Annotated in this window: 53 protein-coding genes and 1 pseudogene (1 of these 54 only partly in view); 36 read left to right on the top strand and 18 right to left on the bottom strand. The window is 62.4% G+C overall.

Annotation, left to right across the window (positions count from 1 at the left end):
• A protein-coding gene (locus AB4Z19_RS23615; protein WP_442036181.1) for a phage regulatory CII family protein crosses the window boundary here: on the top strand, positions 1 to 150 show its 3' portion. The gene continues 318 nt to the left of window position 1, outside the view; the window shows 150 of its 468 coding nt (coding positions 319–468); its start codon lies off the left edge, out of view; its stop codon occupies positions 148 to 150.
• A 170-nt stretch (positions 151 to 320) separates the two neighbouring features.
• Here the strand turns inward: AB4Z19_RS23615 and AB4Z19_RS23610 are convergent, their stop codons facing one another.
• Complete coding sequence (locus AB4Z19_RS23610) at positions 321 to 2426, bottom strand: DUF6600 domain-containing protein (RefSeq protein WP_442036179.1); 2106 nt, start codon at positions 2424 to 2426, stop codon at positions 321 to 323.
• Between the two features lie 160 nt (positions 2427 to 2586).
• Complete coding sequence (locus AB4Z19_RS23605) at positions 2587 to 3231, bottom strand: LysE family transporter (protein WP_442022669.1); 645 nt, start codon at positions 3229 to 3231, stop codon at positions 2587 to 2589.
• Between the two features lie 87 nt (positions 3232 to 3318).
• On the opposite strand from AB4Z19_RS23605, the gene AB4Z19_RS23600 reads away from it, so the two are divergent.
• The 13 genes and pseudogenes from AB4Z19_RS23600 to AB4Z19_RS23540 all read left to right on the top strand — a co-directional run bounded on the left by AB4Z19_RS23600 (position 3319) and on the right by AB4Z19_RS23540 (position 16113).
• Positions 3319 to 4266, top strand: a complete 948-nt coding sequence (locus AB4Z19_RS23600; RefSeq protein WP_442022668.1) for a DUF808 domain-containing protein — start codon at positions 3319 to 3321, stop codon at positions 4264 to 4266.
• Positions 4267 to 4296: 30 nt separating this feature from the next.
• Positions 4297 to 4431: pseudogene (locus tag AB4Z19_RS23595) on the top strand (YiaA/YiaB family inner membrane protein); the annotation flags it as partial.
• 65 nt (positions 4432 to 4496) lie between these two features.
• On the top strand, positions 4497 to 6122 hold the full coding sequence (locus AB4Z19_RS23590; protein ID WP_442022667.1) for a methyl-accepting chemotaxis protein: 1626 nt from the start codon (positions 4497 to 4499) through the stop codon (positions 6120 to 6122).
• Between the two features lie 19 nt (positions 6123 to 6141).
• Positions 6142 to 7530: an oxygen-independent coproporphyrinogen III oxidase gene (gene hemN, locus AB4Z19_RS23585; protein WP_442036177.1), complete on the top strand. Its 1389-nt coding sequence runs from the start codon at positions 6142 to 6144 to the stop codon at positions 7528 to 7530.
• A complete protein-coding gene (locus tag AB4Z19_RS23580; protein WP_442022665.1) occupies positions 7527 to 8246 on the top strand; it encodes a sulfite exporter TauE/SafE family protein in 720 nt (239 codons plus the stop codon). Before hemN ends, AB4Z19_RS23580 begins: the two co-directional genes overlap by 4 nt.
• The gene (locus tag AB4Z19_RS23575; protein ID WP_442036175.1) at positions 8234 to 10900 is read left to right on the top strand and encodes a heavy metal translocating P-type ATPase; all 2667 of its coding nucleotides are present in this window, start codon (positions 8234 to 8236) and stop codon (positions 10898 to 10900) included. The genes AB4Z19_RS23580 and AB4Z19_RS23575 overlap by 13 nt, the downstream gene beginning before the upstream one ends.
• Complete coding sequence (ccoS, locus tag AB4Z19_RS23570) at positions 10879 to 11022, top strand: cbb3-type cytochrome oxidase assembly protein CcoS (RefSeq protein ID WP_442024846.1); 144 nt, start codon at positions 10879 to 10881, stop codon at positions 11020 to 11022. The genes AB4Z19_RS23575 and ccoS overlap by 22 nt, the downstream gene beginning before the upstream one ends.
• Before the next feature lie 103 nt (positions 11023 to 11125).
• Positions 11126 to 12541, top strand: coding sequence for a cytochrome-c oxidase, cbb3-type subunit I (ccoN, locus tag AB4Z19_RS23565; RefSeq protein WP_442024844.1), 1416 nt, complete (start codon positions 11126 to 11128; stop codon positions 12539 to 12541).
• Positions 12542 to 12553: 12 nt separating this feature from the next.
• The gene (gene ccoO, locus AB4Z19_RS23560; protein WP_442024842.1) at positions 12554 to 13168 is read left to right on the top strand and encodes a cytochrome-c oxidase, cbb3-type subunit II; all 615 of its coding nucleotides are present in this window, start codon (positions 12554 to 12556) and stop codon (positions 13166 to 13168) included.
• A 1-nt stretch (position 13169) separates the two neighbouring features.
• The gene (locus tag AB4Z19_RS23555; RefSeq protein WP_442024840.1) at positions 13170 to 13328 is read left to right on the top strand and encodes a cbb3-type cytochrome oxidase subunit 3; all 159 of its coding nucleotides are present in this window, start codon (positions 13170 to 13172) and stop codon (positions 13326 to 13328) included.
• Entirely contained in the window at positions 13321 to 14253 is a 933-nt protein-coding gene (ccoP, locus tag AB4Z19_RS23550; protein ID WP_442024838.1) for a cytochrome-c oxidase, cbb3-type subunit III, read from the top strand. The genes AB4Z19_RS23555 and ccoP overlap by 8 nt, the downstream gene beginning before the upstream one ends.
• Positions 14250 to 15602 (top strand): cytochrome c oxidase accessory protein CcoG, encoded by a 1353-nt coding sequence (gene ccoG / locus AB4Z19_RS23545; RefSeq protein ID WP_442036173.1) that lies wholly within the window; start codon positions 14250 to 14252, stop codon positions 15600 to 15602. Before ccoP ends, ccoG begins: the two co-directional genes overlap by 4 nt.
• A gap of 10 nt (positions 15603 to 15612) precedes the next feature.
• Positions 15613 to 16113 carry a FixH family protein gene (locus tag AB4Z19_RS23540; RefSeq protein ID WP_442024834.1) on the top strand — a complete coding sequence of 167 codons (501 nt, stop codon included), beginning with the start codon at positions 15613 to 15615 and terminating at the stop codon, positions 16111 to 16113.
• Here the strand turns inward: AB4Z19_RS23540 and AB4Z19_RS23535 are convergent.
• Positions 16085 to 16603: an RNA polymerase sigma factor gene (locus tag AB4Z19_RS23535; protein ID WP_442024832.1), complete on the bottom strand. Its 519-nt coding sequence runs from the start codon at positions 16601 to 16603 to the stop codon at positions 16085 to 16087. The two genes, AB4Z19_RS23540 and AB4Z19_RS23535, sit on opposite strands and share 29 nt — an antisense overlap.
• A complete protein-coding gene (locus AB4Z19_RS23530; protein ID WP_442024830.1) occupies positions 16590 to 16814 on the bottom strand; it encodes a YgaP family membrane protein in 225 nt (74 codons plus the stop codon). Before AB4Z19_RS23530 ends, AB4Z19_RS23535 begins: the two co-directional genes overlap by 14 nt.
• A 161-nt stretch (positions 16815 to 16975) precedes the next feature.
• Here AB4Z19_RS23530 and AB4Z19_RS23525 point away from each other — a divergent pair, with 161 nt between their 5' ends.
• The gene (locus AB4Z19_RS23525) at positions 16976 to 20047 is read left to right on the top strand and encodes a response regulator (protein WP_442024828.1); all 3072 of its coding nucleotides are present in this window, start codon (positions 16976 to 16978) and stop codon (positions 20045 to 20047) included.
• Between the two features lie 101 nt (positions 20048 to 20148).
• On the opposite strand, the gene AB4Z19_RS23520 is transcribed toward AB4Z19_RS23525, so the two are convergent.
• Complete coding sequence (locus tag AB4Z19_RS23520) at positions 20149 to 21096, bottom strand: GlxA family transcriptional regulator (protein ID WP_442036171.1); 948 nt, start codon at positions 21094 to 21096, stop codon at positions 20149 to 20151.
• A 90-nt stretch (positions 21097 to 21186) separates the two neighbouring features.
• On the opposite strand from AB4Z19_RS23520, the gene AB4Z19_RS23515 reads away from it, so the two are divergent.
• Positions 21187 to 21975 carry an SDR family NAD(P)-dependent oxidoreductase gene (locus AB4Z19_RS23515; RefSeq protein ID WP_442036169.1) on the top strand — a complete coding sequence of 263 codons (789 nt, stop codon included), beginning with the start codon at positions 21187 to 21189 and terminating at the stop codon, positions 21973 to 21975.
• A 49-nt stretch (positions 21976 to 22024) separates the two neighbouring features.
• Here the strand turns inward: AB4Z19_RS23515 and AB4Z19_RS23510 are convergent, their stop codons facing one another.
• Entirely contained in the window at positions 22025 to 22603 is a 579-nt protein-coding gene (locus tag AB4Z19_RS23510; protein ID WP_442026214.1) for a YdeI/OmpD-associated family protein, read from the bottom strand.
• Positions 22604 to 22678: 75 nt separating this feature from the next.
• Here AB4Z19_RS23510 and AB4Z19_RS23505 point away from each other — a divergent pair, with 75 nt between their 5' ends.
• The 3 genes from AB4Z19_RS23505 (at position 22679) to AB4Z19_RS23495 (ending at position 27501) form a co-directional block, all read left to right on the top strand.
• The gene (locus AB4Z19_RS23505; RefSeq protein WP_442026213.1) at positions 22679 to 24550 is read left to right on the top strand and encodes a hypothetical protein; all 1872 of its coding nucleotides are present in this window, start codon (positions 22679 to 22681) and stop codon (positions 24548 to 24550) included.
• 145 nt (positions 24551 to 24695) lie between these two features.
• Complete coding sequence (locus tag AB4Z19_RS23500) at positions 24696 to 26507, top strand: hypothetical protein (RefSeq protein WP_442026212.1); 1812 nt, start codon at positions 24696 to 24698, stop codon at positions 26505 to 26507.
• 43 nt (positions 26508 to 26550) lie between these two features.
• Positions 26551 to 27501, top strand: coding sequence for a LysR substrate-binding domain-containing protein (locus AB4Z19_RS23495; RefSeq protein ID WP_442026211.1), 951 nt, complete (start codon positions 26551 to 26553; stop codon positions 27499 to 27501).
• Here AB4Z19_RS23495 and AB4Z19_RS23490 read toward each other — a convergent pair.
• Positions 27448 to 27732, bottom strand: a complete 285-nt coding sequence (locus AB4Z19_RS23490; RefSeq protein WP_442026210.1) for a DUF2917 domain-containing protein — start codon at positions 27730 to 27732, stop codon at positions 27448 to 27450. The genes AB4Z19_RS23495 and AB4Z19_RS23490 overlap by 54 nt on opposite strands.
• Positions 27733 to 27901: 169 nt before the next feature.
• On the opposite strand from AB4Z19_RS23490, the gene AB4Z19_RS23485 reads away from it, so the two are divergent.
• Positions 27902 to 29134 carry an MFS transporter gene (locus tag AB4Z19_RS23485; RefSeq protein ID WP_442036167.1) on the top strand — a complete coding sequence of 411 codons (1233 nt, stop codon included), beginning with the start codon at positions 27902 to 27904 and terminating at the stop codon, positions 29132 to 29134.
• Positions 29135 to 29187: 53 nt separating this feature from the next.
• Here AB4Z19_RS23485 and AB4Z19_RS23480 read toward each other — a convergent pair whose 3' ends face one another.
• Positions 29188 to 30150 carry a LysR family transcriptional regulator gene (locus tag AB4Z19_RS23480; RefSeq protein ID WP_442022545.1) on the bottom strand — a complete coding sequence of 321 codons (963 nt, stop codon included), beginning with the start codon at positions 30148 to 30150 and terminating at the stop codon, positions 29188 to 29190.
• Positions 30151 to 30224: 74 nt separating this feature from the next.
• Between AB4Z19_RS23480 and AB4Z19_RS23475 the strand changes: the two genes are divergently transcribed.
• Both AB4Z19_RS23475 and AB4Z19_RS23470 read left to right on the top strand, forming a co-directional pair.
• The gene (locus AB4Z19_RS23475) at positions 30225 to 31109 is read left to right on the top strand and encodes a DMT family transporter (protein WP_442022543.1); all 885 of its coding nucleotides are present in this window, start codon (positions 30225 to 30227) and stop codon (positions 31107 to 31109) included.
• 8 nt (positions 31110 to 31117) lie between these two features.
• Entirely contained in the window at positions 31118 to 31429 is a 312-nt protein-coding gene (locus AB4Z19_RS23470) for an NIPSNAP family protein (protein ID WP_442036165.1), read from the top strand.
• On the opposite strand, the gene AB4Z19_RS23465 is transcribed toward AB4Z19_RS23470, so the two are convergent.
• Positions 31416 to 31850, bottom strand: a complete 435-nt coding sequence (locus tag AB4Z19_RS23465; protein WP_442022539.1) for a nuclear transport factor 2 family protein — start codon at positions 31848 to 31850, stop codon at positions 31416 to 31418. The genes AB4Z19_RS23470 and AB4Z19_RS23465 overlap by 14 nt on opposite strands.
• An 18-nt stretch (positions 31851 to 31868) precedes the next feature.
• Positions 31869 to 33890 (bottom strand): oxidoreductase, encoded by a 2022-nt coding sequence (locus AB4Z19_RS23460; RefSeq protein WP_442022537.1) that lies wholly within the window; start codon positions 33888 to 33890, stop codon positions 31869 to 31871.
• A 161-nt stretch (positions 33891 to 34051) separates the two neighbouring features.
• Between AB4Z19_RS23460 and AB4Z19_RS23455 the strand changes: the two genes are divergently transcribed.
• Entirely contained in the window at positions 34052 to 34582 is a 531-nt protein-coding gene (locus tag AB4Z19_RS23455) for a PadR family transcriptional regulator (protein ID WP_442022535.1), read from the top strand.
• Here AB4Z19_RS23455 and AB4Z19_RS23450 read toward each other — a convergent pair.
• Entirely contained in the window at positions 34560 to 35477 is a 918-nt protein-coding gene (locus tag AB4Z19_RS23450) for a LysR family transcriptional regulator (protein WP_442022533.1), read from the bottom strand. The genes AB4Z19_RS23455 and AB4Z19_RS23450 overlap by 23 nt on opposite strands.
• A 106-nt stretch (positions 35478 to 35583) precedes the next feature.
• Between AB4Z19_RS23450 and AB4Z19_RS23445 the strand changes: the two genes are divergently transcribed.
• The gene (locus tag AB4Z19_RS23445; protein ID WP_442022531.1) at positions 35584 to 36645 is read left to right on the top strand and encodes an aldo/keto reductase; all 1062 of its coding nucleotides are present in this window, start codon (positions 35584 to 35586) and stop codon (positions 36643 to 36645) included.
• Here the strand turns inward: AB4Z19_RS23445 and AB4Z19_RS23440 are convergent.
• Genes AB4Z19_RS23440 through AB4Z19_RS23430 form a run of 3 tightly spaced genes read right to left on the bottom strand, consistent with a single transcriptional unit; the run spans position 36623 to position 39842 of the window.
• Positions 36623 to 37405, bottom strand: coding sequence for a ChbG/HpnK family deacetylase (locus AB4Z19_RS23440; RefSeq protein WP_442022529.1), 783 nt, complete (start codon positions 37403 to 37405; stop codon positions 36623 to 36625). The genes AB4Z19_RS23445 and AB4Z19_RS23440 overlap by 23 nt on opposite strands.
• On the bottom strand, positions 37402 to 38415 hold the full coding sequence (locus AB4Z19_RS23435; RefSeq protein WP_442036163.1) for a glycosyltransferase family 2 protein: 1014 nt from the start codon (positions 38413 to 38415) through the stop codon (positions 37402 to 37404). Before AB4Z19_RS23435 ends, AB4Z19_RS23440 begins: the two co-directional genes overlap by 4 nt.
• Positions 38412 to 39842: an ArnT family glycosyltransferase gene (locus AB4Z19_RS23430; protein ID WP_442022525.1), complete on the bottom strand. Its 1431-nt coding sequence runs from the start codon at positions 39840 to 39842 to the stop codon at positions 38412 to 38414. The genes AB4Z19_RS23435 and AB4Z19_RS23430 overlap by 4 nt, the downstream gene beginning before the upstream one ends.
• A gap of 109 nt (positions 39843 to 39951) precedes the next feature.
• On the opposite strand from AB4Z19_RS23430, the gene AB4Z19_RS23425 reads away from it, so the two are divergent.
• The 8 genes from AB4Z19_RS23425 to AB4Z19_RS23390 all read left to right on the top strand — a co-directional run bounded on the left by AB4Z19_RS23425 (position 39952) and on the right by AB4Z19_RS23390 (position 47802).
• A complete protein-coding gene (locus tag AB4Z19_RS23425) occupies positions 39952 to 40614 on the top strand; it encodes a response regulator (RefSeq protein WP_442022523.1) in 663 nt (220 codons plus the stop codon).
• The gene (locus tag AB4Z19_RS23420; protein WP_442022521.1) at positions 40611 to 41915 is read left to right on the top strand and encodes an ATP-binding protein; all 1305 of its coding nucleotides are present in this window, start codon (positions 40611 to 40613) and stop codon (positions 41913 to 41915) included. Before AB4Z19_RS23425 ends, AB4Z19_RS23420 begins: the two co-directional genes overlap by 4 nt.
• A gap of 109 nt (positions 41916 to 42024) precedes the next feature.
• Complete coding sequence (locus tag AB4Z19_RS23415) at positions 42025 to 42417, top strand: cupin domain-containing protein (RefSeq protein ID WP_442022519.1); 393 nt, start codon at positions 42025 to 42027, stop codon at positions 42415 to 42417.
• Between the two features lie 39 nt (positions 42418 to 42456).
• Positions 42457 to 42963, top strand: a complete 507-nt coding sequence (msrA, locus tag AB4Z19_RS23410) for a peptide-methionine (S)-S-oxide reductase MsrA (RefSeq protein ID WP_442022517.1) — start codon at positions 42457 to 42459, stop codon at positions 42961 to 42963.
• Positions 42964 to 43032: 69 nt separating this feature from the next.
• Positions 43033 to 44409 (top strand): glycoside hydrolase family 28 protein, encoded by a 1377-nt coding sequence (locus AB4Z19_RS23405; protein ID WP_442022515.1) that lies wholly within the window; start codon positions 43033 to 43035, stop codon positions 44407 to 44409.
• Between the two features lie 87 nt (positions 44410 to 44496).
• Positions 44497 to 45480: an aldo/keto reductase gene (locus tag AB4Z19_RS23400; protein ID WP_442036161.1), complete on the top strand. Its 984-nt coding sequence runs from the start codon at positions 44497 to 44499 to the stop codon at positions 45478 to 45480.
• A gap of 18 nt (positions 45481 to 45498) precedes the next feature.
• Positions 45499 to 46392 carry a LysR family transcriptional regulator gene (locus AB4Z19_RS23395; RefSeq protein WP_442022511.1) on the top strand — a complete coding sequence of 298 codons (894 nt, stop codon included), beginning with the start codon at positions 45499 to 45501 and terminating at the stop codon, positions 46390 to 46392.
• 66 nt (positions 46393 to 46458) lie between these two features.
• Entirely contained in the window at positions 46459 to 47802 is a 1344-nt protein-coding gene (locus AB4Z19_RS23390) for a chloride channel protein (protein WP_442022509.1), read from the top strand.
• Here AB4Z19_RS23390 and AB4Z19_RS23385 read toward each other — a convergent pair.
• Positions 47777 to 48277, bottom strand: coding sequence for a MarR family winged helix-turn-helix transcriptional regulator (locus AB4Z19_RS23385; protein ID WP_442022507.1), 501 nt, complete (start codon positions 48275 to 48277; stop codon positions 47777 to 47779). The genes AB4Z19_RS23390 and AB4Z19_RS23385 overlap by 26 nt on opposite strands.
• 32 nt (positions 48278 to 48309) lie before the next feature.
• On the bottom strand, positions 48310 to 49275 hold the full coding sequence (locus AB4Z19_RS23380) for a GlxA family transcriptional regulator (RefSeq protein WP_442022505.1): 966 nt from the start codon (positions 49273 to 49275) through the stop codon (positions 48310 to 48312).
• Positions 49276 to 49385: 110 nt separating this feature from the next.
• Between AB4Z19_RS23380 and AB4Z19_RS23375 the strand changes: the two genes are divergently transcribed.
• From AB4Z19_RS23375 to tehA, 4 genes are all read left to right on the top strand, one after another.
• On the top strand, positions 49386 to 49673 hold the full coding sequence (locus AB4Z19_RS23375) for a hypothetical protein (RefSeq protein ID WP_442022503.1): 288 nt from the start codon (positions 49386 to 49388) through the stop codon (positions 49671 to 49673).
• An 18-nt stretch (positions 49674 to 49691) separates the two neighbouring features.
• A complete protein-coding gene (locus tag AB4Z19_RS23370) occupies positions 49692 to 50099 on the top strand; it encodes an MAPEG family protein (RefSeq protein WP_442036159.1) in 408 nt (135 codons plus the stop codon).
• A gap of 82 nt (positions 50100 to 50181) precedes the next feature.
• Complete coding sequence (locus tag AB4Z19_RS23365; RefSeq protein ID WP_442036157.1) at positions 50182 to 51846, top strand: GH39 family glycosyl hydrolase; 1665 nt, start codon at positions 50182 to 50184, stop codon at positions 51844 to 51846.
• A 93-nt stretch (positions 51847 to 51939) separates the two neighbouring features.
• Positions 51940 to 52878: a dicarboxylate transporter/tellurite-resistance protein TehA gene (tehA, locus tag AB4Z19_RS23360; protein ID WP_442029639.1), complete on the top strand. Its 939-nt coding sequence runs from the start codon at positions 51940 to 51942 to the stop codon at positions 52876 to 52878.
• A 35-nt stretch (positions 52879 to 52913) separates the two neighbouring features.
• On the opposite strand, the gene AB4Z19_RS23355 is transcribed toward tehA, so the two are convergent.
• Entirely contained in the window at positions 52914 to 55094 is a 2181-nt protein-coding gene (locus tag AB4Z19_RS23355) for a beta-glucosidase (RefSeq protein WP_442036155.1), read from the bottom strand.
• Between the two features lie 4 nt (positions 55095 to 55098).
• Positions 55099 to 56271, bottom strand: a complete 1173-nt coding sequence (locus AB4Z19_RS23350) for an acyltransferase family protein (RefSeq protein ID WP_442036153.1) — start codon at positions 56269 to 56271, stop codon at positions 55099 to 55101.
• Positions 56272 to 56342 lie beyond the last annotated feature (71 nt).

Here is a 56342-nt window from a genome sequence, read left to right as displayed (position 1 = left end):
GCGGTGGCGGAGGCGGTTTCCGACGCACTGCTGGACGGCAAGGTGACCGAGGCTGAAGCCGACCTGATCGAGAAGGAATTTCACGGCGCGCTGTCCGCGCTGGGCGAGTGGCGCGAGCGCATCCGCCAGCGGGCGCGCGAGCAGAAATAAAAAAAGGCCAGCTCCTGTTAAGGGAGCCGGCCAAAGACTAATTTGCAGGAATTAGTCGGGACAAAGCGGTGATGAATCAAACGGTACAGAAATGTACCCTTCATTCGCTACGGCTTTGTGACAAAGCGCAAGAATCGGCGGCTGGTCCGCCGATTTTTGAGGTTAAACGGTTACCGCGAATTTTCGCGTCCGCGCTTGTCGTCCCGATCGCCACCGCGTTCGTGGCGCTCCTCGCGCCGCGGCTGCGGCTGTTCATGTGCTTGCTGCGGCTGCGGTGCAGGCATTGCCTGGCGCGGTGCTTGTTGCGGCTCCGGACGCGGCTGGCTGATCTGCACCGGCGGACGGTTGTCGCGCGCTTCGCGAATCTCACGCGCCTGCGCTTCACGGCGCTCGCGGTCGCGATTCTGCATTTCCTCGCGATTGCGCATTTCCTGCTGCTGGCGGGCGTTGCGTTCCTCGGCCTGCTGGCGGGCATTACGTTCTTCCGCTTGCTGGCGCGCGTTGCGCTCGTCGGCCTGCTGGCGTGCCATGCGATCCCGATCCGCGGCCTGGCGCGCATTGCGATCGCGCTCCTCGGTCTGCTGACGTGCCATGCGGTCCCGGTCCGCGGCCTGGCGCGCGTTGCGGTCACGCTCCTCGGCCTGCTGACGCGTATTGCGATCGCGTTCTTCAGTCTGCTGGCGTGCCATCCGGTCACGCTCTTCCGCTTGCTGGCGGGCGGCAGGCGGCGGCGTCGTGCTCAGGATGCCTTGCTGCGGCTGCGGCGCCGGCACCTGCCTCATACCTGCCTGCGGATTGGTGCTGATCACATTACGCGGCTGCTCGAAGCGCTGCTCGGCGCCCCGCTCCTGGCGCTGTTCGCGCTGTTGCTCATTACGCTGCTGCTGATTATCGGCGCGGATGCGGTCGCGCCACTGGTCACCGCGGTTCTCCACACCCCGGTTGTCCCGCTGCTGGTTCTCACGCTCACGTTCGCGCCAGTCCGGACGCCCTGCGACATTCCCCGGACGCACCGGCGCAGTAATTTGCGGCCTTGGTGCAGGAGCCTGCGGCACATTGCGAATCTGTGCCGGCGTCACCTGGCCGCGCGGCACATTGGCCACGGAGATTGAACGGCGATGTTCGAACTGGTCGCGCGGCAGCACGGTCACACCATCGCGGCGTCCATCGTGGTTGCGGTCGACCCAGCGCTCCTGCCAGCGGTCATCGCTGCGGTGGCGCCAGGCCACACGGTTTTCATACACGGTGGTCACGCGGTAAGACGGTACGAAGTGGTCGCGCGGCGTCAGCGGATACCAGCCCACGCCCGGACCCGAGCGGCTACCGAAAGTCACGCTCCAATTGGCACCGCCAACCCAGCCCACCAGCGCCGGCGCCCACACAGGACGGCCCTGCCAGCGGCCCGGTGCCCAGCACCAGCGGTTATTCACCACGACCCAGCGGCCGTAGTGGAAAGGTGCATAACCCCAGGGCGAGTTATCGACCCAGGTCCAGCCCCAGGGATCAACCCACACCCAGCGGCCATCGCGATATGGCGCCCAGCCCACCGGCACCAGGCGTGGGGTCCACAGAGCGCCATATTCGTTGTTATCGGCCCAGCTGCCGTACTGGTCCAACTCTTCGTAGCCGGTGACGTCGGTGGGAATGTAGCGGGTGGCAGGCAAGCCTTCCTCGCGGCGGTCGCGTGTCTGCACCCAGTCGTCGAAGCGGTCGCGCACCGCCAGGCTGGTGTAAAACTCGTCGCCGCGCACTTCGATGCGCTTGCCGCTGCCGCCGGTGACCATTTCGTTACCCGACTGCACTTGCGCTGCGCCCGCCAGCACGGAGACTACGGTGGTATCCGGCGCGCGTTCGGTATCGACACGCACCGTGCCGGGCTGGGTCATGACGACGCGCGCTTGCGGCGTGGTCAGGTCGAAGCCGCCCAGATCCTGGCCATCGCGAATGCGCACACTGGCCGTGCCGTAGTTCAGGCGCAGACGCATGCTCTCTTCGTCCAGCGCGATGATTTCAACGTCGGAATCGCCGTCCACGCGCACGGCCGAGGAGCCGATGCGGAACTCCGCGCGCGCGCCTGGGGCGGTGGTGACATGGTTGCCCGTGGTGACCGGCCAGTTCAACAGGTTGCCGGTTTGCTCGTCGCCGTTGGCGTCCAGGGTGACCTGGCCTTCGACCACGGACATGCGTCCCACGCGCGTAGGCGGATCGGCCAAAGCCAGCGACGACACTGCCACCAGCGCCGCCAGTAGCAGGAAATGCACAATCTTGCGCTTCATGTCTCCACTCCGATAGTGTTTTTGTTTTCATTTAACGCTTGAAAACGTAACTCGACGACGTCCGTTACAAATGTTTGCAAAGGACCCGGAGCGAAGAAAACCCAAGGCGTGAGGCGGGTGGCTGCCACGGCGTGGCAGCCACCTGGGTTACGCCTTTGGTTTAAGCGTGCGCCCCGCCGCGTTTGACGAAGAACAGGGCGGAGCCGATCAGCATCAGCAAACCGCCAAACACGCGATTCTGCTTTTTCAGCGCGCTGGCGTCGCGGAAGAAACGCTGCATCGACGATGCCAGGAAAGCATAGCTATGCATCACCGTCAGGTCGATAACGCACATGGTCACGGCCAGGATGCCCAGTTGCGGCAGCAGGGGCGCGCTCTGGGAAATGAACTGCGGCAGCACGGCCACCATGAAAATGATGCCTTTAGGGTTGGTAGCATTCGTCAGAAAACCAGTCAGCACACGCTTGCGGAAGGACGGCAGCACCGATTGCACGGTCACCCCCGCACGGTCGCCGATCTGCACCTTGGCGCGCCACTGGCACAGGCCAAGCCAGATCAGGTAGATCGCGCCAATCGTCTTCACCACATTGAATGCCACTTCCGATGCCAGCAGCAGCGAGCCGACGCCCGCGCCGGCAATCGCCAGCACCAGCAGCAGGCCTATTTGCAGGCCGAGAATGGTGGCGCTGGTCTTTTTCACGCCATAGGACAATCCATGCGACATCGACAGCACCGCGCCGGAACCCGGCGACACAGCAATGATGGCGGCGGCGATGACAAAGGTGATCCAGGTGGCGAAGCTCATGGCAATTCCCGACAGGCAAAAATTCCATTGTAGCTTGCCTCACCGCTCGTGTTAGATTGTCGGGATTTCATTCTTAGGAGTTTGCTAATGGCCGGTAGCAGCCTGCTCGCCTTGATCGACGATATCGCCACCATCCTGGACGACGTGGCCGCCATGAGCAAACTCGCGGCCAAAAAGACCGCAGGTGTACTGGGCGACGATCTGGCGCTGAACGCCGAGCAGGTAGCCGGCGTGCGCGCCGATCGCGAGTTGCCCGTGGTGATGGCGGTGGGCGTGGGTTCGCTGAAGAACAAGGCCATTCTGGTTCCCGCGGCGCTGGCCATCAGCGCCTTTGCTCCCTGGGCGATTACGCCGCTGCTGATGCTGGGCGGCGCCTACCTGTGCTTTGAAGGCTTCGAAAAGCTGGCACACAAATTCCTGCATAGCGAAGCGGAAGACGAACAGCATCACGCCGAGCTGACGGCCGCCGTGGCCGATGAAACAGTCGACCTGGTGGCGCTTGAGAAGGACAAAATCAAGGGCGCCATCCGCACCGATTTCATTCTGTCGGCGGAGATTATTGTGATTGCCCTCGGCACGGTGGCCAGCGCGCCATTCGGCCAGCAGGTGGCCGTGCTGGCTGGCGTGGCCGTGATCATGACCATCGGCGTGTATGGCATCGTGGCGGGTATCGTGAAGATGGACGACGCAGGCCTGTACCTGTGCCGCCTGAAGGGCGCCAGCGCCGCGGTGCACAAGTTGGGCGGGTTCCTGCTGGCGGCGGCGCCGAAGCTGATGAAATTCCTGTCGGTGGCCGGCACGCTGGCCATGTTCACGGTCGGCGGCAGCATTCTTTCCCACGGCATTCCCGCGCTGCACCACGCCGCCGAGCACGCAGCGGAAGCCGCAGGTGGCGTCGGCGGCATCGGCCCCGTGCTCGCCTTCCTGGCGTCCGTCGCGCTGGAAGCCATCATCGGCGTCGTCGCCGGCGCCCTCGTCCTCGCCGCCGTCACCCTCAGCAGCCGCCTCTTGCGCAGCCTCAAACGCCAGGGCTAATCCGCGCACCTGATCGACATTGCCGCCTGTCTCGCCGGGCTGTGGAATGCCGGGATGGCGCCGAGGGAAAAGGGGTTTTACGGCATGTCCTATGTGCTAAGCCTGTTCGCTGCGGTAGCCGTGCAGAAGAATGTTCGGGATATCGCGGCTCTGGGCCAAACTTGACCCAGATCAATTATTTTTTGGCCCCAAATCCCTAGACTGCACTCCTGTGAACTCAGGAGTGCGCCATGCGAGTTAATTTACCGGTAACGAATCAGGAAGTTGAGCTGGACGAGGATCAAGCCATCGTCTCGAAAACTGACTTGGACGGGAACATCACCTACATCAATCCCTATTTCGAGCAAGTCAGCGGCTTCACGTCCGAAGAGCTGATTGGCTCGCCACAGAATATCGTCCGCCACCCGGACATGCCGAAAGAAGCGTTTACAGACCTGTGGGCTTCCATTAAGGCCGGACTGCCGTGGACCGGCATCGTCAAGAACCGCTGCAAGAACGGCGGCTACTACTGGGTGCGCGCCAATATCACGCCGATCCGCGAGAACGGCCGCACCATCGGTTACATGTCCGTCCGCACCAAGGCCGAGCGCTCGCAGGTCGCCGCCGCTGAAGCAGCCTACCGCGAAATCCGCGAACACGGCACGCAGAGCATCACGATCAGGCATGGCCACGTCATCCATCGTGGTGTCGGCGGTTGGTTGGCGCGTCTGAGCCACGTCTCGCTGGCCATGCGCATCTGGGCCTGCACCAGCGTGACGAACGTGCTGCTGGCCGCCGTGTGCATCGCGAGTCTGTTCGGCGATGGCGGCGAGGCAGTCCGCTTCGGCATCTTTGGCGCTACGGCGATCGGCCTGCTGGTCAATGTCTTCCTGTGGCATACGCTGCGCGCCGGCATGCTGCAGCCATTGAGCCGCGCCCTGGATGGCGCCCGCCAGATCGCGGCGGGCGACCTGTCCGGCACCTTCGAGAGCGACAGCTCGGACGAAGTGGGCCAGCTGCTGCGCGCCCTGCAGCAAATGAACAGCAATCTGATCGCCACCATCCGCGACGTGCGTGTGAACGTGGAAACCATGGCGGTGGCCACGCGCCAGATCGCCGTCGGCAACCAGGACCTGTCCGGCCGCACCGAATCGCAGGCAGCCAGCCTGGAAGAGACTGCATCAAGCATCGAGCAGTTCTCGTCCACCGTCAAAGCCAATGCGGACAATTCGCAGCAGGCCAATATGCTGGCGCTGGCCGCCTCCGATGTGGCAGTACAGGGCGGCACCATCGTGGCCGACGTCATCGCCACCATGGACGAAATCAACAGCTCATCCCGGCGCATCGTGGACATCATCGCCCTGATCGAAGGCATCGCCTTCCAGACCAACATCCTGGCCCTGAATGCCGCCGTCGAAGCAGCACGGGCCGGCGAACAGGGACGCGGCTTCGCTGTCGTGGCAGGCGAAGTGCGGCATCTGGCGCAGCGCTCCTCCGCCGCGGCCAAGGACATCAAGCAGCTGATCGAAGTCTCGGTCGGCAAAGTGAGCGACGGCATGGAGCGCGCGCAGCGGGCCGGCACGACGATGGAGCAGGTGGTGTCATCGGTGAAGCGTGTCACCGAAATCATGCAGGAAATCTCGACCGCGTCCCGCGAGCAAAGCATCGGCGTGGACCAGGTCAACCAAGCCATCGCCCACATGGACCAGGTCACACAGCAAAACGCTGCGCTGGTCGAAGAAGCCGCCGCAGCAGCGAGCAGCCTGGCGGAAGAGGCTTTCGGTCTGACGCAAGCCGTCAGCCTGTTCAAGTTCGGCAAAGCAAGCCGCTCGCGCGCCGGCAAACGCCCGGCCGTGCTGCAGCTGGCCTCCGCCTGATATCCACCGGCACAGAATCATGAACGTCCAATTCGATGCAGACCTGATCAGCAAGCTAAGCATTTCCGGCCCGCGCTACACCTCTTATCCAACGGCTGACCGCTTCAACGCGGACTTCGGCTACGGGAATTTCCTCGAAGCGCTGGCGGAGCGCCGCCTGCGTGGCGGACGCGGTCCGCTGTCGCTGTATGTGCACGTGCCGTTCTGCGACACCGTGTGCTACTACTGCGCCTGCAACAAGATCGTGACCAAAGACCGCCGCAAAGCCGCGATCTACCTGGACTACCTGAAGCAGGAAGCGGAAATGCAGGCCAAACTGTTCGACGGCATGAAGCGCGTCGAACAGTTGCACTTCGGCGGCGGCACGCCAACCTATTTCAGCGACGAGCAGATGTCCGAGCTGATGGCGCACCTGCGCGAGTGCTTCGATTTTGCGCCGGATGAAGAAGGCGAATACTCGATCGAAATCGACCCGCGTACCGTGGACCGCGAGCGCGTGTTCTCGCTGCGCGCGCAAGGCTTCAACCGCGTCAGCCTCGGCGTGCAGGACTTCGATCCGGAGGTGCAGAAGGCCGTCAACCGTATCCAGCCCGCGGAAGAGACGCTGGCGGTGATGCAGGCCGCGCGCGACGCAGGTTTCCGCTCCATCAGCATTGATCTGATCTACGGCCTGCCGAAGCAAGGCATGGAATCGATGGAACGCACACTGGCGCAGGTGGTCGCCGCTGATCCGGACCGCATCGCGTTGTACAACTATGCGCACATGCCGCATCTGTTCAAGCCTCAGCGCCGTATCGCGGACAATGAGCTGCCATCGCCGGAAGCGAAGCTGGAAATGCTGGCGCTGGCCATCCAGCGCCTGACTGACGCCGGTTACATCTACATCGGCATGGACCATTTCGCCAAACCGAACGATGACCTGTCCGTGGCACAGCGCCAGGGCCGACTGCACCGGAATTTCCAGGGTTATTCGACCCATGCGGAAACGGACCTGGTGGCGCTGGGCGTGTCGGCCATCAGCTCGGTCAACGGCACCTACAGCCAGAACGAGAAAACGCTGGACGAATACTACGCGCGCCTGGATTCCGGCCGCCTGCCGATCTCGCGCGGCTATGCGCTGGATACGGACGATCTGCTGCGCCGCCTGGTGATTCAGATGCTGATGTGTAATTTCGAACTGTCGATGTCGGCACTGGAAGTGGCGTATCCGATCCGCTTCAAGCAGTATTTCGCCCAGGAGCTGGAGCGCCTGAACGAGTTCGCCGAAGATGGTTTGCTGACCATCGAAGATGACTGGATTTCCGTTACGCCGAAGGGCCGTCTGCTGATCCGCAATATCTGCATGGTGTTCGACCGCCACCTGAACCGTGCCACGCAGCAGCCGTTGCGCTTTTCGAGAACGATATGAACCTGTTGCCGGTCTTCGTCGTCGGGCTCGCGGGCAGCGTGCACTGCGCGGGCATGTGCGGCGGGATCGTCAGCGCTTTCAGTATGGCGCCGGGCCGCGTCATTCCCATCACGCCCGCCGGCGCCGCGCGCGGCCTGCCACGCGTACTGGCCTACAACACGGGGCGCATCGCCAGCTATGCGCTGGCTGGCGCACTGGCAGGTGGACTTGCAAATGGCGCGGCGGCGCTCGCCCACCTGGCTGCCTGGCAGACCGCCGCCTACTGGATGATGAATCTGATGTTAGCCTTGCTGGGCCTTTACCTGATGGATGCCTGGCATGGCCTCGCGCGTGTCGAAGCTGCCGGTGGTGTGTTGTGGCGGCACATTCAGCCCGCCCTGCGTCCGCTGGTGCCAATGGACACGCTGCCAAAGGCGCTTGCGCTGGGTGCAGCCTGGGGCTGGGTCCCGTGCGGCATGGTGTACAGTGTGCTGCTGACGGCAATACTGGGAGGTTCAGCGTTGAATGGCGCCGCCGTGATGGCGGCGTTTGGCCTCGGCACGCTGCCCATGTTGCTGGCCATGGGATTGCTGGGCGCGCGCCTGCGCGATTGGCTGCGCCGCCGCCAGGTGCGCGTGCTGGGCGGTCTGCTGGTGCTGGGCTTTGCCTTGCTCGGCCTCGCGCGCGCCGCGACCGGCGTGCAGCATGGCTGGATTGATGCCTTATGCCTGAGCTGAGTGATTGTTTCCACTGCGGCCTGCCTGTTCCTGCCGCATCCAGCTGGCGTGTGACGATCGACGGCACGGCGCAATCCATGTGCTGCCCTGGCTGCGCGGCGGTGGCGCAGACGATTGTCGATATCGGCCAGACAAGCTATTACCGTGAACGCACCGGCTATGCTTCCGCCGCCGGCGAAGCCGATGTGCCGCCGGAACTGAAGCTGTTCAATGATGATCCGCGCATCGTGTCCGATGGTGATGCCTGCGAGGCGACGCTACTGGTCGATGGCATTCGCTGCGCGGCTTGCGTATGGCTGATCGAGCATCGCTTGCGCCAGCTGAACGGCGTGGAGCAGGCCAGCCTGAATGTCGCGACCGAGCGGCTGTTCGTGCGCTGGCATAAGGATAAGGCTAGCGCTGCCGAGATCCTGCAGGCAGTGCGCAGCATCGGCTACAGCGCCTACCCCTACGATGCCGCGCGCCACAGCGCACAGTTACAGAAGGCCAGCAAAACATTAGGCCGGCAGCTGTTCGTGGCCGGGCTGTCGATGATGCAGGTGATGATGTACGTGGCGCCAGAATATATGGCGCAGGACGGCACGCTGGATGCCGATATGGCGGGCCTGATGCGCTGGGCCAGCCTGCTTCTGACTTTGCCTGCGATCGTCTATTCGGCGCAACCTTTCCTGCGTGGTGCGCTGGCCAGCTTGCGCGCGCGGGTGCTGGGCATGGACGTGCCGGTGGCGCTGGGCATTCTGGCCGCGTTCATCGGCAGTGCGGTGTCGACATTGCGCGGTACGGGCGAGGTGTATTACGACTCGGTCACGATGTTCATTTTCCTGCTGCTGTGCAGCCGCTATCTGGAGCTTTTCGCGCGGCGCAAAGCAGCGGTGGCGCTGGAGCGCATGCAGCACGGCCTGCCCGAATCAGCGTCGCGTCTCGCCGAGTGGCCCGCATCGCGTGAATGCAGCGTGGTGCCTGCCGGCGCACTGGACGCCGGCGATTTCGTGCTCGCCAGGGCAGGCGAGGCGATTCCGGCTGACTGTGTGCTGGTCGAAGGCGCGACCTCAGTCGACTTGGCGTTGCTGACTGGCGAGAGTGCGCCACAGCCTAAGCGCGAGGGCGAGGAAATTCCCGGTGGTGCAGTCAATGCGGGCAATCCTGTCGTGCTACGTGTGCTGCGTCCCGCGCGGGAGAGCACCTTGTCCGGGCTGCTCAAACTGATCGAGCAGGCGGGTAGCGCAAAGCCTGCCATTGCGCAGTGGGCGGATCGCGCGGCTTCCTGGTTCGTGTCAGCGCTGCTGCTGTTTGCGCTGGCGAGTTTTGCGTTCTGGTGGTGGCATGACGCAGCACGCGCGTGGCCGGTGGCGATTGCGGTGCTGGTAGTGTCCTGTCCCTGCGCGCTGTCACTGGCGACGCCTTCCGCGCTGGCTGCGGCCACCGACCGATTGCTGGGCGTGGGGGTGCTGATCGTGCGTCCGCACGTGCTGGAGACACTGCATCGCGCGACCCATGTCGTGTTTGACAAAACCGGGACGCTGACTGAAGGGCGTCCAGCTGTGCAACGCATTGAGCCTGCGCCGGGCGTCAGCGTGGACGACTGCCTGCGCATCGCAATGGCGCTGGAATCCGGCAGCGCCCATCCCATCGCCCGCGCGATCCTCGCTGCCGGCAACGCACGCCGCAACGGCGTGCCACCAGCGACACAGCCAGCCGCAAATAGGGCGGCGACCGGCCAAAGTGCCGCGCATCGCGCCGCGCCGGAGGCTGCACGGGGTACGGTGTCGGCGTCGGCGTCGGCTTCGGCTTCGGCTTCGGCTTCGGCTTCCACGGCCATGATAGTCAGCGGGCTGCGCGAGCTGCCGGGCGAGGGGCTGGAGGCGATCGTCGATGGACGGCGCTACCGCATCGGCAGCGGCAATTTCGTAGCCGCTATTGCCGGCTTGTCCGACGCTGACGGGCTCGCGGGCGCGGCGATGCGGAGCGTGGCGGCGCGCGGCAGCGCCGTGTCCGTCGAAGACGCAAGTGTTGCGGCAAGCATGGCGGGTGATGGACCGGGGAGCGGCACGAGCGTCTGGCTGGCTGCTGAAGGGCGCTGGCTTGCGCGGTTCATTATTGCTGATGCGCTGCGGCCGCAAGCGAAGGACGTGGTCGATGCCTTCCGCGCGCGCGGCAAAAAGGTCATTCTGCTAAGTGGCGACGAGCCCGCGCTGGCAGATGCGGTCGCGCGGCAGCTTTGGCTGCTGCAAGGCCACGGCGGCTACCTGCCGGGGCAGAAGCTCGAATTTGTGCAGGCGCTGCAAGCTAAAGGTGCGGTCGTCGCCATGGTCGGCGATGGCATCAACGACGCGGCAGTGTTGAGCGCGGCTGATGTTTCCTTCGCCATGGGCAGCGGCGCCGCGCTGGCGCAAGCCCATGCCGACTGCGTGCTGCTTAACTCGAACATCGGCCTCCTCGCGCAAACGGCGGACATGGCAACAAAGACAATGCGCGTGATCCGGCAAAACCTCGCCTGGGCTACGCTCTACAACATCATTGCAATCCCGGCAGCGGCCCTGGGAATGCTGAATCCCTGGCTATCCGGCGTGGGCATGGCCGTCAGCTCCGCCATCGTCATCATCAATGCGCTACGCCTGCGCAGGAGCACATCATGGAAGCCCTCTACCTTTTGATTCCCCTCAGCGTGCTGCTGGTCTTCGGCGCGCTGTGGCTATTTTTCGTCGCGTCCGATGACGGCCAGTTCGACGATCTGTCCGGCCCTGCATTGCGCATTCTGCAAGACGACGATGCCTGATCCAAGCCCACTTGGGCAATCTTGATCCAGGTCAAGGAAATTGGCCGCCTCTCTCGCTACCCTTTGACATATCTCATCAAAGTGCTTCCGGGGGAACCTCAAAGTGGATCAATACAACTACAAGATCGTGAAGCAGTTCGCGATCGCAACGGTAGTGTGGGGCATCGTCGGCATGCTGGTTGGCGTGATCATCGCCGCCCAGCTGGCCTGGCCCGAACTCAATCTGGACATACCGTGGCTGACTTATGGCCGCCTGCGTCCGTTGCATACCAATGCCGTGATTTTCGCTTTCGGCATCAGCGGCCTGTTTGCGACGTCCTACTACGTCGTGCAGCGTACCTGCCAGGTGCGCCTGTTCTCGGACAAGCTGGCCGCCTTCACCTTCTGGGGCTGGCAAGCGGTGATCCTGAGCGCGGTCGTGACGCTGCCGATGGGCCTCACCCGCGGCAAGGAATACGCTGAACTGGAATGGCCGATCACCATCCTGATCGCCCTGGTGTGGGTGGCCTACGCCACGGTCTTCTTCGGCACCATCATCAAGCGCAAGGTCAAGCACATCTACGTTGCGAACTGGTTCTTCGGCGGCTACATCCTCGCCGTGACCATCCTGCACGTGGTGAACGGCATGAGCATGCCGGCAACGCTGACCAAGTCCTACTCGATATACAGCGGCGTGCAGGACGCGATGATCCAGTGGTGGTATGGCCACAATGCGGTGGGCTTCATCCTGACCGCAGGCTATCTGGGCATGGTGTACTACTTCATTCCGAAACAGGCCGAACGCCCTGTGTATTCGTACCGCCTGTCGATCGTGCACTTCTGGGCGCTGATCTTCACTTACATGTGGGCCGGCCCGCACCACCTGCACTACACCGCGCTGCCTGACTGGACCCAGTCGCTCGGCATGGTGTTCTCCCTGATCCTGCTGGCGCCGAGCTGGGGCGGCATGATCAACGGCATCATGACCCTGTCCGGCGCATGGCACAAGCTGCGCTCCGACCCGATCCTGAAGTTCATGATCGTTTCGCTGTCCTTCTACGGTATCGCCACCTTCGAAGGGCCAATGATGTCGATCAAAACCATCAACGCGCTGTCGCACTACACCGACTGGGGCATCGCCCACGTGCACGGCGGCGCGCTGGGCTGGGTGGGCTTCATCACCATGGGCTCGATCTACTACCTGATTCCGCGCCTTGCCGGACAGACCAGGATGTACAGCGTGAAGCTGATCGACGTGCACTTCTGGGTCGCCACCATCGGCATCGTGCTGTACATCGCCGCAATGTGGATTGCCGGTGTGATGCAAGGCCTGATGTGGCGCGCAGTGAATCCGGACGGCACCCTGACCTATGCCTTCGTGGAAGGCGTGAAGGCCACTTATCCCTACTACGTGGTGCGTTTCCTGGGCGGCGTGCTGTACCTCTCCGGCATGTGCATCATGGCTTACAACAGCTGGATGACCCTGCGCGGAAACAAGACCGCTACGGCCCGTATCCCTGACATGAGCCTGGCGGCATAAAGGAGCAAGAGCATGAAGTTTTCGCATGAATGGATTGAGAAGAACCCCTGGTTGCTGATCGTGCTGGTCACGCTGGTGGTATCGGTTGGCGGCGCGGTGGAGATCATTCCGCTGTTCTTCCAGAAATCGACCACCGAGCCGGTGGCTGGCCTGAAGCCCTACTCCGCGCTGCGCCTGACGGGCCGCGACATCTATGTGCGTGAAGGCTGCTACAACTGCCACTCGCAGATGATCCGCCCCTTCCGCGCCGAGACCGAACGTTACGGCCACTATTCGGTAGCGGGCGAGTTCGTGTACGACCGCCCGTTCCAGTGGGGTTCCAAGCGCACCGGCCCGGACCTGGCGCGCGTGGGTGGTCGCTACAGCGACGAATGGCACAAGACGCACCTGAACAATCCGCGTGATGTGGTGCCGGAATCGAATATGCCGGCCTATCCGTGGCTGTCGCAGACCAAGCTGGCTCCCGAAGACGTGGTGCCGAAAATGAAGGCTCTGAAGCGCCTGGGCGATCCCTACACGGATGCGGACATCGCCGCCGCTCCCGCGCAGCTGGCCAACAAAACAGAAGAAGACGCCCTGATCGCCTACCTGCAAGGCCTGGGCACACTGATCAAATCGAGGAACTGAGATGGAAGCAATTTTCAGCACCGCCAGCAGCGTCATGACGGTCGTATCCTTCGCGACCTTCGTTGGCATCTTGTGGTGGGCATGCGCGCGCCGCAACCAGGCCGACTTCGCCCAGGCCGCCAATCTGCCTTTCGCGGACGAGGAGAAGGACCATGGCTGATTTCACCAGCGATTTCTGGAATATCTATGTGGCCGTGCTCACTATCCTGGGCATCGTGGGCTGCGCCGTGCTGCTGTGGAGCCAGTCCACGCACAAGGTCAGCGCGCTCAAATCGGTGGACGGCCATGTCGGCACCACCGGCCATATCTGGGACGAAGACCTGACCGAACTGAATACGCCGATGCCGCGCTGGTGGATGTGGCTGTTCTGTCTGACCATCGTGTTCGCCATCGGCTACCTGGTGCTGTATCCGGGCCTGGGCAGCTACGCCGGTACGCTGGGCTGGAAATCCACTGCGCAGTACAAGGACGAACTGGCAAAGGCCGACGCGCAATACGGCCCGCTGTTCGCCAATTTCCAGAAGCAGGACCTGCGTGCTGTCGCAGCCGATCCGCAAGCGCACGCCATGGGCGAGCGTTTGTTCCTGACTTACTGCGCGCAGTGCCACGGCTCCGATGCGCGCGGCAGCAAGGGTTTCCCCAACCTGACCGACAAGGACTGGCTGCACGGCGGCGCACCTGAAACCATCAAGGAAACCATCATGAAGGGCCGCCACGGCGTGATGCCATCGATGGCGGCTGCTGTCGGATCGGACAAGGATGTGGAAAACGTCGCGCATTATGTGCTGAGCCTTTCCGGCAGCACTTCCGATCCGATCAAGACCGCCTTCGGCAAAGACAAGTTCGGCGCCTGCATGGCTTGCCACGGCGCCGGTGGCGCCGGCAATCAGGCACTCGGCGCACCGCGGCTGAACGACAAGATCTGGCTGTATGGAGGCAGTGTCGAAACCATTATGGAAACCATCAACAAAGGCCGTGACAACACAATGCCCGCCTTCGGCGACTTCCTCGGCGAAGGCAAGGTGCATGTGCTGGCCGCTTATGTATGGAGCTTGTCGAATCCCCCGGCAGTCGCAGCGAAATGAATGCCCCCGAACCAAAAGTCATCAAGATGTACGCCGCGCGGGAGGACATCTACCCGCGCGAAATCAAGGGCCGCTATACCTCGCTGCGCTGGCTCTGCCTGTGGCTGACGCAGCTGGTGTTCTACGGCTTTGCGTGGTTGACGTGGAACGGCCGGCAGGCCTTGCTCTTCGATCTGGCCACGCGCAAGTTCTATATCTTCGGCCTGGTTCTGTGGCCACAGGACTTCATCTACCTGGCCGCCTTGCTGATCGCCTGCGCCTGGGGTTTGTTCCTCGTTACGGCAGTGGCGGGACGCGTCTGGTGTGGCTACTCCTGCCCGCAGACGGTGTACACCGAGATGTTCCTGTGGATCGAGCGCAAATTCGAAGGCCAGCGCAGCGCGCAGATGCGCTTGAAGAAATCGCCCTGGAACGTTGACAAGATCTGGCGCAAGGGCGGCAAACACGCCGCCTGGCTGGCCCTGGCGCTGTGGACCGGCTTCACCTTCGTCGGCTATTTCACCCCCATCCGCTCGCTGGCGCATGAAGCGCTGACGCTGAATTTTGGTCCATGGGAATGGTTCTGGGTCGGCTTCTACAGCCTGGCCACCTACGGCAACGCCGGCTGGCTGCGCGAGCAGGTGTGCAAATACATGTGCCCCTACGCCCGCTTCCAGAGCGCCATGTTCGACCGCGATACGCTGATCATTACCTACGACGAAAAGCGCGGCGAGCCGCGTGGCCGCGACACCCCAGGCAGCTGCATCGATTGCTCGCTGTGCGTCCAGGTATGCCCGACCGGCATCGATATCCGCAAGGGCCTTCAGTACGAATGCATCGGCTGCGCTGCCTGCATCGACGCCTGCGACATCGTGATGGACAAGATCGAGCAGCCGCGTGGCCTGATACGCTACGACACCGACCGCGCCATGCACGGCGGCGGCCATGCCCGCCTGCTGCGCCCTCGCGTAATCATCTACACCACGGCGCTGACCTTGTTCGTGACGGCCGTCTTCACCACGCTGTGGCTGCGCACCCCGTTGAAAGTGGACGTGATCCGCGACCGCGGTTCCATGGGCCGCGAGGTGGAAGACGGGATGATCGAGAACGTCTACCGCTTGCAAGTGATGAATACTTCCGAGCAGGCCCACAACTACCGCATTCGGGCGACCGGCATCGATTCGCTGGCCGTGGTGACGGAAGATGTGGTGCAGGTCAAGGCCACCGAAACGCTGGCGGTCCCGGTGCGCCTGCGCATGAAGCATGGCGCGGCGGATCACGGATCGCACAAGATCAGCTTCGAACTGACGGCAACGGACGATCCAGCGCTTTCGGTCAAGGAAAACGCGGTCTTCATTGTGCCGCGCTAAGGAGGACATCATGCATTGGTATCAACAGCGCTGGCCGTGGTTCCTGATGGCCGGGCCCGCGGTCGCAATTGGCGCGTGCAGCTATATGAGCTATCTGGCCTTCGCGCATCAGGATGCGCTGGTGGTCGGCGACTACTACAAGCAGGGCAAGGCCATCAACCAGGACTTGCGGCGTGACCGCGCCGCGGCCTCGCTGGGCCTGAGCGCCACGCTGCGTTACGACGCGGCGGAAGGCCTGCTGCGCGGGCAAGTGAATTCGGCCTCACTGCTGCCGCAGCAAGTGCTCACGGTACGCCTGGCGCATGCCACGCAGCCGGAGCGCGATGTGCAGCTGCTGGTGCGTCCGGACACGGACGGCCGCTTTGGTATCCCGCTACCCATGCTGGAACGCTCGCGCTGGCAGGTGCTGATCGAGAGCGAACGGCGCGACTGGCGCATGGCAGGCGAGTGGCAATGGCCGGCGGAGCGCGAAGTGCGCATCGTTACCCGACCAGATACTCCCGCGCCATAGCGCGTGCGCGATGCAGGCGGCTCTTCGCGGCGGCCACCGTGATTCCCAGTTCCTGGGCGATTTCGTCCATGCTCATCTCTTCGAAGTCGCGCAAGAGAACCACCTGCAGGTAATCGCGCGGCAGCGATTCCAGTGCGCGTATCAGTTCAACGCGCAGTCCGGCGTTGTCGTGCGCGGCCAGCCACTGCTCGGCGCGTTCATCGTCCCACGGGTCCCAGCCGGTGGTGACGCGCGTCAGGCGATGGCATTCGCGCTGCACCACTTTGAACAGCCAGCCCGAAAAGGCGGCCAGCACGCGCAGCGACGACAGCCTGCGCGACAGTACCAGCAGCACCTCCTGCACGGCGTCGTCCACATCGCTGATCAGGCAGGAGCGCTGGGCATAGCGGCGGATATCCGGCTGGCACAGGGCCATCAGCTGTTCCAGGGCAGCCGGATCGCCGCCGTGTGCGGCTTGCAGTACGGGCTGATGCTGGTCAGAGAGCGCCATTCGCCTTCCTTGCCTTGTCGAGGCGGCGTCCGACCAGCGCGCAGGCCGGGCAGAAGCCGAACAGGCCGGAGGCCACGATGCCTGCCGCAGACAAGGCGATGATCGCGCCCCAGGTGCCGCCCAGCGCCAACAGGCTCCAGGCCACAACGGCGAGGCCCACGATCACGCGCAACACGCGCTCCCAGCCTGGTACATTTTTAACGTAGAACATTTTGCAATCCTTTTGCTTGGTAGAGGACGTCCCTCAGCTACTAAGAGGCGCGCTTTGGCCAAAAGGATTCGCGGGGTTCGAAATTTTTTTCGCACGGCATTTACTTGCTAATGGCTGTTAATGATAGGACAATTTCCCAGCACCCCAGCCCTAAGGAAAACATGAAGCCTATCGGGATTAAAGTGAAGGTCGCTCTCGCCACCAGCGTCACGTCTCTCGTGATGATCGCCCTGGTGACAGCGCTGCAGACCCAGCGCATGCGCGAGGACTTCACCAAGGTGCTGTTCGACCAGCAAACTGCCCTGATCAACCGCACCGCCGAGGAGCTGGACGACAAGCTCACCATGCTGCTGGAGATCATCGCGATGTCGGCGCGCCGCCAGCCGCTGTCCATCGTTCATGATCCTACCGCTTTACGCGCTTATTATCAGGATCGTGCTGTTCTTGCCCTGTTCGACGACGTGCTGGTGCTCGATGCGCAGGGCAAGGTCATTGCGGATGCGCCGGAAATCAAGGGCCGCGTTGGCGTGAGCGCCAGCGACCGCGCCTATTTCAAGAAGGTGATGGAAACCAAGCGCCCCCTCATCGCGGAGCCTCTGCTGGGCCGCGCGGGCGGCCAGCCCATCGTGCAGATGGTGGCGCCGGTGCTGGACGAAAAGGGCGAGGTGCAAGCCGTGCTGATCGGTGTGCTGCGCCTGTTCAAGGACAATCTCCTCGGCCACCTGCGCAATGCGAAAGTCGGCCGTACGGGCTACTACTTCGCTGTCACGCGCAGCCAACCGTCGATCTATGTGCTGCATCCCGATCCTCTGCGCCTGCTGAAGCCACGGCCGACCAATGCCAATCCTGCCACCACGCGCGCGTTGCAGGGTTTCGAAGGAACGATCATCAGCGTCAACAGCCTTGGCGTGCGGGCACTCACCAGTTACAAAATGCTGCGTTCGACGGACTGGGTGCTGGCAGCGTCGCTGCCGGTGGAGGAAGCGTTCGAGCCTTTCGATGGGTTGTTGTGGTGGGTGGCTTTGTGGGGCCTTGCCGCTTCGATCGTCGCCGCGCTGCTGATTGGCTGGATCACCCTGCATCTGATGGAGCCGCTGGGCCGCTTGCGCAAATCCATCCATGCGCTACGCCGCCAACCGGAACGCTTCACGCCAATTGCCGTTACGACTCAGGATGAAATCGGCGAGCTGACCGGCTCCTTCAACGAATTGATGGAAGAGCGCCTGGCCGCCGAACACGAGCTGCAGCGCGCCCGGGACAAGGCGGAAGCGGCCAATCGCGCCAAGAGCGACTTCGTGGCCAATATGAGCCACGAAATTCGCACGCCCATGAATGCGGTGCTGGGCATGGCCTACCTGCTTGGAAATACCTCGTTGACGACGCAGCAGCGCAAATACCTGAACATGATCCGCACTTCCGGCCAGTCGCTGCTGGGCATCCTGAACGATGTGCTGGACTTCTCGAAGATCGAAGCACGGCGCATGGAGATTTCGCCGATCGACTTCGATCTGGACGAGACCATGGGCACGCTGGCCACCACCATGACCATGAGCGCAGGCGAAAAGGAACTGGAGCTGGCCATCGTGGTGAACCCGGACGTGCCTACGCTGCTGCATGGCGATGCGCTGCGCCTTCAGCAGATCCTGGTGAACCTGGCAGGCAATGCGATCAAGTTCACCGAGCAGGGCGAGGTCGTGGTGGCCGTGCGCACGACGGCGCGGGCAGAGAACCGCGTGCTACAGTGCTTTGAAGTGCGCGATACCGGCATCGGCATGACCGAGCAGCAGCAGACGCAGTTGTTCAGCGCTTTCTCGCAGGGTGACGAAAGCATCACGCGCCGCTTTGGCGGCACCGGCCTTGGCCTGGCCATCACCAAGCGCCTGATCGAGATGATGGGCGGGCAGATCGAACTTAAGACAGAGGAAGGCAAGGGCAGTGTCTTCTCGTTTGAACTGTGGTTCGATGTGCTGGGCGAGAAGGGCGACTCGCGGCGGCAGCCGATGCTTGGGCCGCTGTCCGTGCTGGTGGCGGACGATAACAAAACCAGCCGCGAGATGGTCGTGCAATTGCTGCGCGCCTGGGGCTGGGATGCGGATGAAGTGGATTCCGGCGGCGCGGCCGTGCGCATGTTCCGCGAACGCCTGTCCGGGCCGCGGCCTTACGATGTCGTGCTGGCGGATTGGCATATGCCGGGCATGGACGGACTGGCGACCGCCAAAACCATACGCCATGCGGCAGAGGGCCACAAGCAGCCCATCGTGGTCATGGTGAATGCCTTTGCGCGCGATCAGGTCGATGCGATTGCCGGTGCACCGGAGGCGGACGTGGTGCTGATCAAGCCAATCACCAGTTCCAGCCTGTTCGATGCGCTGCACCAGGCGCTCAGTACCAGTTCCAGTGAGGACCCGGCTGGCAACGGCGCCGGCATCGTCGGCCGCCTGAAGGGCGTGCACTTCCTTTTGGTAGAAGACAATCTGCTGAATCAGGCCGTAGCGCGCGGCATTCTCGAACATGCGGGCGCCACGCTGGATGTGGTGGGCGATGGCCAGCAAGCGGTCGATCTGCTGCGCAGCAGCGCCAGCCGCTATGACGTTGTGCTGATGGATATGCAGATGCCCGTGCTGGATGGTTTCAGTGCGACGCGCCTGATTCGCGATGAACTCAAGTTGTCGCTGCCCGTGATTGCGATGACGGCCGGCGTGCTGGCAGCGGAGCGCAACCGCTGCGAGGAGGCGGGGGTTTCCGATTTCATCGCCAAGCCGGTGGTGGTGGAAGAGATGATGGCCGTCATCGAGCGCAATCTGCCGCGGCGCGAGCGCCCCGTGCTGCGCGCGGTGCCTTCCTCGCCGGCGCCTGTGGATAACGAGCCGGTTTTCAACATGGACAGTCTGATGAAAGTCATGGGCAAGGATGCCAAGGGCCGTGCGGTGATGTTCAAGATGGTGCGCGGCGCGCTGGAGAATGGCTTGCAGCCGGCCGATGATGCGGATCAGGCCTTGCGCGAAGGGCGCGCTGCTGATGCGGGCAAAATCTTCCACGGCTTGCGCGGCGCGGTGGGCGTGCTGGGGGCGAAGCGCCTGGTGCGGGCGACGCTTGAAGCGGAAGCGGCCATCAAGGAAGGCGCGACGGCGTCATTACCGCCGCTGTTTGCGGCCGTGCGCCGCGAGCTGGAGCAAGTCCTCGACCAGGGCCGCGCATGGCTCGAACGCGAAGAGAAGGTCGAAGCGCCATAGCCGGTCCGCACCAGCGTGGCGGGCACGCGACAGGCAATGTGCGGCGAGGGGCCGAGCGGCGCGGCAAGTGGCGGCTACCCGCAGCGTGGGAATGCGATAGGTCAGGCGGCGGAGGCTTCGCGGGCGGCGCGGCGGATGGCCTGGGGTGGCTGGCCGTAGGCGCGGACGAAGGCGCGGCGCATGCGTTCGGGATCGGCGAAGCCGCTTTCGCGTGCCACGACTTCGATCGAATGGTTGCCCGCTTCGATCATCGCGCGTGCCGCTTCAACACGCAGCACTTCGATCGCACGCGCTGGCGACTGTCCCGTCTCGATGCGGAAGGTGCGGCTGAACTGGCGCCGGCTCAGATGCGCCGCATCGGCCAATTCGTCCACCGACAAAGGCTTGCGCAAATTCTGCTTGGCGTAGCTTAAAGCCTGCTGGATGCGATCCGACTTGGGCTCCAGCTCCAGCAAAGCCGAAAACTGCGACTGTCCGCCGCTGCGGCGGTGATACACCACCATCTTGCGCGCGATCTGGCGCGACATCTCCACACCCTGGTCCTCCTCCACCAGCGCCAGGCACAGATCGATGCAGGCCGTCATACCGGCGGAGCTCCAGAATTTGCCATCCTTGATGAAAATGCGGTCCTCCTCCACGCGCGCCTTGGGGTACATGCGCTGCAGATCGCGTGCATTGCCCCAGTGCGTGGTCACCCGGCGCCCATCCAGCAAGCCCGCCTCGCCGAGGAAGAACGCCCCGGTGCAAATGCTGGCCGCGCGGCGCGATGCCAGGCTCGCTTCGCGCAGGAAGTCCACAAACGCCTGCGGTGAACGAATCAGTTCCATCGCGCCGGCGACCATGATGGTGTCGAAATCATGGCGGTCAAACGGCTCCGTCGCCACCGGCACGCCGGAAGAACTCACCACATTCCCGCCATATTCGGAAAGCAGCGACACCTCATACAGACGCCTGCCCGCCTGTTCATTGGCCAGCTCAAAAATCGTCGTGACAACCAGGTCCAGGACCTGAAAGCGAGGAAAAACCAGAATACCGATGCGTTTGCTCATGATGACCCGATTTGAGGGAAATACGTCCAATGGGACTCAATTTAGGGCTCTACACTGCCAATGTCAACCAAATCTTTACAGGAGCAAGTCATGACAAACAAGCAAACCGCCCTCATTACCGGCGCATCCACCGGCATCGGCGCAGTGTACGCAGACCGCCTCGCAGGCCGCGGCTTCAACCTCGTTCTGGTGGCCCGCAATGCGGACAAGCTGAATGCGCTTGCTGCGGAGCTGCGCAGCAAGCACGGTGTGGCCGTCGAAACCATCGCCGCCGACCTGGCCAATCCGGCCCAACTGGCCCAAGTCGAGGGCCGTCTGGCCGACGATGCCAATATCACCACGCTGGTGAATAACGCGGGCCTGGGCGCCACCGCCCCGCTGATCGATTCCACCATCGATCACCTGGACGCGATGATCGACCTGAACGTGAAAGCGCTGACCCGTCTGGCGCGCGCTGTGGCGCCGCGCCTTGCCGCGAAAGGCAGCGGCACCATCATCAATATCGCCTCCATCGTGGCGCTGGCGCCGGAACTACTGAATGGCGTGTACGGCGGCTCCAAGGCCTTCGTGCTGGCCCTGACCCAATCGCTGCAGCATGAACTGGGCAGCAAGGGCGTGCGCGTGCAGGCCGTGCTGCCAGGCGCGATCGAAACCCCGTTCTGGGACAAGGCGGGCGTGCCGGTCACCCATCTGCCGACCGGTATCGTGATGCAGGTGGATGACCTGGTGGATGCAGCGCTGGCCGGCCTGGATCTGGGTGAAGTGATCACCATCCCGTCGCTGCCGGATGCGGCCGAGTGGGAAAGCCTGAACAACGCGCGCCTGGCAATGGGTCCGAAACTGTCGCGCGAAGTGCCGGCAGATCGCTACCGCCGCTAATCGCGTTACTTCGGCCTGGCGACCACAATCTGAAGGTCGCCAAGCCCGCTCAGGCTTGCGGATAAATCGTTTCGCCGCGTTCGAGCATGGCGACGAATTCGGCGATGCGCTTCGCCCGCGTTTCGGCGCGCTTGGCACTGTGTGTGCGGAACAGGATGGCGTAACGATTATGGCTGTTCAAGGTGGCGAAGAACTTCTTCGCTTTCGGGCTGGCGTCCAGCGCGGCCTGCAGATCACCCGGCACCGTGGCGGCGCTCCATGAATCGTAGGCTTGCTCCCAGCGGCCGTCAGCCTTGGCGCGCTCGATCTCGCGCATGCCGGGTTCGCGCATCAGGCCTTTGTCGATCAAGGCCTGCACTTTCTCCCGATTGATTTTGGACCAGATGCTGCGCGCGGCGCGCGGCGTCCACTTCTGCAGCCAGTAGTTCTCATCGATACTCTTCTTCTGGCCATCGATCCAGCCGAAGCACAAGGCGACATCCAGGGCTTCCGGATACTGCACGGAAGGCTCACCGGCACTTTTCTTCGCGATGCGCATCCAGATGCCGGGACAATTCGCGTGTTCCTTCTCCAGCCAGCGCGTCCAGGCTGTTACATCCTTGAAAAGTTTTTCGTCGAGGGTTGTCATATGGACAGCATTCTAACCATATAATCGTCGATTGGCGGCGCGCCCGCGCAGCACCTTTCATCGAGAGAGGCACTCATGATGTCGTTCCGAATTGCACCCGCAACATGGAAGTGGCTGAATGCGGTCATGGCGCTGTGCATGGCTATGCTGGTGATCTCCGACCTGGGCTATGCCATCCGCCCGCTCATGCTGGAGGGCGTGCGCGGCAGTCTGCGCGTGGAGCTGGACACGGAGTTCAGCCGCCAGTCGACGCCGCCCGGCACGCACTATCTGCACATCATCGCTTTCGAACCGCAATCTCCGCTGGAAGCGGCGGGCGCACAAGCTGGCGATACGCTGCGCTTCGATCACACGCTGGATCGCTGGCGCCGCTTCCGTGTCAATGAGTCCGTGGGCCTGACGATTTACCGCAACGGGATTCCGCGCCATTTGCAGGTGACGGCAGTGTCCTCGCCAATCGGCTTTGCGGAGTATTTCGAGTATTGGGAAAAAACGCTGGCCTGCTTTGTGTCGCTGCTGTTCTGCCTGATGATCGGCTTCAAGCAAGGCGACAAGCCAGCCTACCGCGCACTGGCACTGACCTTCCTCGGCACTGCGGGTGTTTTCTTCATGACTTTCCATTACGCGCCATCCGGCCTCATGCTCCAGGCAGGGAAGACGGCCGGATTGGCGTTGTTGCCGCTGCTCTGGTACTGGTGTGTGCGCTTCTCGCTTGGCTATCAGCCGTACCGTCCGCTCAAGCTGCGGCGCTGGCTGAATAGTGCGTTGCCGGTGTTCCGCGTGCTGTGCCTGGGCAGCGCCGCTTACGGCGTATGGTGGACGCTGGGGAACGAGGCGCCGCTGCTCGGCTTCTTCCTCCTGCTCAGCGCAGGCGGCGGCATGCTGTTCTCGCTGACCAGCATGGTCGAAGGCCTGCTGCAAAGCGGCGGCGAGATCCGCCAGCGCCACGTGTGGCTGCTGGCGTCCTCACTGGTGGGCGCCGTGCCGAGCACCCTGGTCTGGATTCCGGATCTGGACTACGGCATCTATGGCCTGCGGCTGACCGTGTTCGCCGCGCTCACTGGACAGATTCTGATGTACTGCGGCTTTGCTTATGCCGTGCTGCGGCACCGCGTGTTCCATTTCGATTTCGCCGTCAACCGCGCGATGGTGTACAGCGTGGTCAGCGTGCTGCTGCTGTGCTCTGTGGGTCTGCTGGAGTTCCTGTCCAAGTCCCTGATCAAAGGCGAAGAACATGCGCACAAAAGCCTGCTGATGGATGCGGCCATTGCGCTGACGGTCTACCTGGTCTTCCACCAGCTGCACGGACGCATCGAACGCTGGGTGGAAAAGATCTTTTTCTACAAGTGGCACGACAACGAACACAAGCTGCGCCTGTACGTAAAGCAGGCAGCACACTTTACGGAAGTTGATCCGCTGCTGTCCTCCTTCCGTACGGCGATAGACCGCTTCACCGCGCAGGCGGGCTGCGCCATCTATCTGCGCCAGGCCAGCGGCCACTACGCGCTGATGAATGGCACCATGGGCAGCGCACCGGAAGAAGTTGATCCCAACCACGAGCTGGTGGTTGCCCTGCGCGCCGACATGGCGCCCACACCGCTCGACGCTTTCCAGGGCCGCGTGCCGGGCGAGCTGGTGCTGCCAATGAGCCATCGCGGTACGCTGAACGGCTTTGTTCTGTTGTCCGCGAAATCGCAGCAGGAGAGCTATCGCCCGGACGAGATCGAGGTGATGGCCTTCGCCGCGCACCAGATCGGCCTTGATATCCACGCCCTCCGCGTGGAAGCCCTGGAACACGAAGTGCGCGCGCTGGAGCTGCAAGCCGAACAAGCCCGCCGCGAACTGGAAATCATGGCCGGCCGGCGCAAGAACACGCGGCCCTTCACGACCGGTGCACATGAGACGCAAGCGGACACCGGCGCACTCCTACAGCAAACGCAACAGTAGCAAAATGCAAGCGGCCGGATTTCCAGCGGGCTCTATTTCCATCGCTATACTCATAGGAGGTTGATGCGAAAAGACATCTCCCGTAATAAGAACAAGAGGTCTCGCCATGTCACGCTCAAGGCGAAATACACTTCAGTGGCAATGGATGATCGGCACGCTCGTCGTCATATTGTCCAGTTTAATCCTGTTCGACCTGCTTACCGGTTTGTCTCATTGGAATAGACACGGTTCGCTTGGTTTCATTCTCGAAAAAGAGTACGGCAATAGCTTCACCAAGCCGGGCTTTAATGAGCTACGCGTGAAGTCCCTTGATCCAGACACAGAGGCGACGCTTCCCGTAGGGACGCAGCTCAGTTTTACAAACCCCGAAGACAGATGGCGCCAGTTCAAGGCAGGCGAATCAGCGGGAATTCGGATCTCGGCGCCGGAGCCGGATCATCTGGTTGCAATGAAGCGCCCTTTTAATCGCTATGAGCTGGCGGATGTCTTCAGTCGCACCGTACTGAGTGCATTGTCGATTGGCTGTTGTGTGCTGGTCGCGCTGAAGCGCCCGCAAAACAAGCCCTACCAGGCGTTGAGCCAAATGTTTCTGGGATTTGGTGCACTGTATTTCATCACTTCCAGCTTTGGGCCATGGGGCTGGCTCATCATGACCGAGAAGGCAGTCTGCTACGGTGCCCTGCCGTTCATCTGGTATTTTTGCGTCGTCTTCGCGCTGGGTTACCAGCCTTACCACGAATCTCATTTGCGTACGGCCTTGAATCACTCGCGGTACGTCTTGCTGGCCATTGCTTCACTCACTGCGCTTGCAGGAATTTGCTGGAGCTTTGGGTTGACGGCCCATCCCGTCATGAAGTTCCTGACCGAATCGCTTTTGCCGGGTCTGCTGTTTTGCGCAGCGTTCGGATTGATCGTAACGCTCATCAGTCTGATCGATGGCCTGCGTCAAAGTACGGGAGAATTCCGGCACCGTCACGGATGGCTGCTGGCATCCACGCTCTTGTGTGCGATCCCTAGCATCGTCGTGTGGATACCCTGGCCGGCAGATGTCTCCACCGCAACCGCATTCATCGCGCTGGGAGGGCAGTGCGCCATGTACGTTGGTCTTTCGTACGCCACGCTGAAACATCGCGTCTTTAATTTCGATTTCGCCGTGAACCGCTTGGTGGTGTATGGCCTTTCCAGCCTGTTGATGATTTTGCTGCTAGGCGGCTGGGAATTATTTGCGCACGATCACGTCAAGGAATTCGTTAAAGGCATCGGGGGCGACGCCCTCGCCGTRCTTGCATTGCTTAGCCTGTTTGTCCTTTACCATTATCTGCATCACAAGGTAGAGAAGCTGGTTGAAGAATATATTTTCTCCGTGTGGCATCACAATGAATTGCGGCTAAAGCAGTTCGTTGCCAAGGCCGAGCATTTCACATCGGACGATGCCTTGCTGACGGCATTCCGCGTCGCACTGGTCCATTTCACCAGACACGGCGACTGCGCCATTTACAAGATCAACAATTCGGATGGGAACTTTGAACTCGTGCGCGGAAAAATTCGTTCATGCCCAACCTCGATAAACAAGGACGAGCCGATAGCTATCGCCTTGCGTGCCTTATTAATGCCCATCCACTCTCAACATCACACGCCGCGTCTGCCAGGCGAACTGCTTCTTCCCATGACCCATCGCGGCGCCTTGATCGGCTTTGTTGTATTGGGTGGGAAAGGGGATCATCAAAACTTCCGTCCTGACGAAGTGAAAGTGCTGGCCACCTCGGCGCTGCAGATCGGCCTGGACCTGCACGCCCTGCAGGCAGAACAGATGTCGAAGGAGTTGAAGAGTGTCACCAGCAAAGCCGAGAAGCAGCAGGTAGAGCTGTCGCTGATGGCCGGCCGCCGACGCAATGGGCGAGCACAGCAAGTGCCCGTCGGCATGGCTGCACCACATGATCTACAATCATCCGCATGAGCGAACGCCGTAGCACGGGCTGCGGCTGCCATGAGGAGATTGCATGCCGCACCCGCTTTTATCGCTGCCACCGCTGGATGCCTTGCGTGGCTTTGTCGCGGCTGCGCGGCGGTTGAGTATCACGGCGGCGGCCGAGGATTTGTGCCTGACGCAGTCGGCGGTCAGCCGCCAGATTCAGGCACTGGAAGAACGCCTCGGTACGCGCCTGTTCACGCGCAGTAACCGCAGCATCGCGCTGACGCCGGCCGGCGAGCAGCTGTTCCGGCTTGCTTCGCCATGGATGGACCGGCTGGGTGAGCTGGCAGAGTCGCTGCGCGGTGAGCGCCGCGCGCGGCCGGTGACGATTTCGGCCAGCGTTGGCGTAGCGGCCTTGTGGATTCTGCCGCGGCTGGGCGCTTTTCTGTCGGCGCATCCCGACATCGATGTGCGCGTGGCGGCCAGCAATCGCGTGATGGATCTGGCGCAGGAGGGCGTGGATCTCGCCATTCGCTACAGTCCAACGTCAGCTCCGCCCGAGCACGCGATTCACTTGTTCCATGAGGACGTGGTGCCGGTTGCCAGTCCGGCAGTGGCGGCCAGTGCCTTCGCCGGCGATGACGAGCTGCTTGGCCAGGTGCTGCTGGATCTCGATGACCGGCGCCGTCCCTGGCTGCATTGGGCGCAATGGCTGGAAGACTGGCAGCTACTGCGCAAGCCGAAAGGGACGCTGCAGTTCAATCAATACGATCAGCTGATTCAGGCCGCGGTGGAAGGGCATGGCGTGGCGCTGGGCCGCGTGCCGCTGATTCTGCCCCTCCTGAAAGATGGCCGGCTGGTGGCTCAGCACGAACGCCGCCGCAGCGTGCCCGCTTACAGCTATTGGCTGATTCAGGCCGAAGCCGAGCCGCGTGCGGAGGTGATCGTGTTCCGAGACTGGCTGGTGGAGCAGCTGGCGTCGACCTCACAGGAGCTGGCGCAGGCGCTGCCCAAAGCGCGCCAGCACGCCGGCCGCTGAGCGGTTCTGCTGCGTTCTGAGTTCGAACGACACCGCGTCGTTGCGGTGCACGCTGGACAGGTAGTGCTGCTGGGCGTTCAGCAGCACGCTTTGGCCGGCTTCCAGCACACAGTCTTCGCCGTCGCGCTGCCCCACGATCCACAGAATGCCGCGAAGGCAGCGCACGCGCACGGTGCCTTCGGGCGAGAGGGATGCCATCTGGCGGGCCTGTAAAGTCATCAGCATATTCATGACGCACTCCTTGTACGCCTTCATTCTGCGCTCACTGCGGCGCTCGTGCCAACGCTGATTTCGCATCCTATCCATGCACACAGCGCATGGATGACATGCCAAATGAACGCTCGCGGCGCCTTGCTGCGCGGCGCTATGCTCGGATTAGTTGAATTCCGGGAGAGCATCAATGAAATTTTTGAAGTCACCGCTCGCTGCGGTGCTGTGCGGCGGCATCATCATGGGACTGGCTCTGGGCATGCGCCACGTGCAGGGTTTATTCATGCTGCCGATGACCTCCGCACGCGGTTGGGGACGCGAGGATTTTGCGTTGGCCATCGCTTTGCAGAATCTGGTGTGGGGGCTGATGCAGCCGATTACCGGCATGCTGGCCGACCGTTTCGGCTCGCGGTGCGTGCTGCTGGGCGGGTGCGTGCTGTATGCGATTGGCTTGTACCTCATGGCGCATGCGGGGAGCAGCACTGAACTAGCTTTGTCCGGCGGGCTGCTGATCGGGATGGCGCTGGCGGGGACGTCCTTCGGCACCGTGTACGGCGCGTTGAACCGCATCGTTTCGCCGTCGCGGCGCAGCTGGGCGTTGGGGCTGGCGGGAGCGGTCGGTGGCGTTGGACAGTTTGCCATGGTGCCGGCAGCGCAGGGGCTGATCGCCAGCGTGGGCTGGATGGGCGCGCTCATCGCGGTCGCGTTCGTGCTCGCCCTCGCCGCGCCGCTCGCGTTTTCGCTGGACGATAGCGCGGCCATTGACGCCGCCGCTCGTCCCGGCGGCGACGGGGGACGACTCGCGGCTGGCGATGCTGGCTCGATGGGCGCGGCGATTCGGGAGGCGTTGGGGCATCGCGGCTTCTGGCTGCTGAATGCGGGCTTCTTTGCTTGCGGTTTTCAGCTCGCCTTCATTGCCGGCCACTTCCCGGCCTACTTGCGCGACAAGGGCTATTCTGCCAACGTCGGCGTGGCGGCTCTGGCGCTGGTCGCGCTGGCGAATGTGGCGGGGACGTATTTGTGCGGACAACTGGGCAGCCTGTATCGCCGCAAGCATCTGCTGGCCTATCTCTACCTGATCCGCGCCGCGGCGATGCTGGCCTTCATCACGGCTCCGCTGAGTGAAGCGAGCATCTATGTGTTCTCCTTCGTGATGGGCCTGACCTGGCTGGGCACCGTGCCGTTAACGAACGGCCTGGTAAGCCAGGTGTTCGGCGTGCGCTATATCTCCACGCTGTTCGGCTTCGTCTTCGTGGGACACCAGCTAGGTGGCTTCCTCGGCGTGTGGCTGGGCGGGGTGGTGTTCGACGCGACGCATTCCTACCAGCTGGTGTGGATCGCAGCCGTGGCTGTGGGCCTGGCTGCGGCCGCGCTGCACTGGCCTATCGATGACCGCGCGGTGGCACGGCTGCAACCAGCGTAGGAGCGCGTATGAACCGCTGTGAACAACTGGTCCTGTTATGCACAGCCGCTGCGTTAAGCGTACTCAGTGGCTGGGCCTTTGCTGCGATGCTGGAGCCGGGCACCGTCCTCGCGTTTGCCAGCCTGTTCACGCTGTGCTGAGCGGCAGACTTCGCGCGCAATCTCGACGAAAGCCTTGGTGGCAGGCGACGCCTGCGCCAGATTGCGCAAGCCCAGTCCCACGCGGCGGCGGATCGGCGGATCGAAAGGCCGCACCGCAACGCCGGGATGGGTGCGCGCCAGATCCAGTGGCAGCGCCAGCTCGGCGATGCCCGAGAAGCCAGCCTCCCGCTCGACCATGCCCAGCACCGTCAGCACTTGCGTCATGCGGTAGCGCACCAGCGGGCATAAACCCTCGGCAGCAAAGGCTGATTCGACGCGCGCCGCGCAGCTTTCTTCGGGCATGATGAAAGGCACTGGCAGCAGCTCGCGCACCGTGACCGATTTTTTCTCCGCCAGCGGATGCGCCACCGGCAGCAAGGCCATCATCTGGTCCTCAATCAGTTCGATGGTGTCGAAACGATCGTCGGGCAGCGTGACGAAGCCGACATCCACACGGCGGTCCTGAATCGCCTGCAGCGTGTCCGCGTCCGTGCCTTCATCGATGCGCACTTCGATGCCGGGATAGCGGCGGTGGTAAACATCCAGAATGATGGGCAGCAGGCGCAGCGAGGAAGTCGGGCCGAAGGAGCCGATGCGCAGCAGGCCTTTATTCAGACCACTGGCGGCCGACACTTCCTGGCGCATGGCTTCCGCCAGTCCCAGGATTTCGCGGGCACGCACCAGCAGGCGCTGGCCCAGCTCCGTCACCTCTATTACCGACTGGTTACGCGTGATGAGCTGCGCGCCGAGTTCCTGCTCCAGCGACTTGATGGCGTGCGACACAGCCGACTGGCTGACGCCCAGTCTCAGCGCGGCTGAGGTAAAGCCGCGCAGTTCCGCGACCAGGGCGAATATTTCGAGCTGGGTGAAGGTCATGAGCTTTTCCTCATTTTTCTATGAGTACGGATAAGCATTAATGTATAAGCTCCTCATCCCAACTGCAAGCAAAAATGAACTCCAAAGCCATTTACGCCAAGCTTGTCCTGACCACCTTCATCTGGGGTGGCACTTTTATCGCGGGGCGCATTGCCTCGCACGCACTGCCGCCCATGACGGCCGCCTCGCTTCGATTCGCCATCGCCTCGGTACTGCTGCTGGTGCTGGCCTGGAAGCGCGAGGGCGGACTGCCCAAGCTGTCCGGCCAGCAGATGGGCGCCACGGCGGCCCTCGGCCTGACCGGCATCTTCCTCTACAACTTCTGCTTCTTCACGGCGCTCAGCCATATGCCTGCCGGCCGTTCCGCGCTGTTCGTAGCGCTGAACCCCATCGTGACCGCGCTGGCCGCCGCCGTCGTGCTGCGTGAGCGGCTGACGGGCCTGAAATGGGCCGGCATCGCTGTCGCCTTCGTCGGCGCATCCATCGTCATCACGCGCGGCGAGCCGCTGCAAGCCTTCCACGACATCAGCCAGTCGCTGGGCGTGGGCGAATTGTTCATGCTGACCGCCGCCTCCAGCTGGGCCGCTTACACCCTGGTCGGACGCCACGCGCTAAAAGGCCTGACGCCGCTGGCGGCCACCACGTACGCCGCCTTGTGGGGCCTGGCCTTCCTGCTGATCGGCGCCTCGCGCGAATTCGGTTCGATCGACTGGAGCGTGGTGGACTGGAAGGTGTGGGTATCGGTCGCTTACCTGGGCGCGTTCGGCACCGTAATCGGCTTCGTGTGGTGGTATGAAGGCGTGAAAGCCATCGGCCCATCGCGCACCGCGGTATTCAACAACCTGGTTCCCGTTTTCGGCATCACGCTGGCCGCGCTCATGCTCGGCGAGCAGGTGCTGGCTTCCATGGTCACAGGCGGGCTGCTGGTCGCAGCCGGCGTGACCCTCACCAACCGATAGGAGTTTGCATGGTTACCTGCTATTTGCGCTACGTTCTCGATCCCGCCAAACTGAAGGAGTTCGAGCACTACGGCAAGCTGTGGATTTCGCTGGTGGAGCGCTTCGGCGGCCAGCACCACGGTTATTTCATGCCGTCCGAAGGCCACAGCAATATCGCTTTGGCGCTGTTCACCTTCCCCAGCCTGGCGGAGTACGAAGTCTATCGCCAGAAAGCGGCGGACGATGAGAACTGCAAAGCCGCCATGCGCTACTACGAAGAGACGCGCTGCTTCCTGAGCTACGAACGGAGCTTCTTCCGCCCCGTGTTCAACGGGCTTTAAATGCAGGCAGGTGCTCGCCGACACGGGCGGCCATGGCAGCGCCAAGCGCTTGCAGGCCGCTCATCGGCCGCACCATCACTTCGAAGTCGACGATCTGGCCTGCTTCGTTGAAGCGGATGAAGTCGATGCCCTTGAGCTGGCGGTCACCAATGTGGGCGCTGAACTCAAGCACCACGTTCAGGCCGTCGTCGCTGGCCAGTTGCCGATGGTACTGGAAGTCTTCGAATACCTGGATCACGTTACTGAGCACCATGATCAAGGCCGCCGCGCTCGCATAGGGCGTGTTGGCCATGGGGGAGCGCAGTACGGCGTCCGCATGGACAATCTCCGGCAGGCGCGCCAGGTCGCGGCTCGCGACCATGGTGTGCCACAGATCCAGAGAGCGGGCGGCGGCGGGATGCAGCTTGGCGATGTGCGACATGGCTCCTCCTGTTGAAAATCAGATTTCGGCGGCCAGGCGGGTGCCTTGGTTGATGGCGCGTTTCGCATCCAGTTCGGCGGCCACGTCGGCGCCGCCGATCAGGTGCACTCGGCAGCCGGCGTCCAGCAGGCCTTGCTGCAGCTCGCGCAGCGGCTCCTGGCCCGCACAGATGATGACATTATCCACCGGCAGGACCTGCTTCTGATCGCCTACCGTCACGTGCAGGCCGGCGTCATCGATGCGGTCGTAGTTCACGCCGGCGAACATGCCGACGCGGCGCGCTTTCAGGCCAGTGCGGTGAATCCAGCCGGTGGTCTTGCCCAGTCCATCGCCTACTTTGCTGGTCTTACGCTGCAGCAGATAAACCTTGCGCGGCGGGGTTTCCACGTCCGGCTGGCGCAGGCCGCCGCGCTCGGCGTAGTGGGTGTCGATGCCCCATTCGGCATAGAACTTTTCAGGATTCAGGGCGCCGCTCTCGCCTTCATGCGTCAGGTATTCGCTGACGTCGAAGCCGATGCCGCCGGCGCCGATCACGGCCACGCTCTTGCCGACCGCCTTTCCATCGCGCAGAACGTCCAGGTAGCCCAGGGCTTTCGGATGGTCGATGCCGTCGATGTCCGGCTTGCGCGGCGTAACACCGGTGGCCAGCACGACTTCATCGAAATCACCCTTGGCCAGCATGTCCACGTTGGCGCGCGTGTTCAGGCGCAGCTCGACGCCTTTCAGCTCGATCTGGCGGCGGAAGTAGCGCAGGGTTTCGTAGAACTCTTCCTTACCGGGCACTTTCTTGGCGACGTTGAACTGGCCACCGATTTCGGAGGCGGAATCGAACAGCACCACTTCGTGTCCGCGCTCGGCGGCGGTGGTGGCAAAGCTCAAACCCGCAGGACCGGCGCCGACCACGGCGATACGCTTCTTCGCTTCCGCCGGTTCGATCACCAGTTCGGTTTCGTGGCAGGCGCGCGGATTCACCAGGCAGGAGGTCAGCTTGCCGCCGAAAGTGTGGTCCAGGCAGGCCTGGTTGCAGCCGATGCAGGTATTGATTTCATCAGCGCGGCCTTCGCGCGCTTTCCGCATGAAGAAAGGGTCGGCCAGGAAGGGACGCGCCATCGACACCATATCGCTGGCGCCTTCCGCCAGCACGCCTTCCGCCACTTCCGGCGTGTTGATACGGTTGGTGGCAACCAGCGGGATGCCGACCTTGCCCATCAGCTGCTTCGTCACCCAGGCGTAGCCCGCGCGCGGCACCTTGGTGGCGATAGTCGGGATGCGCGCTTCATGCCAGCCGATGCCGGTGTTGATGATGGTCGCGCCGGCTTGCTCAACGGCCTGCGCCAGCTGCACCACTTCGTCCAGCGTGGAGCCGCCCTCCACCAGATCCAGCATGGACAGGCGGTAGATGATGATGAAATTGGTGCCCACGCGCTCGCGCACGCGGCGCACGATCTCCACCGGGAAGCGGATGCGGTTCTGGTAGCTGCCGCCCCATTCGTCGTCGCGGTGATTGGTGCGGGCGGCGATGAATTCGTTGATCAGATACCCCTCGGAGCCCATGATCTCGACGCCGTCATAGCCGGCGGACTGCGCCAGCGCCGCGCAGTTCACGAAGTCCTGTATGGTCTGCTCGACTTCTTCGGCGCTCAGTTCATGCGGCGTGTAGCGGTTGATCGGCGCCTGCACGGCGCTCGGCGCCACCAGGTTGTCGTGATAGGCGTAGCGGCCGAAGTGCAGGATCTGCATGGCGATCTTGCCGCCCGCTTCGTGCACGGCGTCGGTCACGATGCGGTGCTTGGCCGCTTCCTTTTCCGTGGTCAGCTTGGCGCCTGCGCCCCAGGGACGGCCCGCCTCGTTGGGCGAAATGCCGCCAGTGACCATCAGGCCCACTTCACCGCGCGCACGCTCGGCGTAAAAGGCGGCCATGCGCTCGAAACCGTTCGGCATTTCTTCCAGGCCGACGTGCATGGAGCCCATCAGGACGCGGTTTTTCAGAGTAGTGAAGCCCAGGTCGAGCGGGGCGAGCAGGTGAGGGTAGGCGGTCATTGGAGTCCTTGTGTATGCAATGGTCATGCATTCTTTGTGCAACTGGTTGCATAAATATACGACCGTTCGTTTGTCTTTGCAACTGGTTGCATAAAGACGACAAACTTGTCTGATGACCGCTGCTGGGGCAAGATGTAGTTCTTTTTTCAAAGTTTCCCGCCATGTCCCTGCCTCACGCGCTGCTGACTTCCCTGTCCGAACGAGCGGGCTCCGGTTCCGAGCTGGCGCGGCGATTCGACAAGTCCATCGGCTATTTCTGGGCGGCGACGCATCAGCAGATTTACCGGGAACTGGCGCGGCTGGAGGAAGCGGGCTGGATCGAGTCCCTGCCCGCCGAGACGGGCCGCGGCCGCAAACGAGCGTACCGCATCCTGCCGGCCGGCGTGGAAGAGCTGAAGCGCTGGGTGACCGAGGCGGAAGATCCCCGCCCTCTGCGTGACGCGCTGATGGTGCGCATTCGCGCCGAAGCGGCGGTTGGGCCGGCGGGTCTACAGGCCGAGATGGAACGCCACCTCGCGATCCACGAAGCCCGCCTGGCGCTGTACCGCAGCTTCGAGGAACGCGATTTCGCCTCGGCCACGGATTCGCGCGTGCGCCGCCTCAACTATCTGCTGCTGAAAGGCGGCATTGCGCAGGAAGAGCTGGCGGTCCAGATGGCGCGCGACGCCATCAGGATTCTGCGCGAGGATTAGGGCGCAAGCGCGCGGTGCCGAAATCGATGAAGCGCCGCAGCTTGGGCGGCAACTGGCGGCGGCCGGGATAGTAGATGTAAATGCCGGGATAGCTCGGGCAATAAGCCTGCAGCACGCGCACCAGGCGGCCTGCGGCGACGTGCTCGCTGACGGCCATATCGAAGGTATAGGCCAGGCCCAGGCCATCGAGCGCCGCCTCCATCATCATCAGCGAATCGTTGCAAGCGAAGGGGCCACGCACGGAATGTTCAACGGGCTGGCCATGCTCCACAAACTCCCATCTGAAAAACTGGCCGCTACTGGCAATGCGAAAGCGGATGCAATCGTGTTCGCGCAGGTCGGCCAGGGTGGCGGGCGCTTTGCGGCGGGCAAAATAGGCGGGCGAACCCACTACCGCTACCTGCATCGGCGGACCGAAGGGCACGGCAACCATGTCCTTCTCCACGCTGTCGCCGAGCCGGAAACCGGCATCAAAACCTTCGGCCACGATATCGGTGAAGCCGTCGTCGATATGCATCTCGACTTCAATTTCCGGATGCGCCGCCAGGAAATCAGGCAGCAGGCCGCGCAGCAGCGAGGCGGCAACCACGCGGCTTGTGTTCAGCCGCAGCAGGCCGGAGGGACGATCGCGGAAGTGGGCCAACGATTCACTGGCATCCAGCAAATCCGCCACCGCCGGCCCGACACGTTCCAAGTAGGCGGCGCCCGCTTCCGTCAGCGACACGCTGCGCGTCGTGCGGTTGAACAGCCGCACGCCCATGCGCTCCTCCAGCGCGCGCACGGCCTGGCTCAAAGCGGCGGGTGACAGCTCCAGTTCCTGCCCGGCGGCAGTGAAACCCCGATGTTTGGCGACGGTAACGAAGGCCAGCAGGCCATCCAGCTGGGTCAGGCGCATGGATTATGAAGAATTTGTTTAAGAGTTATTGGTTTTATACCGCTTTTTCCGCGCAATAGCTCCGCCTAAGATGACTCCATCGACAATCCACTCAACGGAGATCAGCATGAACGACTACACCACCCTCGGCCAATCCGGCCTGCGCGTTTCCCGCCTGGCACTGGGCGCCATGACTTTCGGCACCGACTGGGGCTGGGGCGCCGACAAGGCCACCGCGCGCCGCATGTTCGACACTTACACCACGGCTGGCGGCAATATCATCGACACGGCCGATATGTACACCAATGGCGAGTCCGAACGCTGGGTGGGCGAATTTGTGCGCGACAGCGGGCTGCGCGACCGCATGGTGATCGCCACCAAATTCGGTTTCAGCGCCGATCCCTCCAACCCGAACGCCGGCGGCAATGGCCGCAAGAACATCCTGCGCGCCGTGGAAGGCTCGCTGCAGCGTCTGGGCACCGATTACATCGATCTGTACTTGCTGCACGCCTGGGACATGGTCACGCCCGCCGAAGAAGTGATGCGCACGATGGATGATCTGGTCCGCCAGGGCAAGGTGCGCCACATCGGCTTCTCCAACGTGCCGGCCTGGTATGCCAGCCGCGCCCAGACGATGGCCGAACTGCGCGGCTATGAGCGTCCCACCGCGCTGCAACTCGAATATTCGCTGATCGAGCGCAGCATCGAGCGCGAGTTCACCACGCTGGGCATGCAGCACGGCATGGGCGTGATGGCGTGGAGCCCGCTGTCCAGCGGCCTGTTGTCCGGCAAATACCGCCCGTCGGATATGGGCCAGTTCGGGGAGGGTCGCTTGCAGACTGTGCAGGGCAGCGGCAATCCGGTCTTCGATCGCTTTAATGAACGCAATTTCGCCATCGTGGCGGAGCTGGAAAACGTGTCACGCGAGCTGGGACGCAGCATGTCGCAGGTGGCCGTGAACTGGGTGGCGAACCGTCCCGGCGTAGCGACCGTGCTGGTTGGCGCCACCAAGCAGGCGCAGTTGGAAGACAATCTGGGCGCGCTCGAATTCGAGCTGCCCGCGGAACTGCGCGCCCGGCTGGACGCAGCAAGCGCCACGACTGCGCCCTATCCCTACAACTTTTTCGAATCGAGCTTGCAGGCGATGGTGCACGGTGCGAACACGGTCAGGCGCGCGACCACGGCCTAGGCTGAACCTTGAACTCGGCCAGCATATCGATGAATTGCGGGCTGCCGAGGAAGAGGAATTCGCGCAGCCGGAAGGGTTCCAGGCTGCGGGCGGCCGATGCCGGGTGGCACATGGCCAGCGCACCGGAGACTTTCTGCGATGAGAGCCAGCCACGCCAGTATTTCGGCAAGTCGGCATTGCTGGACAGGTCGTACACGCCGAAGAAATCGGCATTGCAGTGATGTCCCCCGCGCTGCGCCAGACGCTGCACGGCGGAAGCGCCCAGCGCAGCAATGATGGCCGCCTTGCCGCCACGCCAGCGCATCGGCGACGTATTGCGGATGCAGATACGCTTACCCGGCGCCGCTTCCGCCAGCACTTCGAACAAGGCATCGCGGATCACGGGGAACTGGTGCACATGTTCGTGACCGTCCACGAAATCGGGCAGCGCACCGGTGAGGTCGCAGTAGCGGTGAAACTGATAGCGCACCGCTTCGCGTGTGATCAGCGGATCGAGGCGGCCCCCCCAGGCTTCGACAATCGTCGCCGCAACCGTGCGCTTGCTGTGCTGCTGACGGTGCGCCATCTCGCTGGTGAAGTCCAGATGCAGGCCCAGGCTGGCGCCGTATTTGCGCATATGAGTCAGCGCATTGCGGTCGGGACTGCCCAGCGCCATCACGCTCGCTGCGGTCACGATGCCTTGCGATACCAGGGCCGCTACGCCGTCATCGACGGCCGGGTGCATGCCGACATCGTCGGCGTTGATAATGATGCTCTTCAACGGGCGGCTTTCATCACCGGCTCCGACTGTCCCAGGCGGCTATGGTCGGTGCATTCATCCAGCACGTACAAGGGACGTTGCTTGGCTTCTTCAAACAGGCGGCCCAGGTACTCCGCGATCACGCCAAGACAGAGCAGCTGAATGCCGGACAACAGCATGATGCCCGAAGCCAGCGTCGCCCAGCCGGAAACCGGATTGCCGACGATGAGCGTCTCCACCATGATGTACACACCGTAGCTTAGGGCGCCCAGCGAAATCAGCGCGCCCACGCCGGACACGAAGCGCAAGGGCTTCATCGAGAAGGAGGTAACGCCCAGCGACGCCAGTTCGACCAGGCGGCGCAGAGGGAACTTGGTGCTGCCCGCCATACGCTCCTGCACTTCAAACGGCACCAGGCGCGAACGGAAGCCCAGCCAGGCGTACAGGCCTTTCATGAAGCGCGCGCGTTCCGGCAGTTGCAGCAGGGCGTTCACCACACGGCGGTCCATCAGGCGGAAGTCGCCGGCACTTGGCGGAATCTCAAAACGTTCGCCGCTTTGCATGAAGCGGTAGAAGCTGCGCTTGGCCCAGGCCAGCCAGCGCGGTTCGTGGGCGCGCGATTCCGGCACCGGCACGACCATATCGTCGCCTTCGCGCCAGTAGGAAATCAGCAGAGGGATCATCGTCACGGGATGCTGGCCATCGCCGTCCATGCAGATCACGGCATCGCCACGCGCCGCGGTCAGACCTGCGGTCAGCGCGGCTTCCTTGCCGAAGTTGCGGGACAGCCGCAGTAGCTGCACATTGCTGTACACGCGGTTGCGTTCGAAGGCAGCAACGACTTCATCGAGATTATCGGTACCGCCATCGTTGACGATCACGATCTCCCAATCCATATCGGTCTGGGCCAGCGTGTCAGCCAGCTGCGGCAGCAGCTTGGACAGCGACTCTGCTTCGTTCAATACGGGCAGCACGACCGAAATCGAATGGCGCGAGCCCCGCTTGAGGGAGATTGATCTGGTAGGCATCATTTTTCCTCCACCAGTGAGCGGCGCGAGTTGGCAAACAGCACCTGCGCGCCATGTACATCGCCGTTATCGACAACCACATATCCCTTGTGTTGGCCAACGCCGCTGACGTGCTGCAACTTGCCGCGCGTGTAAAACGCCGACGAGAAGGCCGGGTTTCCTGCGTATTGCAGCATGGTTCCAGCTGGGGCCAGTTTGTAGAATTCCTGCACCAGCGCGCGATCCGAATTGCGGCCGATCTGCTTGACGACCAGCGGCGTCGCCACCGCAACCAGCAGCGCAAAGATGAACAGACCCGCAGCCGTGCGGCGCTGTGCCTGCGCGGAGCTGTTCTCGATATGCTGGGCCACCAGCACCGCAAACGATGGCAAGGCCGTCAACGCATAGGTCCAGATGATATTGCGGCTGAACGTGAAGAACACAAGTGGCACCAGGGTCGCGCACCACAGGAAGCAGCTCAGCGGGTCCAGTGCAACACGGCGGCGCAGCACAGCCGTGACACGTGGGAAAAAGACATACATCCATGGCAGGGCAGCGCCAATCCAGAACACCCAGATGGCGCCAAAAGGCTGGCGATGTGCAAAGCCGTAGCGGTCGCCCGTCCAGCCGGGCACCAGGAAGCGCGAGAAGTGCTCGCCCACGATGAAGTAATTCACAAAGCCGGGATATGCGCGTTCAGCGGCGATATACCACGGCAGGAAGATCGCGCAGGCGAGCGCCACACCGGCCCAGTCCCATACCTGGCGCAGCATCTGCATGGCGCGGCGCTGCAGCAGGGCGTAAACAATCATTGGCATGCCGATCAGTGCCCAGGTAGCAAGGCCTTTTGAGAGCGCACCCAGTCCGATCAAGGCCCAGAAACCCAGGCGCCAGCTGCTGCCTTGCTTGCGCGTGGTGTCGAGCGCGCGCCATGCACAGTATTGCGCCGCCCAGATGATGGTCATTTGCGCGGAGTCTGTCATGACAGCGCCGGCACTGACGAAGAACAGCGGCGAGGCAAACAGCACCGGCACCACCAGCCAGCGCTGGCGCACGCCAAGCGCGGATGCGAACAGTGCACTGATCCACAGCGCCGGCAGGGCAGCGAGGAAGTCCGGCAGGCGCGCCGCGAATTCATTTACGCCAAACAGTTTCATCGACGCAGCGCTGATCCAGGTGGACAACGGCGGCTTGGCGAAGAAGGGCGTTTGCGCATCCATATGCGGCATCAGCCAATAGCCATTCATGGCGGTCTGGCGCGCCAGTTCGCCGTAGCGGGCTTCGGTGGTATCGGCAAGCGGCGCTGCGATCATCAGCGCGAAGCGGGCCAGCAACAGCACGGCAACGGCCAGCACCATCCAGGTACGCCAGTTGCGAACGGCTGAAGGAAGAACAGGCGTAGCGGCTTGCACTGGCTTATTCAGCAGGGCAGCTTGTTGATCGATTTGCATAGCCTTTCCGTTTTCCATCTGCGACGGTGTTACCGTATCAAACATTTGGTTAAGACTGCGTTAACCGGCTGCTGGCTATAATGGCCGGACCTAATTAGAAGAGGTTACTGTGCGATTGTTACTGGTTGAAGACGATCCGATGATCGGCGACAGTATCGAGGGCGGGCTGCTTGCAGAGAACTATGCAGTGGACTGGGCGCGCGATGGCGCGAGTGCCGAGCTGGCGTTGTCAACTCAGGCTTACGACCTCGTGCTGCTGGATCTCGGCCTGCCCCGCAAGCAGGGTATGGATGTGTTGCGCAGTTTGCGTACGCGCGGCATGGATGTGCCGGTGCTGGTGGTAACGGCGCGCGACAGCACGGCTGCGCGCGTGGAAGGCCTTGATGCGGGCGCCGATGATTACCTCATCAAGCCATTCGATCTCGATGAGCTGCTGGCGCGCATTCGCGCCCTGCTGCGGCGCCGCGTATCGCGCACGTCGTCCATCATCAATCACGGCCGTCTGACGCTGAACCTTGCCACGCACGAAGCGGCTTTTGACGGCGCGCCGGTGACCTTGTCCGCACGTGAATTCGCCGTGTTGCGCGCACTGCTCGACGAACCGGGCACCGTGGTCAGCAAGAGCAAGCTGGAAGAAAAGCTGTACGGCTGGAATGCGGAAGTGGAGAGCAACACCATCGACGTCTACGTGCACCACTTGCGCAAGAAATTCGACCAGGGCTTGATTCAGACCGTGCGCGGTGTGGGCTACAAAGTCGGCCCGGCCGAATGAGGACCATCCGCAAACAGCTGCTGGTTGGCCTGCTGTGCGGCACGCTGGTCACCGCCATCGGCGCCGGCTTTGTGCTGTACCGCTCCCTGCAAATCGAAACCGGCGAGCTGGCCGATCTGCAATTGCGCCAGCTGGTCAGCGCACTGCCGGATGAATTCGCGGCGAACGCCGCCCTGCCTGCGCCGGAAGATCCCGAAGAGGAATTCATCCTGCAGGTATGGGACCTGAAAGGCACGCTGCTGTTTGCCTCGCGCCCGCATCCGCCCACCCAGCGCTACGACCTGAACGGTTTCTCGACGCGCAGTGTGAGGGGCGCAGAGTGGCGCGTGTACGGCGAGCTGCATCACAACCTGTATGTGCAGGCCAGCCAGCCGATCGCGATTCGCAATGCCATGGCGGCGCATATCGTGCTGCGCACCGGGCTTCCCCTGATCGCCTTCGTCGGCGTGCTGGTGGTACTGGTGCTGATCGTGATCCGACGCGCCATGGGGCCACTGGATCGCCTGGCGCGCGCAGTGGAAGACCGTTCGCCCAGCACACTCGATCCCTTGAGCCGCGAAGGCTGGCCGGCCGAACTGGCGCCCGTTGTGCAGGCGCTGAATGTGCTGCTGGAGCGCTTCGACGAAACCCTGGCTGCACAGCGCACCTTCGTGGCTGATGCGGCCCACGAACTGCGCTCGCCGCTGACGGCGTTGAAACTTCAGCTGCAACTGGCCGAACGTGCGTCGACCCCGGAAGCGCGCGCACATGCGATGGCCAAGCTGCATGAACGCCTCGATCGCAGCACGCACCTGATGCAGCAGCTGCTCAGTATGGCGCGCTTTGAAGCGGGCCACAGCGCCGCGCAACTGCAGCAAGTGGAGCTGGGCGATCTGCTGCGCGGGGTGGTATCCGATTACGCGACGATTGCCGACAGCCGCGGCATCGACCTCGGCGCCGTCGCACCAACGCCAGTGCATGTGCAGGCCGATCCGGATGGCTTGCGCGTCCTGCTCAACAACCTTGTGGACAACGCCATGCGTTATACACAGGCCGGCGGACGCGTCGACGTGATCGCAGAGCTGGAAAAAGGCTGGCCGGTACTGCGCGTGCGCGACAACGGCCCCGGCGTCGCGCCGGAACACCGCGAGCGCCTGTTCGACCGCTTCTACCGGCCGGAGGGTAATACCGTTTGGGGCGCGGGCCTGGGCCTCTCCATCGTCCGCAATATCGCCCACAACCACGGGGCAAACGTCACGCTCGGCGAAGGCGCCGATGGCCGCGGCCTATGCGTCACGGTGACGTTCGGCGAACCGCTTTAGCGCTTTGTAGAATTTTGTGTACGGAGTCGAGCCATACACATTGCGACACACATCAATTGCAGGGCAAGCGTATAAATCCATTCATTGAACTTTTCAAAGGATGGATACCATGAAGACCGCTCACAAACTGATCGCCGCTGCCCTGCTGGGCGTTGCGGGCCTGACAAGTGCCCAGCAGATGGCTGGCCTCACCCGCACTGAAGTCCTGCGCCACGAGCATAGTGTGCCAGGCACCGAGGTAATTCAGGTGCGCGTGGACTTCCCCGCTCATTCGACTGCGCCGGCGCACTCGCATCCGGGCGAAGAAATTGCTTATGTCCTGGAAGGCACCATGGAATACGCGCTGGAAGGCCGCGAGCCGGTCGTGCTGAAGACCGGCGATGCCGTCTACATTCCGGCCGGCGTGAACCACTCCGTGCGCGTGCTGGGCGAGGGCAAGGCGTCCGAACTGGCGACGTATATCGTGAAAAAAGATCAACCTCTGGTCAAGCTTGCCAAATAAGCCGATTGGCCCCATCTTGAGAGCCTAGGAGGAATTCAAATGACGACACGAACCGAAACCGCCATTCTTGCCGGCGGATGCTTCTGGGGCGTACAGCAGCTGCTGCGCCGCCAACCCGGGGTGATTTCCACGCGCGTGGGCTATACGGGTGGCGATGTGCCTAACGCGACTTACCGCAACCACGGTACGCATGCCGAGGGCATCGAGGTGATCTTTGATCCCGACAAGATCAGCTATCGCCAGATCCTGGAGTTCTTCTTCCAGATCCACGACCCGAGCACGGCTAACCGCCAGGGCAACGATATCGGCACCAGCTACCGCTCCGCGATTTTCTATGGCAGCGACGAGCAGAAGCGCGTGGCGGAAGACACCATCGCCGACGTGAACGCCTCCGGCCTGTGGCCGGGCAAGGTGGTGACGGAAGTCGCGCCTGCGGGACCGTTCTGGGAAGCAGAACCTGAGCATCAGGACTACCTGGAGCGCATCCCGAACGGCTACACCTGCCACTGGGTACGTCCGGACTGGAAGCTGCCGAAGCGCGCCTGATTGGCTCAACATGGTGAGCGATTGCGCTCACCGTGTTTTCGTCCGCGCCCGCTGCATTAGTATGGCCGGATGAATGCTCCGAATCTCTCGCGGCGAACCGTGATGTTCGCCGGTTTTGCCGTTCCCTTGCTTGCTGCCTGCGCCGGTTTGGCGCCGGCGCCGCGGCAGCGCTTTGTGCGCGTCGATGCACCGTTCGACATGCCGTCGATCGCCGTGCCGGATTTCTCGGGCAGTCCGCAATTTCTCATCACCGATTTCGGCGCCGTGCCCGATGATCAGCGCAAGAACAGCGCCGCCATCGAACAGGCCATCGCTGCCGCGCATGCTGCGGGATCTGGCACCGTTGTTGTTCCGGCCGGAGTGTGGCTGACGGGGAAGGTACACCTCAAGAGCAATGTGAACCGGCATCTCGCAAAGGGCGCGACGCTGCTGTTCTCCTCCGATCCGGCCGATTATCTGCCCGCCGTGCTCTCGTCATGGGAGGGACTGGAGTGCTACAACTATTCGCCCCTGGTCTATGCCTACGACTGCGAAAACGTCGCGATTACCGGCGAAGGCAAGCTGCAGGCGAAGCTGGATGTGTGGAAGGTCTGGTACGCGCGTCCCAAGCCGCATATGGATGCGCTGATCGCGCTGTATCACCAGGCCGCGAAAGGCGTTCCGGTCAGCGAGCGGCAGATGACTGAGGGACAGGCGAATCTGCGCCCGCAGTTCGTGCAGTTCAACCGCTGCCGCAATGTACTGATCGAAGACATCAGCATCGAAGACAGCCCGTTCTGGGTGCTGCATCCCTTCCTGTGCCGCGACGTGGTGATACGCCGCGTGAAGATCAAGGCAAATGGCCACAATAACGACGGCGTCGATCCTGAGATGTCGCAGAATGTGCTGATCGAAGATTGCGTATTCGACCAGGGCGACGATGCAATTTCGGTGAAATCGGGACGCGACCAGGATGCATGGCGGCTGGGCGTCCCGTCCAAAAATATCGTGATGCGCAACTGCCGTGTGAAGAATGGCCACCAGCTGATGGCCATCGGCAGCGAACTATCGGCCGGTATCGAAAATGTGTTTGTGGATAACTGCCACTTTGATCACAACGGTTCCGCCGTGCGCAGCACCATCAACAACCTGCTGTTCGTGAAAACCAACGAGCGGCGCGGTGGCTATGTGCGCAATATTCACATGTCGAACGTCAGCGCGACCAGCATTGCAGGCGGCGTGCTGTGCGTGGACACCGATGTTCTCTACCAGTGGCGCACGCTGGTGCCGACCTACGAACGGCGCCTGACGCCAATTGAGGGCCTGCATGTCAGCAATGTGATTGTCGGCGAGGCGGCTTTCGTGAGCGAGATCAAAGACGAGCCAACGCTGCCGGTAAAGGATGTCACGCTGCACGAAGTTATCGTTCGCAATGTGCGCGGCAAGACTTCGGCCACAATTAATTAGCTGGCCTTATAAGCTCATCCAGATTTACCCATCTAATCAAATTAATCTCCCGCAGCTAAAGTGCAGCCATCGCAAAGGAGATTGATTATGCAAACACGACAACTTGGGAAAAGCGGGCTGGAAGTTTCGGCTCTTGGTTTCGGCTGCATGGGCTTGAGCTATGCCTACGGTGTGCCGATGGGACGCGGCGACGCCGTCAAACTGATTCAAGCGGCGTTTGAGCGCGGCGTGAATTTCTTCGACAGCGCCGAGGCTTATGGTCCCTTCGTCAACGAGGAAGTGCTGGGCGAGGCGGTGGCGCCGTTCCGCGATGAGGTGGTGCTGGCGACCAAGTTTGGCTTCGCCAACGGTATTCCCACCTCCGGCCTGGACAGCCGCCCCGAAAACATCCGCGACGTGGCGGAAGCCGCGTTGAAACGGATGAAGACGGATCGCATCGATCTGTTCTACCAGCATCGCGTCGACCCGAATGTGCCGATCGAAGATGTAGCGGGCACGGTGAAGGACCTGATCAAGGAAGGCAAGGTAAAGCACTTCGGCATGAGCGAAGCAGGCGCCGATGCAATCCGCCGCGCGCACGCCGTGCAGCCACTGGCGGCACTGCAAAGCGAATATTCGCTGTGGTGGCGCGATCCGGAGCAGGGCATCTTGCAGCTGCTGGAAGAACTGGGCATCGGCTTCGTACCATTCAGCCCGCTGGGCAAAGGCTTCCTGACCGGCACCATCGATGAGAACACGCAGTTCACCGACAACGACTGGCGCAACAAGGTGCCACGCTTCGATCCGGATGCGCGCAAGGCCAACCGCGCGCTGGTTGACGTGCTGGCGCCCATCGCGGCGGGCAAGGGCGTGACACCGGCGCAGATTGCACTGGCCTGGCTGCTGGCGCAGAAGCCGTGGATTGTGCCGATTCCAGGCACCACCAAGCTGTATCGCCTGGAAGAGAACAATGCGGCGGCAGACGTTGTGCTAAGCGCCGGCGATCTGCGCGATATCGAAAGCGCCGTCTCCAGCGTCAAGGTGACGGGCGACCGTTATGCGGCCCAGTTCATGAAAATGGTGAACCGATAAGCGCTGTCATAATGCCGCATGCGTGAAAACTTCAATGACATCTTCGCCTTCCTGATCGTTGCGCGTGAAGGCAGCTTTACCAAGGCTGCCGCGCAACTGGGCGTGTCGCAGTCTGCGTTAAGCCAGACGGTGCGCGCGCTGGAGACGCGCCTCGGCGTGCGCCTGCTGTCGCGTACCACGCGCAGCGTGACGCCTACCGTGGCAGGCGAGCGTTTGCTGAGCAAGCTGGGTCCGCGTTTTCATGAAATTGAATCGGAGCTTGCCGGCTTGTCGGTCCTGCGCGACAAGCCGGCGGGTACGATTCGTATTTCCTCTTCTTTTCATGCTGCCGAAGCCGTGATCTGGCCCAGGCTGACGGGCTTTCTGCACGAGTACCCGGACATTGTGGTGGAAGTGAATGTGGAGCACCGCCTGATCGATATTGTGGCGGAACGCTTTGATGCCGGCGTGCGCCTGGGAGATCAGGTGGCCAAGGATATGGTGGCTGTGCGCATCAGCCCCGATCACCGCTTTACCGTTGTCGGCGCGCCGTCGTATTTTGAAGGACGCCCACACCCGCTCACTCCAAAAGATCTGACGCAGCACCGCTGCATCAACCTTCGCTACCCCACGCATGGCGGCATGATGCCCTGGGAATTCGAGAAGGACGGCCAGGCCTTGACGGTGCAGGTCGAGGGACCGTGCATATTCAACCTGAGCCCCATGATCCTGCAAGCGGCACTGGCCGGACATGGCCTGGCTTATCTGCCCGAATCCGTCGTGCGGGAAGACCTCGCCGCTGGACGCCTGGTGCGCGTGCTGGACGACTGGCTCCCGCCATCTCCCGGCTACCACCTTTACTACCCCAGCCACCGCCTGGCGTCGCCCGCCTTCGCGCTTTTCGTGGAGGCGATGCGATACCGGCAGCCCTGAAAATACATTTGTCCAAATGTACCTTTATAATGGAAGCCCCTCAGCCGCCAGGTTTTAAGCTTTCACATGAAACGACATCGCCACGACATCCGCTCTGCATTCAAGCGGGAATTCGGCACACCTGAGTTGTGGCGTTCGCGGGCAGTCGTCATCGGCGCGGCGGCGGCGGCCGGACTCGTCGTGGTCGGTTTTACGCGTCTTGCCGAAATCGCATTTGAACTCTTCACCCGCTTTGTGGCCTGGAGCTGGTGGCTGACGCTGCTCTGGATGCCGCTGGTGTGCGCCGCCATCGTCTGGGCCACCAGACGCTATGCGCAAGGCGCCGCGGGTTCCGGCATTCCGCAGGTGATGGTGGCGCTCGACCCGGCACTACCGCAAGGCGAACGCGGACGATTTGTTTCACTTCGTCTGAGCCTGTCCAAAATCCTGCTGACTGCGACCGGACTGCTTGCCGGCTTGTCGCTGGGGCGGGAAGGGCCTTCGGTGCAGATCGCGGCCGGCGTGATGCTGGCGGCTCGCCGCTTCCTGCCCAGCCAATCGGTGATCAACTCACGCGGCCTGCTGATTGCTGGTGGTTCTGCCGGTATCGCCGCGGCGTTCAATACGCCGCTGGCGGGTGTCATGTTTGCCATCGAGGAGCTGGCGAGAACGCCGGAACAACGCAGCAGCGGCTTGATTGTGGCCGGCATTGTGCTGGCGGGCCTGATTGCGGTTTCCATCGGGGGCAATGCCACCTACTTTGGCGTGATTCATCCCGGCCCGATCGGCATGGACTTGCTTTGGCCGGGATTCCTGACCACCCTGGTGGCAGGCATAGCGGGCGGCCTGTTCGCGCGCCTTCTGCTGACGTCACTCCGCGGCGGTACGCGGGATTTTGCCAGCCACCTGCGTGGCCGTTTTCCCATCCGTTTCGCTGCGGTCTGCGGCCTTGCCGTGGCAGTCATCGGCATCGTCAGCCATGGCGCCATATTTGGCAGCAGTTACGGATCGACGCGCGCTCTGCTGGACGGCTCGCATGCCGTGGCAGCGGACTTCGGCGCGCTGAAGTTTCTGGCTACCTGGCTGACGGTGTGGTCAGGTGCACCGGCCGGCATCTTTGCGCCTTCGCTGGCGATCGGCGCCGGCTTGGGCAGCAACGTCGCGGCGCTGACGCATTATCCCTTCGCCCCGGCGCTGATTGCCCTGGGCATGGTCGGCTTCCTCGCCGCGGCGACCCAGGCGCCGCTGACTTCCTTCATCATCGTGATGGAGATGGTGGATGGCCACGCAATGGTACTAAGCCTGATGGCGTGTGCAGTGGTTGCCGGCACAATTTCGCGCGTGCTCAGTCCCCCTTTGTATGGCGCACTGGCCCAGTTGCAACTGGACGCCGTGCAAACCAAGGCTACAACTCCGCCAGCGGCGTCTTAGCGCTTGTATCGTCGCCGCCCAGCGCAGCGAGGAGAATGGCAAGATCCTGTTCCAGCCGTTCCAGCAAGGCCGGGTCCAGCTGCTCAAGCGTCGCAGGCAGCACGCCTTTGAACGGCGCGGGAGCGCCGCCAAGGACTTCGCGTCCTTGCCCGGTAATCTCCAGCTGCGTAGCGCGGCGATCTTCGGTGCGCCTGACGACGGTGACCAGCTGGCGTTCAACCAGGGTGCGAACAAGATTGCTGGCGGTCGACTGGTGGATGTCCAGCGCCTTCGATAAATCCGTCACGCCCATCGCGTCGCTGGCGGCGATCTCGCTGAGCGCCCACAACTGCGCGCCACCAATGCCCGCATCGCGCTCGATCTGGCTGAAATGCGTCCGCACTGCATTGAATATCATGCGGAATTGCCGCAGTACGCGCACTGGCGCATCCGGGTCTTTCGGCTTGTGAGAGGGGCTTGTTTGGCGTTTGGTCATTCGGCCATCATAGCGGAAAGCGCTTGCCGCGGTTAGCGAAGGTCGGCGCGCAGATCGCGCACGCCGCGTCCCAGGCGTTGCCGGAGAAGCTTGCGCAAGGTGGCGCCGTCGTCGTAGCCAACTTCCGCTGCGATGGCTTCCAGCCCCATGCCACTGCCGTGAAGCAGCGATTGCGCGTGTTCGACGCGCAGGTCCTGGAAGTAGGCCAGCGGCGATTTGCCGAGCACCTCCTGGCAACGCCGTTGCAGCGTGCGCGGACTAACTGCCAGCGCTCCGGCAGCCTCCTGCAGCGAGAAGCCGGTCTTCAGATTATCCCGCGCCCATCGTTCGAAACGCTGAATCAGCGGGTCAGCCTGCGCCAGATGATTGGGAATGATGTAGGCAGCTTGCGAGGAACGTATGTCCGCCAGCAGGTAGCGCGACACCAGAATGGCCAGCTCCGGACTGGCGCGGCGCACCAGCCATAGCGCGAGATCAAGGTGGCCCATGGCCGCGCCGGCCGTTACGCCAACATCGGTCGGTACCAGCATGCGGGTTTCGTCGAGCAGCACATTCGGATAGCGCTGGCGGAACAGGGGGCTGAGCCACCAGGTGGTCGTCGCAGGCCGGCCGTCGAGCAAGCCAGTCTCCGCGAGCACAAAACTGCCGATGCAGGAAGCGGCGATACGCGCGCCCTCGGCATGCCAGGCCAGCAGCTGCTCCCTGGCTTTCCTGACTTCCGGCCGCGCCAGCGCGGGCAGCAGTTCCTCGGGCGTGCTGGTGGTCAGCGCTGGGACGATGATCCAGTCCGGCTTCAAGTCCGCCGAAATCGGCTTCACCGGAATTGGCAGTCCCTGCGCCGAATGCACCTTCTTTCGCACACCGACGATGGACAGGTCGAAATATGGCGTTCCGCCCAGTTGCCGGGCGGAGAACTTGTTGGCGAGTGAGAGCGTATCGAGGATGGCTGTGAAACCGGTATCGAACAAACCGTCCAGGGCGAGGATGGAAATGCGCATGGCGTAAATGACCCTAAAGATGTCATTTACGACTATACCGGGTTCTTCATGCCGAGGCTACAGTGATCACCGTTGCGCTTCGCAATGAACACTGATCAAAGGAGATTCACATGAAAGTATTAGCCGTTGCATCGATCGACAAACCGCTCTCGCCGGAACAAAAGCAGCAAATCATGCCAACCGAAGTGCCGGCCACGCTGCAGCTCTACCTGGGCGGCAAAATCGAACAGTTCTGGTTCCGCCTCGATAAGCCTGGCGTGATTTTCCTGATGAATGTGGACTCCATCCAGGAAGCCGAGGAAACCATCGGCGCCCTGCCACTCACCGCTCATGGCTACGCCAAGTATGAGTTCATGCACGTCGGCCCGCTGGCGCCTCTGGGTCTGCTGATTCAATAATCGGGAAGGCGGCCCCTCATGAAACTCTCTTCAGAACTCTATATTCTGGCGCTGGTCGCCGTGGCGACATTGCTGATGTGGATACCCTATATGTTGGCGAGAATCGTGACCCGCGGGGCCGCCAGAACTTTGGCCAATCCCGATCCGGCTTTTCCACCAGACCCGGTCTGGGCAGAAAGGGCGCGCCGTGCCCACGCCAATGCGGTGGAAAATCTGGCTGTTTTCGCACCGGTAGTGATTATTGCGTCACTGAACGGTGTGAGCACGCCAGCGACCATTCTGGCGGCCAAAGTCTATCTGGCTGCACGGCTGGTTCATTATGTCGTCTACAGCGCGGGTATTCCAGTGCTGCGGACGCTGGCCTTTGTAACCGGCGCCGGTGCCACGCTGGTGATTGCAGCGGCCACGCTAGCGATGCCGATTTAGATATCGCTCCCCTCCGGAATTTCATCACAGCCGAAAGGCGGCGGGCTTATGCTGTTGTCCAACTATAAAAGCTGGAGGAGACATGGCCCGCATTTCGTTCGCCCTTGCGGCGTTGGTCGCTTGCGCTTCGTGCGCGGCGCAGGATTTCCCTGTCACGATGACGGTGGACGCGTCGAAAACTGTGGGCGAACTGAAGCCGATCTGGCGTTTTTTCGGGGCCGATGAACCGAACTACGCGACCATGAAGGATGGCCGCAAGCTGATGGCCCACCTGGGCGAGCTTCGGCATGGCGATGTGTTCTTCCGCGCGCACAATCTGCTCAGCACCGGCGATGGCACGCCGGCCTTCAAATGGGGCAGCACCAATGCGTACACCGAAACCAGGGACGGCAAGCCGGTGTATGACTGGACCGTCACGGACCGCATCATCGATACCTATCTTGAGCGCGGTGTGCATCCTTATCTTCAGCTGGGCTTCATGCCGGAGGCCATGTCCAGCGCCAAGCCGGGCACACCGTATCAGCACAGCTGGCGTCCGGGCTTCGCCTACAACCTGATCGAAGGTGGCTGGAATGCGCCGCCAAAGGATTATGCGAAGTGGGGCGAGCTGGCTTACCAATGGACCAGGCACAATATCGAGCGCTATGGCCGCGATGAAGTGAAGAAGTGGTATTTCGAAGTCTGGAACGAGCCTAACTTCAACACCTACTGGAGCGGTACGCAGGATGAGTTCAATAAGCTGCACGATTATGCGATCGCCGGCATTCGTCGCGCCTTGCCGGAAGCGCGCGTGGGCGGGCCTGATGTCGCCGGCACCGGCGGCGCTTTCATGGATGCCTTCCTCAAGCATCTGGTATCCGGCACCAATTACGCGACTGGCGAAACAGGGACGCCGACGGATTTCCTGTCCTTCCACGCCAAAGGCAGCCCGCGCTTTGTGGACGGCCACGTGCGCATGGGCATACGCGAGCACCTGCGCGGTGTGGATGAAGGCTTCGCCAAGATTGCCGCCATTCCCCAGCTGAAGGACAAGCCGATTGTGATCGGCGAGAGCGATCCGGAAGGCTGCGCGGCATGTCCCGGCCCTCAGAACGCTTACCGCAATGGGACCATGTATTCCAGCTATACCGCAGCGAGCTTTGCACGCATCTGGGAGCTCTCTGCGCGGCGCCACGTCAATCTGGATGGCGCATTGACCTGGGCTTTCACGTTTGAGGACCAGCCCTGGTTTGCAGGCTATCGCCAGCTTGCGACCAACGGCATCGACCTGCCCGTGCTGAACGTGTTCCGCCTGTTCGCCAAGCTGGGGCCGAAGCGCATTAATGCGAGCAGCAACGCCCAGCGTCCTCTGGAAGATATGCTCGCAAATGGCGTGCAAGGCGCACCGGATGTCGGCGTGCTTGCAACGCGCACGCCGGATGGGCATCTGGCCATCCTGAGCTGGCATTACCACGATGACGATGTCACTGGCCCGGATGCGGCGGTCAGGCTGGAGCTGAAGGGCCTCGGTGGCGCGGCGTCGCGCAAGGTTACCCAATGGCGTGTGGACAAGGCCAGCGCCAATGCTTTCACCGCATGGCAGCAAATGGGCTCGCCGCAGTCGCCGGATTTCAAGCAGTATCAGACGCTGGAAAACGCATCGCAGATGGCGCCCGTAATCTTGCCACCGCTGGTAGTGAAGGACGGTGCGGCTGGTTTAAACTTCATGCTGCCGCGCCAGGGAGTGAGCTTGCTGCTAGTGGAGTGACAAAGGGATGGCCACCGCCCGCGCGTACAGTTAATAACTCTTCGCAAAGGCCGGGATATGTTCAGCAAATCTTTGATTCGTGCAGTGCCACAGGTGCCTCCATCTTTCTTCTCCGCTGTGCTGGGGCTTGCCGGTCTGGCGAATGTCTGGAGAGCAGCGCATGCTGCCTGGTCCCTTCCATCCGCCGTTGGCGAGGCGCTCTACGCGATTGCGGCTTTGACGTGGCTGATCGTCGCCGTGCTGTATGCCCTGAAGTGGATCGCCGCTCCCGCTGTCGCACGTGAGGAAGCCGAACATGCCATCCAGTGCTGCTTCATCGGGCTGGGCGGCGTTGCGACGCTGCTGGTCGCACAGGGTGCGCTGCCTTATTCGCGGCCGCTCGCCATCGCACTGTTCGCGCTGGGCGCCGCGTTCACGCTTATCTTCGCGCTGTGGCGCACGGGCATTCTGTGGCACGGTGGACGCGATCCCGCGGCCACCACGCCGGTGCTGTATCTGCCAATGGTGGCGGGCGGATTTGTGACCGGCATCGTCAGCGCTGCGCTGGGCTGGAAGGAGCTGGCGCAGCTGGCATTCGGCGCGGCGGCCTTTACCTGGCTCGCCATCGAGTCCGTGCTGCTGCACAGGCTCTATACGGCTGTGCCGATGACGCCGGCAATGCGGCCCATGCTGGGCATTCAACTGGCGCCGCCCGCCGTTGGCGCGGTTTGCTACCTGTCCGTCAGCGGCGGCCACGCCGATCTGCTTGCCCACATGCTGATTGGCTACGCCTTGCTGCAGGCCCTGCTGCTCATACGCATGCAGCGCTGGATTCGCGAACAGCCGTTTGCTTTCTCCTATTGGGCCTTTACCTTCGGCGCCACCGCACTGGCTGGAGCGGCGACCCGCTTGTCCATCGACAGCCCCGATGGCATCTTCAGCGCTCTAGCACCGGTCCTGTTCGTTGGCGCGAACGTGCTGGTGCTCGGCATCGCCGCCGGCACTTTGCGCCTGCTGCTGGGCGGGCAATTGCTGCCCGCCGTGGCCAAGTGATTAACAGCCCCTCCTGGCGATGGAGCTGAAACGACCTATCGGGCGCCCGCTGCGAACTCGCGGGCCGGCACGCTGACGACGACGGAGCTGATTGGCGCTTCGGCGCTGTCGGCAACGATTACCTTGTAGTCGCCGCCAGCGATCTTCCACTTCTGCGAGGCCTTGTCGAAGACGGCGAGAGTGCGCGGGTCGATCGTGACCATACTGGCCTTCGATTCGCCGGGCCGCAGCGTCAGCTTGTCCCAGCCGCCCAGACGTTTCGGTGCTTCCCATCCGTCGCCGGCTTTGGAGACGTAGATCTGCGGCACAGCCTTGCCCTCACGCTTGCCCGTGTTCTGCACATTGAAGCTGACCTGCACCGCTCCGCTGGCTGCCTGCGCCTTCAGCCCGGAGTAGTTGAAGGTGGTGTACGACAGGCCGTGGCCAAAGGGGAACAATGGCTTCAGGCCTTTCTTGTCGAACCACTTGTAGCCTACCGCCGCGCCCTCGATATCGTAATCCACCAGGAACCGTGTGCCTTCGGGCAGACCTTTGCCATCCAGTGTTGGCCGAGGCAGCTGCGATTCGCTCAGCGGGAAGGTAGCTGGCAGACGGCCGGAGGCATCGATCTCGCCTGTCAGAACGCGCGCAATCGCTTCGCCACCACCGGTGCCGGGATACCAGGCTTCTACGACTGCGTCCACTGCGTTCAGCCACGGCATGGACACCGGCGAGCCGGTTTCCAGCACCACGACGGTGTGCTTGTTAGCACCAGCGACAGCTGCAATGGTCGCGTCCTGATTGTTGGGCAGCTTGAGGTCTGGCTGATCGACCGATTCGGCAGTCCACTGCGAGGCGAATACGATGGCCAGATCGCTCGATGCTGCGAGCTTGGCGGCAGCGGCAGAGTCCTTGCCATCGTTGTACACGAACCTGGCGTGCAGGCGTGCGGCCAGCGCTTTCAAAGGTGAGGACGGGTGATACACGATCGGACCCGGGAATTGTTTCGGACCTTCGTTCGGCACCGGCGAGCCGCCCTCTGGATAGACCTGTGAGGAGCCGCCGCCCGACAGTACGCCAACATCGGCGTGGCCGCCGATGATGGCAATGGTCTTGTAGCTGTTCGCCAGCGGCAGCAAGTTGTTCCGGTTCTTCAGCAGAACGATGGACTCTTCGGACGCGGCCTGCGAAATCCTGGCGTTCCTGGCGTAATCGATGCGCTCCGGCTGCACCTTGACGGGATTGTCCATCAAGCCGTTGGCATACATCGAGCGCAGGATGCGGCGCACCATGTCATCGACGCGCGCTTGCGGCACGTGGCCGTTTTCGACTGCTTCCTTCAAGGCGCCATTGAAATAGGGCGATTTATCGAAAGGCCAGCCCGATTGCTGATCGAGTCCGGCCAATGCGGCGGGAATGGTCGAGTGAGTGCCACCCCAGTCCGACATCACATAGCCTTTGTAGCCCCACTGGTCTTTGAGGACTTTGTTCAGCAAGAAGTCCTGCTCGCAGTTGTACACGCCGTAAGTGCGGTTGTAGCTGCACATCACGGAACCTGGATTGCCACGTTCGATCGCGATCTGGAAAGCCAGCAGGTCGGACATGCGGCCTGCCGCATCGTCGATTTTTACGTCGAGAATATTGCGGCCGGTCTCCTGGTCGTTGTAGGCGTAGTGCTTCAGCGTCGAGATCACATGATTCGACTGGATGCCGCGAATCTGCTCACCGACCATAACGCCCGCCAGTAAAGGATCTTCGCCCGCGTACTCGAAGTTGCGGCCATTGCGCGGATCGCGCTGCAGGTTGGCGCCGCCCGCCAGCATCACATTGTGGCCGGACAGGCGCGCTTCGTTGCCGATCATGGCGCCGCCGGCAAAAGCGGCTTGCGGATTCCAGGTCGCGGCAACGGCAATGTTTGCAGGCAGCGATGTGCGGGCACGCAGGCTTTTGCCCAGCGCCTGCGTGGCCACGCCGACGCCTGCATCCGTGAGCTGCTGGTCGGGGATGCCGAGACGCTCCACGCCGTACACAAAACCCGCTGCACCATCGATGCCTTCCTTCGGCTTGGTCGACGACGGTGGCAGATCGGTCGAGAAGTAACCGAACACCAGCTTGATCTTCTCGTCCATCGTCATTGCCGACAGTGTTTTCTGCGCGCGCTGATCGGGATCGTCAGGCGCCGCAAACGCGTGGGAAGACAAAGCAAATGCCACTGCAGCCATCAAAACTTTATTCATCAATTCAAACCTTTCTGATTTTCGTGATGCTGATCGTCGGTTCAAGCGCGGCCTTTTGCATCAGGCGTTTGCCGAGCCAGCGCCGTACCGGGATGTCATAGAACTTCAGGCAGATGTATGCCAGTGCGACGCAGGCCAGGAATGTCGCGGCAGCCACCGGCAGTGCGCCAGGCAGCGTTGCCTTGGTCCGCGAAACCCAGGCGGTGTAGCTATAAATGAAGGGGTAGTGGATGATGTAGATCGGATAAGAGATCGCGCCAAGGAAGCCGCAGATCTTCGTACCCAGCTGCGTATTCAGGTCGCCGCTTGCGCCGATGTAGACGACCATCGGGAAGACGATGACGATGCACAGCGCGTCGTAGAGGCCATTCTTCCAAAGCTCGGTCGGGCCGCCGAAGCGCGGCAGAGCCAGTGCGGCAAAGATCATCACGCTGCACAGCAGAAAGGCGTGATTGAAGCGACCGACAGTGACCACGCGAGACAGCAGCAAACCGGCGAAGAAGGGATACAGCAGGCGCGTTAAGCCAATACGTATCTGAGCCGGCGCCAGCGACCATCCGCCAATGACGTCACCGGGGCCGGTGACGCAGTAGTGCACCAGCACGCAGCCCGCGACGAACACGCACAGCGCCAGCAGCGTCTTGGAGAACTTACGCACAAACAGCGCGTACAGAATATTCGCAACGTACTCGTAGAACAGCGACCACGCGGGGCCGTTCAGCGGATGCATTTCTCCCCAGCCGCGCAGATCAAGCGCCGCGCCAACCGGCAGCAGGGTAATGCCGATGGCCATGACCATCACCACAAACCATACCGGCGTGGTTTCGATCCTGGCGAAAACTGGACTGATCTGCGTGTAGTACATCGCCGCACCGATCATCATGGCCACGACGATCATTGGATGCAGCCGGATCAGCCGGCGCTTGAAGAACTCCATGGCCGACATTTCGCGCCATCGGTCGTCGTAGGCGTAGCCGATGACGAAACCGGATAGCACGAAGAAGAAGTCCACCGCCAGATAGCCGTGATTGATGATCTGCTCAAAACGGCTCGCCGCGTGGGCTTCGAAAAAGTGGAAGGCGACGACCATCAGCGCCGCCACGCCACGCAATCCGTCCAGGATGGGGTAATGCCGCTTCGTGTCCGCGAAGCCGATCGACATGGAACTGTTTGCCACTAAGTCTCCTCCGTTTTGAAGATTTATTGATAGCGCTATCATTTCAAGGCGCGATTTTTTGATTTTTCGTC

The sequence above is a fragment of the Pseudoduganella sp. RAF19 genome, assembly GCF_052114165.1.
In the GTDB taxonomy this organism is placed as follows: domain Bacteria; phylum Pseudomonadota; class Gammaproteobacteria; order Burkholderiales; family Burkholderiaceae_D; genus Rugamonas.
The sequence above is the reverse complement of the archived record's forward strand: the minus strand, read 5'-3'. Positions and strand labels throughout refer to the sequence as shown.

Bases quoted from the DNA above. Each gene is read 5' to 3' on its own strand.
- AB4Z19_RS23610 (WP_442036179.1), bottom strand. From the start codon at position 2,426: ATGAAGCGCAAGATTGTGCATTTCCTGCTACTGGCGGCGCTGGTGGCA.
- AB4Z19_RS23605 (WP_442022669.1), bottom strand. From the start codon at position 3,231: ATGAGCTTCGCCACCTGGATCACCTTTGTCATCGCCGCCGCCATCATT.
- AB4Z19_RS23600 (WP_442022668.1), top strand. From the start codon at position 3,319: ATGGCCGGTAGCAGCCTGCTCGCCTTGATCGACGATATCGCCACCATC.
- AB4Z19_RS23590 (WP_442022667.1), top strand. From the start codon at position 4,497: ATGCGAGTTAATTTACCGGTAACGAATCAGGAAGTTGAGCTGGACGAG.
- hemN (WP_442036177.1), top strand. From the start codon at position 6,142: ATGAACGTCCAATTCGATGCAGACCTGATCAGCAAGCTAAGCATTTCC.
- AB4Z19_RS23580 (WP_442022665.1), top strand. From the start codon at position 7,527: ATGAACCTGTTGCCGGTCTTCGTCGTCGGGCTCGCGGGCAGCGTGCAC.
- AB4Z19_RS23575 (WP_442036175.1), top strand. From the start codon at position 8,234: ATGCCTGAGCTGAGTGATTGTTTCCACTGCGGCCTGCCTGTTCCTGCC.
- ccoS (WP_442024846.1), top strand. From the start codon at position 10,879: ATGGAAGCCCTCTACCTTTTGATTCCCCTCAGCGTGCTGCTGGTCTTC.
- ccoO (WP_442024842.1), top strand. From the start codon at position 12,554: ATGAAGTTTTCGCATGAATGGATTGAGAAGAACCCCTGGTTGCTGATC.
- AB4Z19_RS23555 (WP_442024840.1), top strand. From the start codon at position 13,170: ATGGAAGCAATTTTCAGCACCGCCAGCAGCGTCATGACGGTCGTATCC.
- ccoP (WP_442024838.1), top strand. From the start codon at position 13,321: ATGGCTGATTTCACCAGCGATTTCTGGAATATCTATGTGGCCGTGCTC.
- ccoG (WP_442036173.1), top strand. From the start codon at position 14,250: ATGAATGCCCCCGAACCAAAAGTCATCAAGATGTACGCCGCGCGGGAG.
- AB4Z19_RS23540 (WP_442024834.1), top strand. From the start codon at position 15,613: ATGCATTGGTATCAACAGCGCTGGCCGTGGTTCCTGATGGCCGGGCCC.
- AB4Z19_RS23535 (WP_442024832.1), bottom strand. From the start codon at position 16,603: ATGGCGCTCTCTGACCAGCATCAGCCCGTACTGCAAGCCGCACACGGC.
- AB4Z19_RS23530 (WP_442024830.1), bottom strand. From the start codon at position 16,814: ATGTTCTACGTTAAAAATGTACCAGGCTGGGAGCGCGTGTTGCGCGTG.
- AB4Z19_RS23525 (WP_442024828.1), top strand. From the start codon at position 16,976: ATGAAGCCTATCGGGATTAAAGTGAAGGTCGCTCTCGCCACCAGCGTC.
- AB4Z19_RS23520 (WP_442036171.1), bottom strand. From the start codon at position 21,096: ATGAGCAAACGCATCGGTATTCTGGTTTTTCCTCGCTTTCAGGTCCTG.
- AB4Z19_RS23515 (WP_442036169.1), top strand. From the start codon at position 21,187: ATGACAAACAAGCAAACCGCCCTCATTACCGGCGCATCCACCGGCATC.
- AB4Z19_RS23510 (WP_442026214.1), bottom strand. From the start codon at position 22,603: ATGACAACCCTCGACGAAAAACTTTTCAAGGATGTAACAGCCTGGACG.
- AB4Z19_RS23505 (WP_442026213.1), top strand. From the start codon at position 22,679: ATGATGTCGTTCCGAATTGCACCCGCAACATGGAAGTGGCTGAATGCG.
- AB4Z19_RS23495 (WP_442026211.1), top strand. From the start codon at position 26,551: ATGCCGCACCCGCTTTTATCGCTGCCACCGCTGGATGCCTTGCGTGGC.
- AB4Z19_RS23490 (WP_442026210.1), bottom strand. From the start codon at position 27,732: ATGAATATGCTGATGACTTTACAGGCCCGCCAGATGGCATCCCTCTCG.
- AB4Z19_RS23485 (WP_442036167.1), top strand. From the start codon at position 27,902: ATGAAATTTTTGAAGTCACCGCTCGCTGCGGTGCTGTGCGGCGGCATC.
- AB4Z19_RS23480 (WP_442022545.1), bottom strand. From the start codon at position 30,150: ATGACCTTCACCCAGCTCGAAATATTCGCCCTGGTCGCGGAACTGCGC.
- AB4Z19_RS23475 (WP_442022543.1), top strand. From the start codon at position 30,225: ATGAACTCCAAAGCCATTTACGCCAAGCTTGTCCTGACCACCTTCATC.
- AB4Z19_RS23470 (WP_442036165.1), top strand. From the start codon at position 31,118: ATGGTTACCTGCTATTTGCGCTACGTTCTCGATCCCGCCAAACTGAAG.
- AB4Z19_RS23465 (WP_442022539.1), bottom strand. From the start codon at position 31,850: ATGTCGCACATCGCCAAGCTGCATCCCGCCGCCGCCCGCTCTCTGGAT.
- AB4Z19_RS23460 (WP_442022537.1), bottom strand. From the start codon at position 33,890: ATGACCGCCTACCCTCACCTGCTCGCCCCGCTCGACCTGGGCTTCACT.
- AB4Z19_RS23455 (WP_442022535.1), top strand. From the start codon at position 34,052: ATGTCCCTGCCTCACGCGCTGCTGACTTCCCTGTCCGAACGAGCGGGC.
- AB4Z19_RS23450 (WP_442022533.1), bottom strand. From the start codon at position 35,477: ATGCGCCTGACCCAGCTGGATGGCCTGCTGGCCTTCGTTACCGTCGCC.
- AB4Z19_RS23445 (WP_442022531.1), top strand. From the start codon at position 35,584: ATGAACGACTACACCACCCTCGGCCAATCCGGCCTGCGCGTTTCCCGC.
- AB4Z19_RS23435 (WP_442036163.1), bottom strand. From the start codon at position 38,415: ATGATGCCTACCAGATCAATCTCCCTCAAGCGGGGCTCGCGCCATTCG.
- AB4Z19_RS23430 (WP_442022525.1), bottom strand. From the start codon at position 39,842: ATGCAAATCGATCAACAAGCTGCCCTGCTGAATAAGCCAGTGCAAGCC.
- AB4Z19_RS23420 (WP_442022521.1), top strand. From the start codon at position 40,611: ATGAGGACCATCCGCAAACAGCTGCTGGTTGGCCTGCTGTGCGGCACG.
- AB4Z19_RS23415 (WP_442022519.1), top strand. From the start codon at position 42,025: ATGAAGACCGCTCACAAACTGATCGCCGCTGCCCTGCTGGGCGTTGCG.
- msrA (WP_442022517.1), top strand. From the start codon at position 42,457: ATGACGACACGAACCGAAACCGCCATTCTTGCCGGCGGATGCTTCTGG.
- AB4Z19_RS23405 (WP_442022515.1), top strand. From the start codon at position 43,033: ATGAATGCTCCGAATCTCTCGCGGCGAACCGTGATGTTCGCCGGTTTT.
- AB4Z19_RS23400 (WP_442036161.1), top strand. From the start codon at position 44,497: ATGCAAACACGACAACTTGGGAAAAGCGGGCTGGAAGTTTCGGCTCTT.
- AB4Z19_RS23395 (WP_442022511.1), top strand. From the start codon at position 45,499: ATGCGTGAAAACTTCAATGACATCTTCGCCTTCCTGATCGTTGCGCGT.
- AB4Z19_RS23390 (WP_442022509.1), top strand. From the start codon at position 46,459: ATGAAACGACATCGCCACGACATCCGCTCTGCATTCAAGCGGGAATTC.
- AB4Z19_RS23385 (WP_442022507.1), bottom strand. From the start codon at position 48,277: ATGACCAAACGCCAAACAAGCCCCTCTCACAAGCCGAAAGACCCGGAT.
- AB4Z19_RS23380 (WP_442022505.1), bottom strand. From the start codon at position 49,275: ATGCGCATTTCCATCCTCGCCCTGGACGGTTTGTTCGATACCGGTTTC.
- AB4Z19_RS23375 (WP_442022503.1), top strand. From the start codon at position 49,386: ATGAAAGTATTAGCCGTTGCATCGATCGACAAACCGCTCTCGCCGGAA.
- AB4Z19_RS23370 (WP_442036159.1), top strand. From the start codon at position 49,692: ATGAAACTCTCTTCAGAACTCTATATTCTGGCGCTGGTCGCCGTGGCG.
- AB4Z19_RS23365 (WP_442036157.1), top strand. From the start codon at position 50,182: ATGGCCCGCATTTCGTTCGCCCTTGCGGCGTTGGTCGCTTGCGCTTCG.
- AB4Z19_RS23355 (WP_442036155.1), bottom strand. From the start codon at position 55,094: ATGAATAAAGTTTTGATGGCTGCAGTGGCATTTGCTTTGTCTTCCCAC.